Origin of the sequence: Streptomyces sp. NPDC087420, from assembly GCF_044744165.1 — a bacterium.
GTDB lineage: Bacteria > Actinomycetota > Actinomycetes > Streptomycetales > Streptomycetaceae > Streptomyces.
On the sequence record NZ_JBIUXU010000018.1, the window covers coordinates 98,806 to 154,703 of the forward strand.

51 protein-coding genes (1 of these 51 running past the window's edge) are annotated in these 55,898 nt (G+C 72.1%); 26 read left to right on the forward strand and 25 right to left on the reverse strand.

Annotated features, from left to right (window positions below):
- Together ACIO1C_RS32260 and ACIO1C_RS32265 are read left to right on the forward strand one after the other, a co-directional pair.
- On the forward strand, positions 1-805 hold the 3' portion of the coding sequence (locus ACIO1C_RS32260; RefSeq protein WP_401870299.1) for an SGNH/GDSL hydrolase family protein. Its footprint begins 5 nt before the window's first position; the window shows 805 of its 810 coding nt (coding positions 6-810); the start codon falls outside the window, past its left edge; it ends in the stop codon at positions 803-805.
- Between the two features lie 275 nt (positions 806-1,080).
- Positions 1,081-1,344, forward strand: coding sequence for a hypothetical protein (locus ACIO1C_RS32265; protein WP_327237311.1), 264 nt, complete (start codon positions 1,081-1,083; stop codon positions 1,342-1,344).
- A gap of 74 nt (positions 1,345-1,418) precedes the next feature.
- On the opposite strand, the gene ACIO1C_RS32270 is transcribed toward ACIO1C_RS32265, so the two are convergent.
- Together ACIO1C_RS32270 and ACIO1C_RS32275 are read right to left on the reverse strand one after the other, a co-directional pair.
- Positions 1,419-2,249, reverse strand: coding sequence for an ABC transporter permease (locus ACIO1C_RS32270; protein ID WP_401870302.1), 831 nt, complete (start codon positions 2,247-2,249; stop codon positions 1,419-1,421).
- Entirely contained in the window at positions 2,246-3,298 is a 1,053-nt protein-coding gene (locus ACIO1C_RS32275) for an ATP-binding cassette domain-containing protein (RefSeq protein WP_401870304.1), read from the reverse strand. The genes ACIO1C_RS32270 and ACIO1C_RS32275 overlap by 4 nt, the downstream gene beginning before the upstream one ends.
- Before the next feature lie 63 nt (positions 3,299-3,361).
- Between ACIO1C_RS32275 and ACIO1C_RS32280 the strand changes: the two genes are divergently transcribed.
- Complete coding sequence (locus tag ACIO1C_RS32280) at positions 3,362-4,096, forward strand: TetR/AcrR family transcriptional regulator (RefSeq protein WP_401870307.1); 735 nt, start codon at positions 3,362-3,364, stop codon at positions 4,094-4,096.
- Positions 4,097-4,206: 110 nt separating this feature from the next.
- Here ACIO1C_RS32280 and ACIO1C_RS32285 read toward each other — a convergent pair whose 3' ends face one another.
- The 3 genes from ACIO1C_RS32285 to hmgA form a co-directional block, all read right to left on the reverse strand.
- Positions 4,207-5,454 carry a type ISP restriction/modification enzyme gene (locus ACIO1C_RS32285; RefSeq protein WP_401870310.1) on the reverse strand — a complete coding sequence of 416 codons (1,248 nt, stop codon included), beginning with the start codon at positions 5,452-5,454 and terminating at the stop codon, positions 4,207-4,209.
- 190 nt (positions 5,455-5,644) lie between these two features.
- Complete coding sequence (locus ACIO1C_RS32290; RefSeq protein ID WP_401870312.1) at positions 5,645-6,397, reverse strand: GntR family transcriptional regulator; 753 nt, start codon at positions 6,395-6,397, stop codon at positions 5,645-5,647.
- 14 nt (positions 6,398-6,411) lie between these two features.
- Complete coding sequence (hmgA, locus tag ACIO1C_RS32295; RefSeq protein WP_401870314.1) at positions 6,412-7,800, reverse strand: homogentisate 1,2-dioxygenase; 1,389 nt, start codon at positions 7,798-7,800, stop codon at positions 6,412-6,414.
- A gap of 293 nt (positions 7,801-8,093) precedes the next feature.
- On the opposite strand from hmgA, the gene ACIO1C_RS32300 reads away from it, so the two are divergent.
- The 4 genes from ACIO1C_RS32300 (at position 8,094) to ACIO1C_RS32315 (ending at position 13,572) form a co-directional block, all read left to right on the forward strand.
- A complete protein-coding gene (locus tag ACIO1C_RS32300; protein WP_401870462.1) occupies positions 8,094-8,705 on the forward strand; it encodes a TetR/AcrR family transcriptional regulator in 612 nt (203 codons plus the stop codon).
- A 718-nt stretch (positions 8,706-9,423) separates the two neighbouring features.
- Complete coding sequence (locus tag ACIO1C_RS32305; protein ID WP_401870317.1) at positions 9,424-10,899, forward strand: ABC transporter ATP-binding protein; 1,476 nt, start codon at positions 9,424-9,426, stop codon at positions 10,897-10,899.
- Between the two features lie 163 nt (positions 10,900-11,062).
- Positions 11,063-12,475 (forward strand): aldehyde dehydrogenase family protein, encoded by a 1,413-nt coding sequence (locus tag ACIO1C_RS32310; protein WP_401870320.1) that lies wholly within the window; start codon positions 11,063-11,065, stop codon positions 12,473-12,475.
- Between the two features lie 17 nt (positions 12,476-12,492).
- A complete protein-coding gene (locus ACIO1C_RS32315; protein ID WP_401870323.1) occupies positions 12,493-13,572 on the forward strand; it encodes a Zn-dependent alcohol dehydrogenase in 1,080 nt (359 codons plus the stop codon).
- A gap of 478 nt (positions 13,573-14,050) precedes the next feature.
- Here ACIO1C_RS32315 and ACIO1C_RS32320 read toward each other — a convergent pair whose 3' ends face one another.
- Both ACIO1C_RS32320 and ACIO1C_RS32325 read right to left on the reverse strand, forming a co-directional pair.
- A complete protein-coding gene (locus ACIO1C_RS32320) occupies positions 14,051-15,037 on the reverse strand; it encodes a DMT family transporter (RefSeq protein WP_401870324.1) in 987 nt (328 codons plus the stop codon).
- Positions 15,038-15,069: 32 nt separating this feature from the next.
- Entirely contained in the window at positions 15,070-15,711 is a 642-nt protein-coding gene (locus ACIO1C_RS32325) for a TetR/AcrR family transcriptional regulator (protein ID WP_401870327.1), read from the reverse strand.
- A gap of 75 nt (positions 15,712-15,786) precedes the next feature.
- On the opposite strand from ACIO1C_RS32325, the gene ACIO1C_RS32330 reads away from it, so the two are divergent.
- From ACIO1C_RS32330 to ACIO1C_RS32340, 3 genes are all read left to right on the forward strand, one after another.
- Positions 15,787-16,947: an acyl-CoA dehydrogenase family protein gene (locus ACIO1C_RS32330; RefSeq protein ID WP_401870464.1), complete on the forward strand. Its 1,161-nt coding sequence runs from the start codon at positions 15,787-15,789 to the stop codon at positions 16,945-16,947.
- A 175-nt stretch (positions 16,948-17,122) separates the two neighbouring features.
- Entirely contained in the window at positions 17,123-17,410 is a 288-nt protein-coding gene (locus ACIO1C_RS32335) for a YiaA/YiaB family inner membrane protein (RefSeq protein ID WP_401870329.1), read from the forward strand.
- A gap of 56 nt (positions 17,411-17,466) precedes the next feature.
- Complete coding sequence (locus ACIO1C_RS32340; protein ID WP_401870331.1) at positions 17,467-18,096, forward strand: TetR/AcrR family transcriptional regulator; 630 nt, start codon at positions 17,467-17,469, stop codon at positions 18,094-18,096.
- 82 nt (positions 18,097-18,178) lie between these two features.
- Here ACIO1C_RS32340 and ACIO1C_RS32345 read toward each other — a convergent pair whose 3' ends face one another.
- From ACIO1C_RS32345 to ACIO1C_RS32360, 4 genes are all read right to left on the reverse strand, one after another.
- Positions 18,179-18,844, reverse strand: coding sequence for a DUF6875 domain-containing protein (locus tag ACIO1C_RS32345; RefSeq protein ID WP_401870333.1), 666 nt, complete (start codon positions 18,842-18,844; stop codon positions 18,179-18,181).
- 26 nt (positions 18,845-18,870) lie between these two features.
- Positions 18,871-19,491, reverse strand: coding sequence for a GNAT family N-acetyltransferase (locus ACIO1C_RS32350; RefSeq protein ID WP_401870335.1), 621 nt, complete (start codon positions 19,489-19,491; stop codon positions 18,871-18,873).
- Between the two features lie 35 nt (positions 19,492-19,526).
- Positions 19,527-20,987 carry a pyridoxal phosphate-dependent decarboxylase family protein gene (locus ACIO1C_RS32355; protein ID WP_401870338.1) on the reverse strand — a complete coding sequence of 487 codons (1,461 nt, stop codon included), beginning with the start codon at positions 20,985-20,987 and terminating at the stop codon, positions 19,527-19,529.
- A 192-nt stretch (positions 20,988-21,179) separates the two neighbouring features.
- Complete coding sequence (locus ACIO1C_RS32360) at positions 21,180-21,641, reverse strand: MaoC family dehydratase (protein WP_401870341.1); 462 nt, start codon at positions 21,639-21,641, stop codon at positions 21,180-21,182.
- A 163-nt stretch (positions 21,642-21,804) separates the two neighbouring features.
- On the opposite strand from ACIO1C_RS32360, the gene soxR reads away from it, so the two are divergent.
- Entirely contained in the window at positions 21,805-22,323 is a 519-nt protein-coding gene (gene soxR / locus ACIO1C_RS32365) for a redox-sensitive transcriptional activator SoxR (protein ID WP_401870343.1), read from the forward strand.
- Positions 22,324-22,364: 41 nt separating this feature from the next.
- On the opposite strand, the gene ACIO1C_RS32370 is transcribed toward soxR, so the two are convergent.
- Together ACIO1C_RS32370 and ACIO1C_RS32375 are read right to left on the reverse strand one after the other, a co-directional pair.
- Complete coding sequence (locus ACIO1C_RS32370) at positions 22,365-23,432, reverse strand: RNA ligase (ATP) (RefSeq protein WP_401870346.1); 1,068 nt, start codon at positions 23,430-23,432, stop codon at positions 22,365-22,367.
- A gap of 144 nt (positions 23,433-23,576) precedes the next feature.
- Positions 23,577-24,188: a hypothetical protein gene (locus ACIO1C_RS32375; RefSeq protein WP_401870348.1), complete on the reverse strand. Its 612-nt coding sequence runs from the start codon at positions 24,186-24,188 to the stop codon at positions 23,577-23,579.
- Positions 24,189-24,430: 242 nt separating this feature from the next.
- Here ACIO1C_RS32375 and ACIO1C_RS32380 point away from each other — a divergent pair, with 242 nt between their 5' ends.
- The 4 genes from ACIO1C_RS32380 (at position 24,431) to ACIO1C_RS32395 (ending at position 30,623) form a co-directional block, all read left to right on the forward strand.
- Complete coding sequence (locus ACIO1C_RS32380) at positions 24,431-27,313, forward strand: penicillin acylase family protein (protein WP_401870350.1); 2,883 nt, start codon at positions 24,431-24,433, stop codon at positions 27,311-27,313.
- A gap of 190 nt (positions 27,314-27,503) precedes the next feature.
- On the forward strand, positions 27,504-28,268 hold the full coding sequence (locus ACIO1C_RS32385; RefSeq protein WP_401870352.1) for an SDR family oxidoreductase: 765 nt from the start codon (positions 27,504-27,506) through the stop codon (positions 28,266-28,268).
- Positions 28,265-29,923: a class I adenylate-forming enzyme family protein gene (locus tag ACIO1C_RS32390; protein ID WP_401870355.1), complete on the forward strand. Its 1,659-nt coding sequence runs from the start codon at positions 28,265-28,267 to the stop codon at positions 29,921-29,923. Before ACIO1C_RS32385 ends, ACIO1C_RS32390 begins: the two co-directional genes overlap by 4 nt.
- Positions 29,924-30,029: 106 nt before the next feature.
- Complete coding sequence (locus tag ACIO1C_RS32395; protein ID WP_401870358.1) at positions 30,030-30,623, forward strand: TetR/AcrR family transcriptional regulator; 594 nt, start codon at positions 30,030-30,032, stop codon at positions 30,621-30,623.
- 11 nt (positions 30,624-30,634) lie between these two features.
- Here the strand turns inward: ACIO1C_RS32395 and ACIO1C_RS32400 are convergent, their stop codons facing one another.
- The 3 genes from ACIO1C_RS32400 to ACIO1C_RS32410 form a co-directional block, all read right to left on the reverse strand.
- Positions 30,635-31,366: a Clp protease N-terminal domain-containing protein gene (locus ACIO1C_RS32400; protein ID WP_401870360.1), complete on the reverse strand. Its 732-nt coding sequence runs from the start codon at positions 31,364-31,366 to the stop codon at positions 30,635-30,637.
- Between the two features lie 234 nt (positions 31,367-31,600).
- Positions 31,601-32,815 carry an acyl-CoA dehydrogenase family protein gene (locus ACIO1C_RS32405; RefSeq protein ID WP_401870363.1) on the reverse strand — a complete coding sequence of 405 codons (1,215 nt, stop codon included), beginning with the start codon at positions 32,813-32,815 and terminating at the stop codon, positions 31,601-31,603.
- A gap of 7 nt (positions 32,816-32,822) precedes the next feature.
- Positions 32,823-33,842, reverse strand: coding sequence for a phosphotransferase family protein (locus ACIO1C_RS32410; protein ID WP_401870366.1), 1,020 nt, complete (start codon positions 33,840-33,842; stop codon positions 32,823-32,825).
- A gap of 213 nt (positions 33,843-34,055) precedes the next feature.
- Here ACIO1C_RS32410 and ACIO1C_RS32415 point away from each other — a divergent pair, with 213 nt between their 5' ends.
- Positions 34,056-35,345 carry a glucarate dehydratase family protein gene (locus ACIO1C_RS32415; protein ID WP_401870369.1) on the forward strand — a complete coding sequence of 430 codons (1,290 nt, stop codon included), beginning with the start codon at positions 34,056-34,058 and terminating at the stop codon, positions 35,343-35,345.
- A gap of 36 nt (positions 35,346-35,381) precedes the next feature.
- On the opposite strand, the gene ACIO1C_RS32420 is transcribed toward ACIO1C_RS32415, so the two are convergent.
- Positions 35,382-36,293, reverse strand: a complete 912-nt coding sequence (locus ACIO1C_RS32420) for an MBL fold metallo-hydrolase (RefSeq protein ID WP_401870372.1) — start codon at positions 36,291-36,293, stop codon at positions 35,382-35,384.
- Between the two features lie 108 nt (positions 36,294-36,401).
- The gene (locus ACIO1C_RS32425; RefSeq protein ID WP_401870375.1) at positions 36,402-36,743 is read right to left on the reverse strand and encodes a winged helix-turn-helix transcriptional regulator; all 342 of its coding nucleotides are present in this window, start codon (positions 36,741-36,743) and stop codon (positions 36,402-36,404) included.
- 107 nt (positions 36,744-36,850) lie between these two features.
- Here ACIO1C_RS32425 and ACIO1C_RS32430 point away from each other — a divergent pair, with 107 nt between their 5' ends.
- A complete protein-coding gene (locus ACIO1C_RS32430) occupies positions 36,851-37,492 on the forward strand; it encodes an NADPH-dependent F420 reductase (RefSeq protein ID WP_401870377.1) in 642 nt (213 codons plus the stop codon).
- 7 nt (positions 37,493-37,499) lie between these two features.
- Here ACIO1C_RS32430 and ACIO1C_RS32435 read toward each other — a convergent pair whose 3' ends face one another.
- From ACIO1C_RS32435 to ACIO1C_RS32445, 3 genes are read right to left on the reverse strand one after another with little or no spacing between them, the layout of a single operon-like run.
- Positions 37,500-37,829 carry a DUF202 domain-containing protein gene (locus tag ACIO1C_RS32435; protein ID WP_401870380.1) on the reverse strand — a complete coding sequence of 110 codons (330 nt, stop codon included), beginning with the start codon at positions 37,827-37,829 and terminating at the stop codon, positions 37,500-37,502.
- Entirely contained in the window at positions 37,829-38,221 is a 393-nt protein-coding gene (locus ACIO1C_RS32440) for a YidH family protein (RefSeq protein WP_401870382.1), read from the reverse strand. The genes ACIO1C_RS32435 and ACIO1C_RS32440 overlap by 1 nt, the downstream gene beginning before the upstream one ends.
- Positions 38,222-38,240: 19 nt before the next feature.
- On the reverse strand, positions 38,241-38,780 hold the full coding sequence (locus ACIO1C_RS32445; protein ID WP_401870385.1) for an NUDIX domain-containing protein: 540 nt from the start codon (positions 38,778-38,780) through the stop codon (positions 38,241-38,243).
- A 148-nt stretch (positions 38,781-38,928) separates the two neighbouring features.
- Between ACIO1C_RS32445 and ACIO1C_RS32450 the strand changes: the two genes are divergently transcribed.
- Positions 38,929-40,584: an FAD-binding dehydrogenase gene (locus tag ACIO1C_RS32450; protein ID WP_401870387.1), complete on the forward strand. Its 1,656-nt coding sequence runs from the start codon at positions 38,929-38,931 to the stop codon at positions 40,582-40,584.
- Positions 40,585-40,639: 55 nt separating this feature from the next.
- Here the strand turns inward: ACIO1C_RS32450 and ACIO1C_RS32455 are convergent, their stop codons facing one another.
- Positions 40,640-41,062 (reverse strand): ASCH domain-containing protein, encoded by a 423-nt coding sequence (locus tag ACIO1C_RS32455; protein ID WP_401870390.1) that lies wholly within the window; start codon positions 41,060-41,062, stop codon positions 40,640-40,642.
- A 232-nt stretch (positions 41,063-41,294) separates the two neighbouring features.
- Between ACIO1C_RS32455 and ACIO1C_RS32460 the strand changes: the two genes are divergently transcribed.
- From ACIO1C_RS32460 to ACIO1C_RS32475, 4 genes are all read left to right on the forward strand, one after another.
- Positions 41,295-42,254: a hypothetical protein gene (locus ACIO1C_RS32460; protein ID WP_401870393.1), complete on the forward strand. Its 960-nt coding sequence runs from the start codon at positions 41,295-41,297 to the stop codon at positions 42,252-42,254.
- A 50-nt stretch (positions 42,255-42,304) separates the two neighbouring features.
- Entirely contained in the window at positions 42,305-43,945 is a 1,641-nt protein-coding gene (locus ACIO1C_RS32465) for an APC family permease (protein ID WP_401870395.1), read from the forward strand.
- Positions 43,946-44,087: 142 nt separating this feature from the next.
- A complete protein-coding gene (locus ACIO1C_RS32470) occupies positions 44,088-44,813 on the forward strand; it encodes a molybdopterin-dependent oxidoreductase (protein ID WP_401870396.1) in 726 nt (241 codons plus the stop codon).
- Entirely contained in the window at positions 44,755-45,453 is a 699-nt protein-coding gene (locus ACIO1C_RS32475; RefSeq protein WP_401870398.1) for a cytochrome b/b6 domain-containing protein, read from the forward strand. Before ACIO1C_RS32470 ends, ACIO1C_RS32475 begins: the two co-directional genes overlap by 59 nt.
- A 43-nt stretch (positions 45,454-45,496) precedes the next feature.
- Here ACIO1C_RS32475 and ACIO1C_RS32480 read toward each other — a convergent pair whose 3' ends face one another.
- Positions 45,497-46,000, reverse strand: a complete 504-nt coding sequence (locus ACIO1C_RS32480; RefSeq protein ID WP_401870401.1) for a gluconokinase — start codon at positions 45,998-46,000, stop codon at positions 45,497-45,499.
- 246 nt (positions 46,001-46,246) lie between these two features.
- On the opposite strand from ACIO1C_RS32480, the gene ACIO1C_RS32485 reads away from it, so the two are divergent.
- Positions 46,247-47,332 (forward strand): S-(hydroxymethyl)mycothiol dehydrogenase, encoded by a 1,086-nt coding sequence (locus tag ACIO1C_RS32485; protein WP_401870404.1) that lies wholly within the window; start codon positions 46,247-46,249, stop codon positions 47,330-47,332.
- Positions 47,332-47,970, forward strand: a complete 639-nt coding sequence (locus tag ACIO1C_RS32490) for an MBL fold metallo-hydrolase (RefSeq protein WP_401870406.1) — start codon at positions 47,332-47,334, stop codon at positions 47,968-47,970. Before ACIO1C_RS32485 ends, ACIO1C_RS32490 begins: the two co-directional genes overlap by 1 nt.
- Here the strand turns inward: ACIO1C_RS32490 and ACIO1C_RS32495 are convergent.
- Positions 47,955-48,896 carry a pseudouridine synthase gene (locus ACIO1C_RS32495; RefSeq protein WP_401870409.1) on the reverse strand — a complete coding sequence of 314 codons (942 nt, stop codon included), beginning with the start codon at positions 48,894-48,896 and terminating at the stop codon, positions 47,955-47,957. The genes ACIO1C_RS32490 and ACIO1C_RS32495 overlap by 16 nt on opposite strands.
- Before the next feature lie 170 nt (positions 48,897-49,066).
- On the opposite strand from ACIO1C_RS32495, the gene ACIO1C_RS32500 reads away from it, so the two are divergent.
- Both ACIO1C_RS32500 and ACIO1C_RS32505 read left to right on the forward strand, forming a co-directional pair.
- Complete coding sequence (locus ACIO1C_RS32500) at positions 49,067-49,939, forward strand: DMT family transporter (protein WP_401870412.1); 873 nt, start codon at positions 49,067-49,069, stop codon at positions 49,937-49,939.
- A gap of 227 nt (positions 49,940-50,166) precedes the next feature.
- On the forward strand, positions 50,167-53,607 hold the full coding sequence (locus ACIO1C_RS32505) for a CARDB domain-containing protein (RefSeq protein WP_401870415.1): 3,441 nt from the start codon (positions 50,167-50,169) through the stop codon (positions 53,605-53,607).
- Positions 53,608-53,783: 176 nt separating this feature from the next.
- On the opposite strand, the gene ACIO1C_RS32510 is transcribed toward ACIO1C_RS32505, so the two are convergent.
- Complete coding sequence (locus ACIO1C_RS32510; RefSeq protein WP_401870417.1) at positions 53,784-55,856, reverse strand: pentapeptide repeat-containing protein; 2,073 nt, start codon at positions 55,854-55,856, stop codon at positions 53,784-53,786.
- Positions 55,857-55,898 lie beyond the last annotated feature (42 nt).

The following is a 55,898-nucleotide window of genomic DNA, read 5'->3' on the forward strand; positions in this document are numbered from 1 at the left end:
ACTGTCCCGAATCGCGGCATTCTCGTCCGCGTTATTCCTGGGAGCCGTGCTCGCTCTCACCGGAGCGGCCTCGGCCCAGGCCGCTCCGCCGGCCGCCGCCACCGACTACGTGGCGCTGGGCGACTCCTACTCCTCCGGACTCGGCGCCGGCGCCTACGACTCCGCCGCCGGCGACTGCAAGCGCACCGCCCGCGCGTACCCGGCCCTCTGGGCGGCCGCGCATTCACCCGCCACGTTCGCGTTCACCGCTTGCTCGGGCGCTCGTACGGGTGACGTCACCGCGAATCAGCTGACCCCCCTCAACACCTCCACCGACCTCGTGAGCATCACCATCGGCGGCAACGACGCCGGCTTCGCGGACGTCATGACGACCTGCGTCCTCCAGTCGGAGTCCACCTGCCTCAACCGGGTCGCCCAGGCCCGCGCGTTCGTCGACAGCACCCTGCCCGCCAACCTCGACCGCGTCTACACGGCGATCACGGCCAGAGCCCCCTCGGCGAGAGTGGTCGTGCTCGGCTACCCCCGCTTCTACCAGCTGAGCGGCTCCTGCGTCGCCGGCCTCTCCGAGAGGGAGCGCTCCGCGATCAACAGCGCCTCCGACTACCTGAACGACGCGACCGCCAAGCGGGCGGCCGACCACGGCTTCACCTTCGCCGGGGTCGCGTCGGCCTTCCAGGGGCACGAGATCTGCTCGGGCTCCTCGTGGCTGCACAGCGTGAACCTGCTCAACATCGGCGAGTCCTACCACCCGACCGCGGCCGGCCAGTCCGGTGGCTACCTCCCGGTCTTCACCTCGGCCGCGTAAGGCGCGCGAGGCGCCGTACCACCGCGCGAAGAGGCCCTGGACGCCCAGGGCCTCTTCGTGTCAGGTCAGCGACATTCAGCGCCAGTTGGTGCGCCGGTCAACCATCGACCCCGGGGTGAACTGTCCAACTCGCCCTGAATTAGGATGGATCAGCCAAGGGGAGTCAACCCCCTTGTGCGTGTGGTGAATCCTGAAGACGGGATACACGAGTGTCAGTAGGGGACGATAGGGTTAACCTGCCCGGGTCGGGTGCCCTCGTACGGGTGGGGAGTGACATGAAACAGATAACGGTCCACAGCAGGGCGCGAGTCCCTGCGATCACCTGCGGAACCAGCGCGACCAGTTCGCGCCTCGACCGCCATCTCTCGGTGCTCGGCGGTCCCGCCGTGCCCCAGCGGGAGACGGCCGAGGCGACTCTGCTGATGCGTGAACTGACCTCGCGTGACCGGACGGAGACCCAGAAGAGCAGAAGTGCGCGCGTCTCGCTCTTCGCGCCGCTGCGGCGTCTGCGCCGCTCTCTCTTCGGCAGCCGCGGCTGATCCCTACCGCCCCGCTCCTTCCGTACCACCCTCGGTGACCTGGCCGGTGGACCCACTCCCCGCCACCGGTCGGCTCACTCCCCGCTGTTCGCGTACCGCCGTACCGTCAGCGGTACGAAGACCACGAGCAGCGCCAGCGACCAGAGCAGGGAACCGGCGACCGGATGGGCCGTCGGCCAGGCCGCGTCCGCGGCCGGCACCGCGTTGCCGAAGAGATCGCGTACGGCCCCCGCGATCGCGCTGATCGGATTCCACTCCGCGACCGTCCGCAGCCAGCCCGGCAGCCCCTCCGTCGGGATGTACGCGCTGGACAGCAGCGGCAGAACGAACGTGACCGCGCCCAACTGCCCCGCCACCTCCTCGTTCCGGAGGACCAGCCCGAGGTACGTGCCCACCCACGCCGTCGCGAAGCGGAAGAGCAGCAGCACCCCGAAGGCCCCGAGCGCGGCCGGCACACCCCCCTCCAGGCGCCAGCCCACCGCCAGCCCCACGAGCATCAGCGGCACGATCCCGGCGGCGGTCGTGAGCAGGTCGGCCGCGGTCTGGCCGAGCGGTACGGCGGCCCGGCTCATCGGCAGGGTCCGGAACCGGTCCATGACCCCGCGCTGCGCGTCCTGGGACGCCTGGAACATCCCGGTCATGAGGCCGCCCGCGGCGGTCGCCGCCAGCAACCCCGGCAGGAGGAAGGCGCGGTACTCCCGCCCCGGCGTCGCGAGCGCGCTGCCGAAGACGTAACCGAAGAACAGCAGCATGTTGATGGGCATGGTCTGGGTGAGGAGCACCACGCCCGGCGCGCGCCTGATGCGCCGGAGGTGGCGGCCCAGGACGGCTCCGCTGTCGTACGCGAGCGTGCTCGCACGGCGCGCTCCTTCGTCGTACGCGACGTCGTGCGCGGCGGTGCTCATACGGCGTGCTCCTTCCCGGCCCGGCGCTCGGCGCGCGGGTCGCTGGTGGGGGTGAGAGGGGCCGGTTCGGCGGCGAGGGGACCCGTACGGCCGGTCAGGCGCAGGAAGGCCTCGTCCAGCGTCGGGGGCCGCAGGCTCGCGTCGACCACCGGCACCCCGGCCGCGTCCAGTTCGCGGACGATCCGGGGCAGGGTCAGCGCGGGGTCGGCGGCCACGGCGCCGACGGCCCGGCGCGTCCGGTCGAGCACCGGCTCGGCGCCGGTCAGCCGGTCGAGGACGGCCGCCGCGGCGACCAGCGCGGTCTCCGCCGCCCCGTACTCGTCGCCGGGCCCCTCCTCGGCGACGATGACCTCCGCGTACGAGCCGATGAGCGCCTTGAGCGAGGCCGGGGTGCCGCGGTGGGCCGCCCGGCCCTCGTCGATCAGCACGATGCTGTCCGCGAGCCGGTCCGCCTCCTCCAGGTACTGCGTGGTGAGCAGGACGGTGGTGCCCCGGTCCGCCAGGTCGCGGACGGCGTGCCAGATCTGGTTCCTGCTGTGCGGGTCGAGTCCGGTGGTCGGCTCGTCCAGGAACAGCACCCGCGGGCGGGTCAGCAGGCCGGCCGCCAGGTCGAGCCGCCTGCGCATGCCCCCCGAGTAGGTCCGTACGGTCCGGTCGGCGGCGTCCGCCAGCTCGAAGCGCTCCAGGAGTTCGTCGGCGCGGGCGCGGCCCGCCCCGCCCCGGACGCCGAGCAGCCGCGCGAAGAGCCGGAGGTTCTCCCGGCCCGTCAGATCGCCGTCGACCGAGGCGTACTGCCCCGCGACCCCGATGGCCCTTCGCACCGCTCCCGGCTCCCGGCGGATGTCGTGCCCGGTGATCCGCGCGCTCCCGGCGTCGGCGCGGGTGAGCGTCGTCAACACCCGTACCGCCGTGGTCTTGCCCGCGCCGTTCGGCCCGAGCACCCCGCAGACCGTGCCCTCGGGCACGGCCAGATCCAGGCCTCTCAGGGCGTGGACATCGCCGTAACGCTTCTCCAGACCTTCACTAAGTACAGCGTACGTAGTTGTCATAGGCCCACCATAGCAAACTACGTACGCCGTACGTAACTACGATGGTGGGCGAGGTGATGATCGATGGCGGGGCGACCTGCTGAACCCGAAGTGATCTGGACCCGCCCCGAGCGGGCGGGACGCGGCCCCCGGCCGGCGTTCAGCCGCGCCGACATCGCGGCGGCGGCGGTGAAGCTCGCCGACGAGGGCGGCATCGCGGCCGTCTCCATGCGCCATGTGGCGGCCGAGCTGGGCTGCGGCACGATGTCGCTCTACAACTACGTGCCGCGCAAGGAGGATCTGTACGAGCTGATGTTCGACGCGGCGGCGGGGGAGTTCCCGCTGCCGGAGAAACCCTCCGGCGACTGGCGGGCCGACACGGCGGCGCTCGCGCACCGGGGGCGCGCGATGATGCACCGCCATCCCTGGATGTCGACCGTGATGTCCTCGAACTACGGCTTCACCCCGAACGGGCTGCTGTACCTCGAATTCAGCCTGGCCTGCCTCGATCCGCTCGACCTGCCCCCCGGCGAGAAGATGGAGCTGATCTCGATGATCAGCGGGGTGGTCACCACCTTCGTCGCCCACGAACTCCAGACGGCGGAGCGCAACCGCACGCTGCCGTGGACGGCGGAACAGGAACAGGCGGTCCGCATGGCGTACTTGGGGCGTGAGATCGCCTCCGGCCGCTTCCCGCGCCTGGCGGCGCTGATGACGTCGGCGTCCGAACCGGTGGACCTGGACGCGGTGTTCGAGCGGGCGCTGGGCCGGGTCCTGGACTCGTTCGGCGGGCCGGCGCGCGAGGGTCGTGACGGCTGATGGACAGTTCCGCGGACGATGTGACCGACATCGACCCGCGGTTGCTGGTTGCCGCCTCCGACGAGGTCTGACGGCCGCCAGGGTCCTGGACAGGCACCATCCCCACGCGTCTAGATCAGGGCGAACTGGCCCTCCGGGCCCTCTTCGTGGTGGTCCAGTACGGACGCGGGGCGGCGCGCCGCCGCCGGGACCGGGAGGACGCCCGCCTCGTACAGCTCGTCGCGCGTGAGTGTGGGGCCGGTGAGCAGCCGGTCGGTGAGCAATTGCTCCCGGCGCGGTTCCAGTTCGGCGAGGAGTGCCAGTACGGTGATCAGGTCGAGCAGCTCCGAGGTCCACTCCCGCCGCCAGCCCGGCGGCCGGATCGCCGCCAGCGTGCCGGGCTCGGGTGCTTCGCCGGGGCCGGTCCGCCGCTCGAACCACAGCTCCAGGATCCGTACGCCCCCCACCACGAAGTCCCACGCCCCGGCGGGCACCGGCGCGATGCGGCCCGTACCGAGAGACAGCGCCTCCTCCGCCGGGTCGTACGCGAGGGACCCGGGCCGGTCGGGGACCGTGGCGCGTACGTAGGGCCGGCGGCCGCCGGGCAGCCGGTGCCGTACGCCGCCGTGCGCGCCGCGCAGCTGGATTCCGGTCATCAGCCGACCCAGCTCCACCCCGGCGGACCAGACGCCTGGGTCGGCGGCGAGGGGCACCACCGGTCCGCGCGGCGAGGGGACGGCCGCCGCGACCGCCCAGGCCAGCACCTCTTCCGGGGTGACCTCCTGGCCGTGGCGCGCGGACAGCAGGGCGGTCAGGCCCGGAGTCACGTTGGGCTCCAGGCCGCCGGGCCTGCGGTGGAGCGGGCGGATCCGGCCGGGGCGCCCGGCGGGCGACGTGCCGTCCGGGAGCAGGGCGCTGACCAGCAGCGCGGGCCCGGCCGCCCCGGGGACGTACCCCTGCTCCACGGCGAAGACCTGGTGGGCGTCGGCGACCCGCCACAGCTCGGGGCGGGCCGCGTCGATCAGCCGGTGGTCGGGCAGGAGCCACTGCTCGTCGAACGGGCCGTGGAGCACCCGCAGCGGCTCGGGGCAGCGCCCCGGCTCCCGCGCGAACCGCCCCGTGCCCGCGGCCTGTCCGGGCAGCGCGGGGACGGCGCTGTGCGGGGTACGGGCCCGGGTCGGCCCGAACAGGGCCTCCTGCTCGGCCCCTCCGGCCCGTACGAGCCGGTCCCAGCGGGCGGTGAGCGAGGCCGCGTCCGGGGCGAGGACCCAGGACCTGCCGAGCCGCAGCGGGGCCGTGGACCACGGCATGAGGTCGCTCAGCAGGGGCGCGTCCGACGGCACGCGGTCGCCGTCCCCGCCGGCCCGTGTCGATGCCATCGCGGCCCTCCCCGTCGCCTCTGCCTCCCTCTGCACCGCCCGCGGCATCGTAACGCCGTGCCCCCGGCGGCCGGACGGGGCTGCCGGGGACGTCCCACGATCGGGGAGCGGCCGCCTTGGCCCCCGCCTTGCCCCCCGCCTTGGCCCCCGCCTTGCCCCCCGCCTTGCTCCCCGCCGTGCCCCCGCCGTGCTAGCCGTCCGTCTCCACCGTCACCGAGAAAGCGAACCGGTCGCCCCGGTAACGGATCCGGGCCACGTCGACCACCCGCCCCCGTTCGTCGTACGTCACACCCGTGTAGTGCAGGATCGGGCTGAGCAGCGGCACCCGCAGCAGCTCCGCCGTCGCCGGATCGGCCAGCCGCGCCTCCACGGTGTCGGTGACCCGGCTGATCCGTACGCCCGCCATGTCCCGCAGGACCTTCGTCATCGGCCGGCTCACCAGATCGCCGACGTCGATACCGGCCGCGACGTCCGGACGGACCGCGTTCTCCGCCCAGTTGACCGGCTCACCGCTCTCCGCGTCGCGGCGCAGCCGCCGGTACGTCATCACCTCGTCCAACTCCGGGAAGAACTCGGCGAGTTCACCCGGCACCGGAGCGGGACCGTGGCCGAGGACCGTCGTCAGCTCGCCCGACTGCTGCGCCACGATGGCGTCGATCGAGCCGAGCAGCCTGCGCGGCGCGCCCCGCCGCGCCCCCGGCTCGATGAAGGTGCCGCGCCGCCGGTGCCGGCTGATCAGGCCCTCCTCCTCCAGCTCCTTGAGGGCCTGACGCATCGTCAGAACACTGACCCCGTAGTGACCCGCGAGCTGCTCCTCCGTCGGCAGCCGCAGCGGGTCGTCGGGGCGGCGGCCCAGTATGGAGGCGCGCAGCGACTGCGAGACCTGGTACCAGAGCGGCAGTTTCCGGTTCAGGACCAGCGAGTCGGGGGCGAAGGCGGTCACGGTTCAACTCCGTATCAGGGCCTGAAGTGGCGCTCAAGACCCTCCCACACCCGGTCGTAGCCGGGCTGGAGGTGGTCGGCCCCGGCCGCCTGGGCGGTAGTGGTCACCGGCCACCGGGTCTCGAACATGAAGGCCAGCCCGTCGTCGATCCGCTGCGGCCGCAGCTCCGCCGCGCTCGCGCGGTCGAACGTCTCCCGGTCGGGCCCGTGCGCCGACATCATGTTGTGCAGGGACCCGCCGCCGGGCACGAACCCGCCCCTGCCCGCCGTCTTCGCGTCGTACGCGCCCTCGATCAGGCCCATGTACTCGCTCATCACGTTGCGGTGGAAGTACGGCGGCCGGAACGTGTCCTCGCCGACCAGCCAGCGCGGCGCGAACACCACGAAGTCGACGCCCGCCAGCCCCGGGGTGTCCGACGGCGAGGTCAGCACCGTGAAGATCGACGGGTCGGGGTGGTCGTAGCTGATGGACCCGATGACGTTGAAGCGCCGCAGGTCGTAGACGTACGGCACATGGTTGCCGTGCCAGGCCACCACGTCGAGCGGCGAGTGGTCGTATGTCGCCGACCAGAGATTTCCGCAGAACTTGTTGACCACCTCCACCGGCCGCCCGACGTCCTCGTACGCGGCCACCGGCGCGAGGAAGTCCCGTGCGTTGGCGAGGCCGTTGGCGCCGATCGGGCCGAGGTCGGGGAGCACGAAGGGTCGGCCGTAGTTCTCGCAGACGTACCCGCGTGCCGTCTCGTCGAGCAGCTCGACCCGGAAGCGGACCCCGCGCGGGACGAGGGCGACTTCGCCGGGGCGGGCGGCGAGCAGGCCCAGTTCGGTACGGATCAGCAGTCCGCCGCGCTCCGGGACGATCAGCAGCTCACCGTCGGAGTCGCTGAACACCCGGTCGGTCATGGGCGCGTTGGCGGCGTAGAGGTGGATCGCCATACCCGTGCGTCGCGTCGCGTCGCCGTTGCCACCCAGCGTCCAGAGGCCGGCGAGGAAGTCCGTACCGGGAGCCGGGTCGGGCAGGGGGTCCCAGCGCAGCCGGTTGGGATCGGGGACGGTCTCGGTGAAGGGCGCGCCACGCAGCCCGCCGTTGCCGGTCCGCCGGAACGGCGGGTGCGCGGCCGAGGGGCGGATGCGGTAGAGCCAGGAGCGCCTGTTGTGGGCGCGCGGCTCGGTGAAGGCGCTGCCGCTCAGCTGTTCCGCGTAGAGCCCGAGCGGGGCGCGCTGCGGCGCGTTGCGTCCGTGCGGGAGCGCGCCCGGCACGGCCTCCGAACTGTGCTCGTTGCCGAAACCGGGGGAGTGGGTCAGATCCTCGGCCGTCTTCCGCGCCTGTTCGATGCGGTGTCCGGTGCCGTCCTCGGTGCGGTCCTCGGTGCTGTCCTCGACGCCGTCCTCGATGCCGCTCATCGTCCGCTCCCGTGCTCGACCGGGGAGTCCATGGGTCCGCGCCCCTGGAATCCTATGGTCAACCGTAGGATTGTGGGGGCGGCACGTCAACGGGGACGCGCGGCATGATGGAGTACGTGCCCCACGACCGTACGAACGCGAACCGCGCCCCGGAGGCCGACGCCGACGGGGGGAGCGCGGGCGGCGGGAGTACGGGCGCCGGGGGCGCGGATGGCGGGAGCGCGGGAGGCGCGGGGGCGGCCGGCACGGGGGCGGGAGGCGCGGGCGCGGGCGCCACGGGTGCGGGCGGCAGGCTGCGCAGGGCGCCCGTGCAGCGGCGCAGCGCGGAGCGGCTCACCCGGATCCTCGACGCCTGCGCCGCCCTCCTCGACGAAGCGGGCTACGAACAGCTCACGACCCGCGCCGTGGCCTCCCGCGCGGGCGTCCCCATAGGCTCCGTCTACCGCTTCTTCGACAACAAGCGCGCCCTGGTCGACGCCCTGGCGCGGCGCAATCTGGACCGCTACGCCGAGCGGGTCACGGACCGGTTCGCCGCCCTGGAGGCCGGGGACTGGCGGGGCGCGGTCGACGTGGTGCTGGACGAGTACCTCGCCATGAAACGTACGGTGCCGGGCTTCGGGTCCGTCGACTTCGGGGCCGACCTGGCGCCGACCGCGCCGGGCCGCGGGCGGGGGGCCGCCGGCAAGAACGCCAACCAGCAGGTCGCGGGCCGGCTCACCGTCCTGCTCGCAGGCCACCTCGGACGCGGCCCCGACGCGTCCCTGCACCGCACGGTCCTGGTCGCGGTCGAGGCGGCCGACGCGCTGCTCCAGCTGGCGTTCCGCACGGATGCCGCGGGGGACCCGGGAATCGTCGCGGAGACGCGGACGCTTCTCCGCGCGTATCTCGCTGGGGCGCTCGATTGACGCCGTTGTCCGTTGCGGTTCGTGTTGTCCTCAATCGCCGGACGGGCGTTCTGGGGCCGGTGGGCCGCGCGTCTTGGTGACCGCGTTGCGGTCCGTGTTGTCCTCAATCGCCGGACGGGCTTGATTTTGCCCGCTGCGGCCCGGCTTTTCGACCGCGGGCCGGTTGCCGGGGGCCGGTCAGGGGTCGTGTCCTGCACTGCATGTTTTACGTCGCGTTCAGCAACTCCGAATTACGTGACGATCGCCACGCGACACAAAACACGCTCTACGTTCCGGACACGACCCCTGCCCGTCCCCCTTCCAGGCCCGCGTCAAGACACATCCAGCCCGTCCGGCGTTTGAGGACATCAGTGACCCGCACCCGGCACCGGGCGGACGCCACACCCAAGCCCGTCCGGCGATTGAGGACATCAGTAAGCCGCGCCCCCGCCCCGGGCAGACGCACAAACCGACCCCCGGTTCCGCGCGTTTCGGCTACGCCTCACGGCCGGATACCGTCCACCGCATCCACCGTATTGCTTCCGCGTTGTGCCGGTCCCTGTCCCACGGCCGGCACGCCCCGCACCGCAAACGCCCCAGGTCCGGGGCCACTTCAGGGCCCCCACGCCCCGTCGGCCGCCCCGGGCGCGACCTTCGCGCGAGTCATTCCCTGACCGCGAGTAGTCGGCTAGTTTCAGGCGTCGCAGCCGCTCCACCTCCTCTTCCGGGCGGAACCATCATGAGTCGCGCCATTTCTCTGCACAGGGTCAGCAAGGTGTACGGACGGGGCACCCGCGCCGTCGACCGCTTCTCGCTCGACATCGCGCCCGGCGAGTTCGTCGTGCTCCTCGGGCCCTCCGGCTGCGGCAAGTCCACCGTGCTCCGCATGATCGCCGGTCTGGAGGACATCAGCGAGGGCGACCTGCTGCTCGACGGCGAGCGCGCCAACCACGTGCCGCCGCGCGAACGCGGCATGGCCATGGTGTTCCAGAACTTCGCGCTCTACCCGCGCATGACCAACCGCGACAACATCGGCTTCCCGTTGCGCCTGGAGAACCCCCGCGAGGACAGCTCCGCACGGGTCGAGGCGACGGCCAGGATGCTCGGCATCGAGAGCATCCTGGACCGCTACCCGAGCCAGCTCTCCGGCGGCGAGCGCCAGCGGGTCGCGATGGGCCGGGCCATCTCCCGGCGGCCCTCCGCGTTCCTGATGGACGAGCCGCTGTCCAACCTCGACGCCAAGCTCCGCAACCACCTGCGCGCCGAGATCGCCCGGCTGACCGCCGATCTCGGCGTCACCACCGTCTATGTGACGCACGATCAGGCCGAGGCGATGTCCCTCGGCGACCGCGTCGCCGTGATGCGCGGCGGGGTCCTCCAACAGGTCAGCGCGCCACGCGAGGTGTACGCCCTGCCGGAGAACGTGTTTGTCGCCGCCTTCATCGGCACCCCCCGGATCAACCTGCTCCAAGGCGTGGTCTACGCCCCGTTGGACGGGCGCATGTCGATCGACCTCGGCCGCCAGCGCCTCCCTCTGCCCGAACCGCTCAGCCAGGAGCATCAGTTGCTCCGGATCCAGCAGGGTCGGCAGGTCATCGTCGGACTGCGCTCCGAGGCGGTCCGTATCGCACCGCCGAGCCAGGCCCGGCCCGGGGAGGTCGCGCTGAGCGGCATTGTCGAGCACATGGAGTACCAGGGACACGAGGCGCTGGTGCACCTCAACACCGGCTCCCGGGCCGCGGTGGTCACCGATCTCGAATCACCGAGGCCCCGGACCGGCCCGCGCCGTCGCAGGAACGGCGGTTCCGGTGTGCTGGAACGCCTGCGGGAGCGTACGGCGGGACGGCGGGGCGGCCAGGGCGCGGGGAGCGGTAATGGGGACGGCACCAGCGCCGGCAGCGGCCGCCTGAACGGCCACGGCGACGTACACCCCACCGGCCAGGAGAACGGCCGAGCCGGCGCCCCCGCCGGCGGCGGCCACGTCAGCGGGCCGGTCGTCGTGCTCGACGACCCGGGGAGCGACGCACCCTCCTCCCCGCAGGAGCGCTCCGCCCTCGCGGCCGGCGACCTCGTCGTGCGGACCGGCCCCGACCTGCGGCTGAGGACCGGCGCGCAGGTCCCCCTCCTCGTCGACCTCGCCCATCTCTACGTCTTCGACCACCACGGCCGCCGGATCTGCCCGGCGCCCCGGGACCTGCCGGGCCTCGACGGCTGAGCATGCGGCCGGAGTCCGGTCGTCGCGGGCGACCCCCGGCCCCTCCCGCACCACTGTGGGCAGCGACACCCTGGCGCCTTAAAACTAACGCCGCTAGTTTGGGCGGGACGCCGACGCGCACGCGTACCGAGGCGCCGACTCGGCAGGCCCGGAGGGAATCACCATGAAGGCACACGACGGCATGTACATCCGGGGACAGTGGCGGCCCGCCGCGGGGACGGACACGATCGCCGTCGTGAACCCCACGGACGAACAGGTCATCGCCACGGTCCCGGCCGGTACGGCGGAGGACATCGACGCGGCCGTCCGCGCCGCGCGGGCCGCCCTGCCCGCGTGGGCCGCCACCCCGCCCGCCGAGCGCGCGGCCGGGATCGCCGCGCTGGCGGCGGTCATGACGGCACGCCGGGACGAGATCGCCGAGACCGTCACCGCCGAGCTGGGCTCGACCGTCACCTTCGCCCGGCGCGTCCAGGCGGGACTGCCGATACGGGTCATGGAGTCGTACGCCGAACTCGCCGCCACCCACGCCTTCGAGACGACGGTCGGCAACTCCACCGTGTTCCAGGAGCCGGTGGGGGTCGTCGGCGCGATCACCCCCTGGAACTACCCGCTGCACCAGATCGTCGCGAAGGTCGCCCCCGCGCTCGCCGCGGGCTGCACGATCGTGGTCAAGCCCGCCGAGGACACCCCGCTCACCGCACAGCTCTTCGCCGACCTGGTCGACGAAGCGGGCCTGCCCGCGGGGGTGTTCAACCTGGTGACCGGTCTCGGCCCGGTCGCGGGCCAGGCGCTCGCCGAGCACCCGGACGTCGACCTGATCTCCTTCACCGGCTCCACCGCCGTCGGCCGCCGGATCGGCGCGGCGGCGGGCGCCGCCGTGAAACGGGTCGCCCTGGAGCTGGGTGGCAAGTCCGCCAACGTCGTCCTGCCGAGCGCCGACCTCGCCAAGGCCGTCACCGTCGGTGTCGCCAACGTCATGTCCAACTCCGGCCAGACGTGCAGCGCCTGGACGCGGATCCTGGTCCACACCGACCAGTACGACGAGGCCGTGGAGCTGGCGAGGACCGCGGCGGCCACCCACGTGGCGGGCGACCCGCGCGACGACACGAGCCACCTCGGCCCCCTCGTCAACGCCACCCAACAGGCGCGCGTACGGGGGTACATCGAGGCGGGCATCGCGGCCGGCGCCCGGGTGGTCGCGGGCGGCCCCCAATCCCCCTACGACACCGGCTACTTCGTCGCGCCGACCGTCTTCGCCGACGTCACCCCGGACATGTCCATCGCCCAGGAGGAGATCTTCGGCCCCGTCGTCTCCCTGCTGCGGTACGAGGACGAGGAGGACGCCCTCCGTATAGCCAACGGCACCGTCTACGGCCTCGCGGGCGCGGTCTGGGCCGGCGACGACGCCGAGGCCACCGCCTTCGCCCGCCGCATGGACACCGGCCAAGTCCACATCAACGGCGGCCGTTTCAACCCGCTCGCGCCCTTCGGCGGCTACAAGCAGTCGGGCGTGGGCCGCGAGTTCGGGGTGCACGGGCTCGCCGAGTACCTCCAGACCAAGTCCCTCCAGTTCTGAGCCGGGAGACCGCCCTCGTGGTACGCGCCGCTGTCCTGTCCGCCGTCGGAGCCCCGCTGGAGATCACCGGGATCGAGCTGCCCGAGCCCGGTCCCGGCCGGGTACGGATCCGGCTCGCCGCCGCCGGGGTCTGCCACTCCGACCTGTCCCTGTCCGACGGCACGATGCGGATACCGCTGCCGGCCGTCCTCGGCCACGAGGGCGCGGGCACGGTGATCTCCGTCGGCGAGGGCGTCACCCATGTCGCCCCCGGTGACGGGGTGGTCCTCAACTGGGCGCCGTCCTGCGGGATGTGCCACGCCTGCGAGATCGGCGAGGTCTGGCTCTGCTCCGACGCGCTCGCGGGCGCGGGCGGGCTGCACGCCCGTGCCGCCGACGGCCGGGACCTCCATCCGGGCCTGAACGTGGGCGCGTTCGCCGAGGAGACCGTCGTCGCCGCGAACTGCGTCCTGCCGCTCCCGGACGGCATCCCGCTCACCGACGCGGCCCTGCTCGGCTGCGCGGTCCTCACCGGATACGGCGCGGTCCACCACTCCGCCCGGGTACGCGCGGGCGAGTCGGTCGCCGTCTTCGGCGTCGGCGGCGTCGGCCTGGCCGCCCTCCAGGCGGCGCGCATCGCCGGGGCCTCGACGATCGTGGCCGTCGATGTCTCCCCGGAGAAGGAGGAGTTGGCCCGGGCCGCCGGGGCGACGGAGTACGTCGTCGCCTCCGCCACCACCGCCAAGGACATCCGCCGCCTCACCGGCGGCCGGGGCGCCGACGTGGCCGTCGAGTGTGTCGGCCGCGCCGTCACGATCCGTACGGCCTGGGACTCCACCCGGCGCGGCGGCCGTACCACGGTGGTCGGCATCGGCGGCAAGGACCAGCACGTCACCTTCCACGCACTGGAGTTGTTCCACTGGGGCCGTACGCTCTCCGGCTGCGTATACGGCAACAGCGACCCGGCGAAGGACCTGCCGGTCCTGGCCGACCACATCCGCGCGGGCCGCTTCGACCTGGGCGCACTGGTCACGGAACGGATCACCCTGGACGACGTCCCGGCAGCTCTGGCCGCGATGCCGGCGGGCCGCGGCGGCCGGGCCCTGGTCGTGTTCTAGGGCGGGTCCGCGAGGAGGTCGTAGTCCACCGGCGTGCGGGGCCGTGCGCGTGTCCGCGAAGGGCGGGTTGTCTGCCGTCGATCGACGTACGTACGTGGGCCAGTCCGCCCCCACGGCGAGCGCGCGTGCGAGGCGTCGCGGGCCGGCCGCCACTCGCGCGGACGGCCCGGACGTAAGTGGTCGGTCCGACCACACGGTGACGTACGGTGCCAGGCGTCGCAGCTTCCTGAAGATCCGCAGGACACGCCCCACGGCGTGTCCTGCGGCGCCGGGCCTGCGGCGCCGGGCCTGCGGCGCCGGGCCTGCGGCGCCGGGCCTGCGGCGCCGGGCCTGCGGCGCCGGGCCTGCGGCGCCGCCGCGTTTTTCAGACTGGGCGGGTACGTTAAGTAGGCGCTTTTGGTCCTCCGCCCTGCGAGCGCACGCGCCAGGCGCCGCACGCCCCGCCGCGCGGACGGACGGCCCACTTCGCGGACCAGCCCTAGGCCGCCCGGCCAGTCGTCGGCGGCGGGGTCGGAGTCGAATCCGCGCCGAGGCGCGTCCGGCGGGAGCGGGAGACCGCCACGCCCGCCAGGCACAGCGCGCCGCCCGCGAGGGTCAGCGGGCCGGGGACCTCGTCCAGGGCCAGCCAGGCCATCAGGACGACCAGCGCGGGGACCGCGTACGTCGTCGCGCCCATCCGTCCCGCCGTCGTGCGCGCCAGCGCGTACGCCCAGGTCGTGAAGGCCAGGGCGGTCGGGAAGACGCCGAGGTAGAGCATGTTGAGCGTCGCCGACAGCGGCGCGTCCGCGGCCTGCCCGATCAGCTGTCCCGCGAAGGGCAGGCAGGCCACCGCGCCGATCAGGCAGCCGAACGTTGTCGCCTGGAGCGCGCTCGCGTGCGCCAGGACCGGCTTCTGGGCCACCACCCCGCCCGCGTACGCCATCGCCGCCAGCACGCACAGCGCCACCCCGAGCACCGACGCGTGTCCCTCGCCCGACATGGAGAGGCCCACTGCCACCGCGCCCGCGAACGACACCGCCATCCCGGCCAGCAGACGCGGCGGGAGGGACTCGCCGAGCAGCTTCCCGCCGAGCAGGGCGATGAGGATCGGGCCGATGTTCACCACCATCGCGGCCGTGCCCGCGTCGACCTCCTGCTCACCCCAGTTGAGCACCACCATGTAGACGCCGAACCACAGCACCCCCGACACGGCGATCCCGCGCCAGGCGGCCCGGGGCGGCAGCCCCTCGCGTCGTACCGCACACACCAGCCCCAGCACCAGCGCCCCCGCGAGCAGCCGGCCGAGCGCCAGCGCCCCCGGCGAGTACGCGGAACCGGCGCTGCGGATCGACACGAAGGCCGACGCCCAGAGCACCACCGTGACCCCTGCGGCGGCGAGAGGCAGCCAACGTGTGGGCGGGGAAGCGGTTGTGGCGGACGGAGACGCCGGTATCGCCACCGGCTCGGCCTTCGCGGGGTTCGTCATGCCGAGAACGTACGCCCAGCGCCCCGCCCTCCTCACCGCGATATCGCCTCGTACTGCACCGACAGCCCGTCGATCAGCGCCCGCACCCCCGTCTCGAACGCTCCCTCGTCCACCTGCTCCTGCCGCTCCGCGAGCAGATGCGCCTGCCCCAGATGCGGATAGTCGGCCGGGTCGTACGCCGTCGCGTCGTCCACGAACCCCCGGGCGAACGAGCCCAGCGCCGAGCCGGTGATGAAGTACCGCATCAGCGCGCCGATGTACGTGGCCTGGGCCGCCGGCCAGCCCGCCCGGACCATCGCGCCGAACACCGCGTCGGCCACCCGCAGTCCGGCCGGCCGCCGCCCCGGACCGCGCGCCAGCACCGGCACGATGTGCGGGTGGTCGGTGAGGGCGGCCCGGTAGGAGACGGCCCAGTCGTGCAGCGCCGTACGCCAGTCGCGGCTGTCGCTCTCGTCGAACATCGACAGGTCGACCTGCGCGCTGACCGCGTCCGCGACGGCTTCGAGGATCTCGTCCTTGGTACGGAAGTGGTTGTAGAGGGAAGGACCGCTCACCCCCAGCTCCGCCGCGAGCCGCCGCGTGGAGACCGCCTCCAGCCCCTCCGCGTCCACGAGCGCGCTCGCCGCCCCGACGATGAGTTCTCTGCTGAGGAGGGGCTTGCGCGGTCTGGCCATGGCACTCATAGTAGGCGTGACAACAGGAAACTAGCAGTGCTAATTAAGGCAGTGTCCACTAAGGGGGTGTCCACCGTGAATCTTGAGCTGAGCGAGGAGCAGGAGGCGGCGCGCAAGCTCGCCGAGGACTTCGTCGACCGGGAGATCACCCCCTTCGTCGTCGACTGGGACCGGGACGAGAGCGTCGACCGGGCGATCGTCGGCAAGCTCGGCGCGCTGGGCTTCCTGGGGCTGACGATTCCCGAGGAGTACGGCGGCTCGGGCGGCGACCACGTCACGTACTGCCTGGTCACCGAGGAGCTGGGACGCGGCGACTCCTCGGTGCGCGGCATCGTCTCCGTCTCGCTGGGGCTGGTGGCCAAGACCGTCGCCGCCTGGGGCGACGAGGAGCAGAAGCGGGCCTGGCTGCCCCGGCTCACCTCGGGCGAGGCCCTCGGCTGCTTCGGGCTGACGGAGCCCGGCACCGGCTCCGACGCGGGAAACCTCACGACGAAGGCCGTACGGGACGGGGGCGACAGCGGCGACTGGGTCATCAGCGGCTCCAAGATGTTCATCACCAATGGCACCTGGGCCGACGTCGTCCTGCTCTTCGCGCGCACCAACCACACCCCCGGCCACCGGGGGATCTCCGCCTTCCTCGTACCGGCCGACAGCCCCGGCCTGACCCGCCGCACCCTGCACGGCAAGCTCGGCCTGCGCGGCCAGCCCACGGCCGAACTGGTCCTGGAGGACGTCCGGGTCCCGGCCGGCGCGCTGCTGGGCCCCGAGGGCAAGGGCTTCTCCGTCGCGATGTCCGCGCTCGCCAAGGGCCGCATGTCGGTCGCCGCCGGCTGTGTCGGCATCGCGCGGGCGGCGCTGGAGGCGGCCGTCGGATACGCGGGGGAGCGCGAGCAGTTCGGCAAGCCCATCGCCCACCACCAGCTGGTGCAGGAACTCATCAGCGACATCGCGGTCGACGTGGACGCGGCGCGGCTGCTGACCTGGCGGGTCGCCGATCTCATCGACCGGGGCCGGGAGTTCGCGACGGCCGCCTCCCAGGCGAAGCTGTTCGCGTCCGAGGCCGCCGTACGGTCCGCCAACAACGCCCTCCAGGTCTTCGGCGGTTATGGCTACATCGACGAGTACCCGGTCGGCAAACTGCTGCGCGACGCACGGGTGATGACCCTCTACGAGGGCACCAGCCAGATCCAGAAACTGATCATCGGCCGCGCGCTGACGGGAGTTTCGGCGTTCTAGAGCCTTTCCGGGCCGGAGCCTTTCCGAGCCGCGCCGGCTCACTACGGTCCGGGCCGGGCCGGCTCACTACGGTCCGGGCCGGGCCGGCTCACTATGGTCCGGGCCGGGCCGGCTGAGTACGGTCTGAGTACGGCAGCGGATGTGGCGACCACCTCCGCACACGGATGCTGTCCCCATGACCGACACACCCGTCAAGCAGCAGAACACCGGCGCCTACTACGGACAGGCCGTCCTCTCGTTCGGCCTCGCGCTCGCCGCCATCTCCATCGGCATCTACCGGCTCGACGCCAACGCGTGGGTACGGGGCTTCCTCGCCATCGCGGTCCTCTACCTCACGACCTCGGCCTTCACCCTCGCCAAGGTGATCAGGGACCGCCAGGAGGCGGGCCAGATCGTCAGCCGCGTCGACCAGGCCAGGCTGGAGAAGATCCTCGCGGACCACGACCCCTTCCAGAAGCTCTAAGCGCTTGCTCACCCTCACGGTAGGGTGACCCTTCTGCCGACTCGAAGGGATGAGCGATGCGTACGGTGGAGCACGCGGGCGACGGTGAGAACGCGCCCTGGGGCGAGGTCGCCCCGGAAGCGGCCAGGAGGCTGATGGTCGCCGCCGTCGAGGCGTTCGCCGAGCGTGGCTACCACGCGACCACCACCCGCGACATCGCGAGCCGCGCCGGGATGAGCCCGGCCGCGCTCTACATCCACTTCAAGACCAAGGAAGAGCTGCTCCACCGGATCAGCAGGATCGGCCACGACCGGGCGCTGGCCCTGCTCACCGAAGCGGCCGACGGCGGCGGCACGGCGACCCAGCGGCTGGACGACGTAGTGCGCCGCTTCGTCCGCTGGCACGCCGAGCGGCACACGACGGCGCGGGTCGTGCAGTACGAGCTGGACGCGCTCGCCCCCGAGCACCGCGCGGAGATCGTGGAGCTGCGGCGGCGCAGCGACGCCGTGGTGCGCCGCATCCTGACCGACGGGGTACGGGACGGGGAGTTCGACGTCCCCGACGTACCGGGCACCACCCTCGCCGTCCTGTCCCTCTGCATCGACGTGGCGCGCTGGTTCAACGTGGCGGGCCGCCGTACGGCCGACGAGGTCGGCGCGCTCTACGCCGACCTCGTGCTGCGGATGGTCACGGCCCAGAAGCGGTGAGTCCCGGTTTCCGGTCCCCACCCGCCAGGAGCAGGCGGCGGGGCCGGTGCCGCCCTGCGACGGCACCGGCCCCGCCCCGGGATCAGGACACCAGACGGCTGACCAACTGGCCGCGCACGCGCGCCGGCAGGTCGGGGGCGAAGCGCTTCAGGTAGTGGTCGAGGTGGGTGTCGTCGGTGAGCAGGAACGGCAGGTCGAAGAGGAGGAGCTTCCGTACCGCCAGCAGCGGCACGGGGGCCCGGAGCGGGCGGAAGGCGGTGTTCCAGAGCCCCGGCTCGTCGCACACCGGATGGAACTGCCCGATCATCAGGCCATCGGCCACGAACTCGTCCTTGGCCTTGCGCTGGAGTTCGTCCAGCTCGGCCGAGTCGGAGCGGTCGAAGCGCGGTAACACCAGCAGCAGGGTGAGCAGTTCGCGGCTGTCGTCGTCCAGGTCCGCCGAGATCCGCTCGTGCCACGCGCGGAGAGAGCCGACAGCTTCGGACAGGTCTCCGTCCTGTCCGTCGGCCGGCACCGCCAGGTGGAACAGCCCCTTGCGCAGCGACGGCTGGGTGTACGGGCACACCGGGCCGCCGCGGCCCAGCTCGGGATGGCCGGAGACCAGGAAGTCCCCGCTCCAGTCGAGGACTTCGCGCAGGTACGGCAGGTGCCGGGCGGGCACCTCGCCCCGCGCCACCTCGGCCGCCGACCACACGTGGATGCGCTCGTCGCCGCTCACCGGGACTCCCGTCACTTCGGCGCCGCTCACCGGGATTCCCCTCACCTCGGCGCCGCTCACCTGGGGTCCCGCCACATCGGTCGCAGGGACGGGCCGCCGTCCGGGAGCACGATGTCCTCGCCCAGCCGGCTGAAGCCCGTCGCCCGGCACGACGCCTCTCCGCCCGGTGAACTCGTCTCGGCGTAGGTCCCGTACCCGTCCCGGTCGGCGCGTGCGAGCAACTCGGCCAGCAGCGCGGAGAGCAGCCCGCGCCGCCGGTGCGCACCGCGTACGGCGGCGAACGACGCGTAGTAGTGGTCGGGCTCGGCCGGGTGGCGCTCGGCCTGGAGGCGGACGATGGTCCCCAGCGCCGCCGCGTGGTCACCCAGGGCGGCGCCGAACCGTGCGGCGAGTTCGTCCTCCCGCCGGTCCACCTCCCGCGAGGCGCCCGGAGGCAGGAACAGGACGACGGCGTTGCCGCAGGGGGAGACGGCCACCCCGTCGTAGTCGTGCGAGATCTCGACGAAGACCTTGAAGAGGCCGGGCAGCAGTTCGGCCCGGCGCGCGTCGTCCGCGACGATCCAGCGGGTCAGCGGATCGTCGTGGAAGGCCTCGGCCATCAGTGCGGCCAGAGCGTCCGTATCGGACCTGGCGGGTCGGCGCAGGACACCGCGCGGCGGACGTTCGATCGTGGACAACGGATTCCCTCCGGAAGGCGTTGCGGGGGCCGGGACTACTGCTCGTGGCCGCTGACCGCGAGCCGCTCCACCCGGGCGTGCAGGTGGTCGAGGTAGTGCTCGGCCTCCGGCTTGATCAGGACACTGCGCATCACCCGTGCCGTATCGGCGTCGCGGACGATCCGCGGATGCCGGCGTACGAACGCCTCGGCGTCCGTACGCAGCACGCTCAGGAAGACCGGCTCCTCGGGAGCGGTCATGCCGTCTCGCAGGAGACGGGCGGACGCTGCGTCCACGGCGGACAGCGTGGCCGGCCGGGTCGCGGGAAAGTACGTGACGATGTCCAGGTCGGGCCGCTGGTAGAGCTCCAGGGCCGGCGAGTCCTCGATCAGGTCCGCCCACCGCAGGGCCGCGCGGCGGTCGGCCGCGAGGATCGCCCCGAACCCGTCCGGGGTCAGCGGGAGCAGCTGGAGCGTCAGCCACAGGCCGGCCGCCGCGGCGCCCGCCCGCGAGCACTCCAGGCTGATCTCGCCCAGGTGCAGCTCGGCCTCGGTGAAGTAGGTGTACGACGAGTCGTGCGCGAAGTGCCGTCCGGCCCGCGGGTCGGCGAACAGCACCGCGCCGCATCCGTAGGGCTGGAGGCCGTGCTTGTGCGGGTCGACCACCACCGAGTCGCACGCGGAGATCGCCTGCCACGGCCGGGGGTCGATGCCACCGGGCCAGGAGCCGGTCCCGTCGGGCGGGGTGCCGGTCCCGTCGGGCGGGGTGCCGGACCCGTCGCGCCGCGGACCGGTACCGCCGGCCGTGTCCGACCGGCCGAGCAGGGCGTAGAAACCGCCGTACGCCGCGTCCACGTGTACCCGCGCTCCGTACCGCCGGGCCAGCGGGAGGACCTCGTGGACGGGGTCGACCGTGCCCAGACCGGTGGTGCCGGTCGTCACCACGACCGTGCCGACCCGGCCCGTACGCAACAGGGTCTCCAGCGCGTCGAGATCGATCCGGCCGTGCGCGTCGACCCCGACCCGATGCCCCTCCACACCCAGCACGCGGCACATCCGCTCATGCGTGTAGTGGCACTCCGAGCTGTACGCGACCCCCCGGTCCGGGTGCAGAAGGCGGGCCACGTAGAGCGCTTCGAGGTTCGCGATCGTCCCACTGGTCGTCAGATGTCCCACGTGCGCGGGCAGTCCGAACATCCCGGCCAGCGCGGCGACACACTCGCGCTCCATCTCCGTGGTGGCCGGGCCGCCCTCGGCCGCGTGGTTGTTGGGGTTGAAGAGCATCGCCGTGAGGTAGCCGACCACGGCCGCCGGGTGGGGCGGCTTCACCATCTGACCCGCGTAACGGGGGTGGAAGAACGGGTAGTTGTCGTCCATCCGCTTGGCGAAACGCCCGAACGCCTCACCGAAGGCGACGTCGTCCACCTGATGGGCGGCATGCGGCTCGAACGGCCCGAACCGCTCGCCGAACCGGTCGGCCACATCCACCGCGCGCGGTAACCAGTAGCGCAGATCCACGGTCAGCTCTCCCCCGCACCCGACTCGGACGTACGACCTGCCGTACGGCCGCGCCGTACGCAGGAGTACGTATACGCGCGCGCCCGCAAGCACGGCGCAATGCCGCGGCGGCCGCCTCGGCCGGTCGTCTTGCGCCCGCCGGACGTACCAGGAGCAGGAGAGCCGGAAGGAGTAGCGCCGGAAGGAGTGGCGCTAGAAGTAGTAGCGCGACACCGACTCCGCCACGCAGACCGGCTTCGTACCGCCCTCGCGCTCGACGGTGACCAGGGCGGTCAGCTGTACGCCGCCGCCCGCCTCCTCGACGCTCTGGAGCACGGCCGAGGCGCGCAGCCGCGAGCCGACCGGCACGGGGGCGGGGAACCTGACCTTGTTGGTGCCGTAGTTGACGCCCATGGTCACGTTCTCGACGGCGATGATCTGCGGTACGAATACCGGGAGCAGCGACAGCGTCAGGTAGCCGTGCGCGATCGTCGTGCCGAAGGGACCGGCCGCCGCGCGCTCCGGGTCCACGTGGATCCACTGGTGGTCGCCGGTGGCGTCGGCGAAGAGGTCGATCCGCTTCTGGTCGATCTCCAGCCAGTCGCTGTGCCCCAGCCGCTCGCCGACGCCGGCGCGCAGCTCCTCGGCGGAGGTGAAGATCCTCGGCTCAGCCATGTCCCTGTGCCTGCCTCTCGAAGTGTCCGGGTGTCTGGCTCTCGACGTGTCCCGGCCCCGTGTCCTGCCCTGCGCCCCGTGGTGTCTAAGCGCTTGCTCAGCATGGGCGGCCGGAAGTGCTCCTGTCAACGCGACCACGCACGCGGACAGTAGGCTCCGAGGGGTGCCGCAGATTCCGGAGAAGATCCATGAACTCACCGTCGGTCAGCTGTCCGCGCGCAGTGGCGCCGCCGTGTCGGCCCTGCACTTCTACGAGGCCAAAGGCCTGATCACCAGCCGCAGGACCAGCGGCAACCAGCGCCGCTACAGCAGGGACGCGCTGCGCCGGGTGGCGTTCGTCCGGGCCGCCCAGCGGGTCGGCATCCCGCTGGCCACGATCAGGGACGCCCTGTCGGAGCTGCCGGAGGAGCGCACCCCCAACCGCGAGGACTGGGCGCGCCTCTCGGAGACCTGGCGCTCCGAGCTGGACCGGCGCATCCAGCAGCTCGGCCGGCTCCGTGACCATCTGACGGACTGCATCGGCTGTGGCTGTCTCTCCCTGGAGACCTGCGTGCTCTCCAACCCGGACGACGTCTTCGGCGACCGGATGACCGGCTCCCGCCTCCTGCCGGGCCGGCTCCCGCCACCCGGGAGCGAGGACGGCCCCACACCCCGGCAGGGCGCGGGGCCGTCTGCTCACTAGTACGGGAGACGGGTCGCTCGTACTCCCGTACGCGAGACGGGTCACTCGTACTCCGTACCGCCCTTGCGGGTCAGATAGGCCGGGCTGACGGCCTTGGCCATCGCCCGGCCGCCGACCACCGGGCTGAAGCGCTCCGTCACCGGACGGATCACCACGCCCTCCCTCAGGTGCAGTGACCGCCCGGAGACCGTCTCGCGTCCGGACGCCGCCTCCAGCACCTTCTCGATCGCGTACGGACCCTCGTACAGCGTGGGCACGAGGGGCAGTTCACCGGTCAGCAGCTCCGCCGGCGACAGCCAGACGACCTGCCCGCCGATCTCCGCCGAGATGTCGAACACCGCGTACCCCAGCGTCGTACCGCGACCGTCCGCGCCGTACGGCAGGTCCTGCACGCCCGCTCCGTACACCTCGCCGAAGACACCGACCCGGCTCGCGCCGAGCTTCTCGGCGAGCCGGGCGGCGACCGCCGGGACGTCATGGGCCCGTACCGCGCGCCAGTACAGATTGCGCGGGTCCTCCTTGAGCGCCAGCCCCTTCGCGCCGAAGCCCTTGGAGGCGACCTGGACCCGGCCGCCGTCGGCCGTGTACGTCAGCAGGCAGGCCGTGCCGTGCAGCTTCTCCGTCAGGATCACCGGCTCGCCCGGCGCGAAGACGTCCGGGTAGCGCTGGATGTTCTCGATGTCGACCCAGGGCAGCAGGTCCGGCGCACGCTCCACCTCGCCGTCCATCGTGGGAGGGACGGGCGGCACCCACTTGGTGACGGAGAGCAGCCCGGCGAAGTCCGTGCCGTCCGCGGCCGCCGCCGCCAGGTCGGTGTCCGCCAGCGCGCGCGGCCGGCACACGATTCCCTGAGACAGCTCGCCGCGCAGCCGCACCGCCTTCACCCGGTCCGCCGCGCGTCCCGCCAGCCTGCCGGTGAGCCCCAGCTCCTCGATCAGCCCGGCGGGCAGGACGGCCTGCTCGGGGATGTAGAGCGCGATGTCACCGGTGCGGTACGCGCCTTTGGCGACCACCGCGCGGTACAGGCCCACCTGGGCCAGCTCCAGCGCGTCCGCGTTCGGATGCGCGTGGATGATCAGTGTCTCGGCGGTGACACGCAGCGTCGACATGGCACTTCCCCCTCGTGCGTACGGCAGTGACCGGTTCCGCCGCCCACTGTGCGGGCGCGGGCCACCGCCGGGCCACCGGATAAGCGCGCCCGGCACCGGGATCCGGTACCGGGCACCTCGCCGATGCCGCGGGGGCGCGGGGGGTCACGCCGCCGAGGCCAGTTCCTTGAGGCGGGCCTTCTTGGCGCGGGCCAGGGTCTCGGTCGTGAGAACGGGCTGCGGCACGACGATGCCGCAGCCCCGGCAGACCGGTCCTGACCAGGGCTCGTTCGAGAGGTCGGGCTGCCAGACGATGCCGCGCTCCGCGCAGACCGGGCAGGCCGTTCCCGGCCCCGACTCCAGTCCGGCGATCAGCCGGCGCAGCACCTCGGCGAGCGACTGCGACGGGTGGACCGCCGGGTTGTCGCACCGGGCCACACCGTTGCCGCCCCAGGTCCGCCGGTGCCAGTCGTCGAAGCTCCCGGGCCGCCGCAGCCCGTCGTGCTTCTCCCGCTTGCGCCGTTCCGCGAATTCTCCCTCGTACGCGAGCCACACGGCCCGCGCCTCTTCCAGTTCGTCCAGCGCGGCCACCAGCCGCGCCGGGTCCGGCGCCCGGTCCTCGGGGCCGATGCCGTGCCGCGCGCACAGATGGTCCCAGGTTGCCCGGTGCCCGTAAGGGGCGAACCGTTCCAGGCACTTGCGCAGTGAATACCGTCGCAAGGCCAGATCGCACCCCGGGTCACGCACCAGTCTCGCAAGACTCCGGAATTTGGCCATGCATGCCACCTCCGTCGCTGATACCTCGGCGTTGAGGAATGGACGTACGCCTGCCCCGTTCGGATCCATCAAAAAACAACTGGCTGGAACGAAACTCCCATAACGCCTTCTATCGAGCAATGTTCGAGGCGGATTCACAGAAAACTCTCACGCGCGGCCGGGAAAAGGTGACTGGTGTTCATCTTACTGATCGCTCCTACCGGCAGTAACGTCCGGCGCATCGGCCTCTCCGAGGAGCCCTCATGCGACGACGCACCGGAAGACTCACGAGCGCCAGAACAGCCCGAACGGCCACCAGATCCCTCCCCGCCAGGACCCTCTCCACGACCGCCCTCGCCGCCGCCGCGGTGTTCGCGCTCGGTGCCGCCCTGCTCTCCCCACCGCCCCGGGCCGCCGCGGCCGACCCCGACTCCGTCCCCGTGGCCGCCGCTGTCGCCGATCACTGCGCCGGCCAGTGCGACGACCTCCTGCCGCCCGGCGAGAACGGCAACGCCACTCTCGCCGAGATCCTCGGCAACATCGTGTTCGGCACCCATCCCGCCCACAGCTCCGACCAGCTGGCCCGGTACGACGCGCTGGTGGCCGGCCGCAACACCCTCACCGACTCGACCCTCACCACGTTCTTCAACGACGCTTCCTTCGGCGTCCCGGCCAACCAGGTCGAGTCCGTGACCACCCCGCGCCCCGACGTCACGATCACCCGCGACAAGCAGACCGGCGTGCCCCACATCAAGGGCACCACCCGCTACGGCACCGAGTTCGGCGCCGGTTTCGCGGCGGGCCAGGACCGGCTCTGGATGATGGACCTCTTCCGTCACATCGGCCGGGGCGAGCTGACCTCCTTCGCCGGCGGCGCCCTCGCCAACCAGGGCCTGGAGCAGCAGTTCTGGCCCTCGGCCCCGTACACGGAAGCCGACCTCCAGGCCCAGGTCGACCGCATCAGGACCACCGAGGGCGAACGCGGCGAGCTGGCCATGGCCGACGCGCAGGCGTATGTCGACGGCATCAACGCCTACCGCCAGAAGGCCAAGGACGGCCGCTACTTCCCCGGTGAGTACGTCCTCACCGGGAAGATCGACTCGATCACCAACGTCGGCGAGATCCAGCCCTTCAAGATCACCGACCTGATCTCCATCGCGTCGGTCGTCGGCGGCCAGTTCGGCGGCGGCGGAGGCGGCGAGGTCCAGGCCGCGCTCTCCCTCCTCGCCTCCCAGCAGAAGTACGGCGTGGCCGAGGGCACCGAGATCTGGGAGTCCTTCCGCCAGCGCGACGACCCCGAGGCCGTCCTCACCGTCCACGAGGGCGAGAGCTTCCCGTACGCGCGGAAACCCGCGCAGCCACGCGGCACCGCCCTGCCCGACCGCGGCTCCGTCCAGACCGAACCGCTCGTGTACGACAGGACCGGCTCGGCCGTCACCCGGGCCAAGGCCCCGGTGAGCGCCCCGAAGAAACTCAAGCCCGCGCAGGGCATCTTCGACGACGGAGTCGTGCCGCCCGGCTCGCTCGACCCGAAACGCGGGATGTCCAACGCCCTCCTGGTCTCCGGCGCCCACACCGCGAGCGGCAATCCCGTCGCCGTGTTCGGCCCGCAAACCGGCTACTTCGCGCCACAGCTCATGATGCTCCAGGAGCTCCAGGGCCCCGGCATCAGCGCCCGGGGCGTCGCCTTCGCCGGGGTCGGGATGTACGTGCAGATGGGCCGCGGCCAGGACTACGCGTGGAGCGCCACCTCGGCGGCCCAGGACATCACCGACACGTACGCGATCGAGCTGTGCAGTCCGGACGGCTCCCCGGCCACCAAGGCCTCCACGCACTACCTCTACCGCTCCGTCTGCACCCCGATGGAGAAGATGGAGCGCACCAACTCCTGGAAGCCGTCGGTGGCCGACTCCACCGCCGCGGGCTCGTACCGGCTCCAGGTCTGGCGGACGAAGTACGGCCTGGTCACGCACCGCGCCACGATCGGCGGCAAGCCCGTCGCGTACACCTCGCTGCGCACCACCTACCGCCACGAGGCCGACTCGATCATCGGCTTCCAGATGCTCAACGACCCCGCGCACACGACGGACGCCGCGTCCTTCCAGGAGGCCGCGCACCGCATCGGCTACGCCTTCAACTGGTTCTACGCGGACTCCCGCACCGCCGCGTTCTACAACAGCGGCCTGAACCCGGTCCGCGCGGCCGGTGTCGACGCCGCGCTGCCCGTCAGGGCGGAGCCCGCGTACGAATGGCAGGACTACGACCCCGGGTTCAACACCGCCGCGTACACCCCGCCCGCCCAGCATCCGCAGTCCACCGGGCAGGACTACTACGTCTCGTGGAACAACCGGCAGGCCAAGGACTACAACACCGCCGCCTTCGGCTTCGGCGCCGTCCACCGGGGCGATCTGCTCGACGGCCGGGTGAAGAAGCTGGTCGCGACCGGGGGAGTGACCCGCGCCTCGCTCACCCGGGCGATGGCCGACGCCGCGCTGACCGACCTGCGCGGGGAACAGGTGCTGCCCGAACTGCTCAAGGTGATCAGGTCCGCCGCCGTCACCGATCCCCAGCTGAACACCGCCGTGCAGCAGCTCGACGCGTGGCGGGCGGCCGGGTCCGAGCGCCGGGAGACCTCCCAGGGGTCGCACACCTACACCCATGCCGCCGCCGTGCGGATCATGGACGCGTGGTGGCCCCGGCTGGTCGAGGCGGAGTTCAAGCCGGGCCTCGGTGACGAGCTGTACGGCGCGTTCACCGACTCGCTGCCCATCGACGAGTCACCGGCCGCCTCCCACGGGCCGACGGGCGCGCACGGGGGATCCGCCTTCCAGTACGGCTGGTGGGGTTACGTCGACAAGGACCTGAGGCAGGTCCTCGGCGACCCGGTACAGGCCCCCTCGCCCCGTACGTACTGCGGGAACGGAACGCTGAGCGGCTGCCGCGACACGCTGCTGACCACCCTCAAGGCGGCCGTGGCGGTGCCCGCCTCCCAGGTCTACCCGGGGGACGACAGCTGCGGCGCGGGTGACCAGTGGTGCTCGGACGCGATCATCCACCGGGCGCTGGGCGGGATCACCCATCCCACGATCAGCTGGCAGAACAGGCCGACCTACCAGCAGGTGGTGGAGTTCCCCACGCACCGCTGAGCACGACTGGGACCGGTGCGGGAACGTGCCCGGCAGGCTGTGCGACAGCCTGCCGGGCGACCGTACCGTCCGGTGTCTTCCACGGCCCGCTCTTCCCCCGCACATACCGACTGGTTAGTCTGCTGAGGTCGACGCAGAGGTCGGCACCGCCCCACGGCAGGACGGCCGGAAGGCCCGGAAGGCAGGTCCCATGAGTTCGGTGCAGGGTGCGCGCGTGGTGGTCACGGGAGCCGGCGGGGGAATCGGCGCCGCCCTCGCCCGCAGATTCGCCGCCGAAGGGGCGAAAGTTGTCGTGAACGACCTCGACGCGGACAAGGCCACCGCGATCGCCGACGACATCGGCGCCCTCGCCGTGCCCGGTGACGCCTCCCTGGTCGTGGAGGCCGCCCGCGAGGCCCTCGGCGGGAGCGTCGACATCTACTGCGCCAACGCGGGCCTGGGCTCGGCCGGCGACGGGCTGGCCGGGGACGAGGTGTGGGCGGACGCCTGGGACGTCAACGTCATGGCGCACGTCCGGGCGGGCCGCGCGCTGCTGCCCGACTGGCTGGAGCGGGGCAGCGGCCGGTTCGTCTCGACGGTCTCGGCCGCCGGACTGCTCACGATGATCGGCGCGGCGCCGTACAGCGCCACCAAACACGCGGCGCTGGCCTACGCGGAATGGCTCTCCCTGACCTACCGCCACCGCGGCCTAAAGGTCCACGCCATCTGCCCGCAGGGTGTCCGTACGGACATGCTCACCGCCGCGGGGAGCGCCGGCGAACTGGTGCTCGCCCCCGGCGCCGTCGAGCCGGAGGCGGTCGCCGACGCCCTGTTCACCGCCATGGCCGAGGACCGGTTCCTGGTCCTCCCGCACCCCGAGGTCGCGGGCTACTCCCAGGCGCGCGCCACCGACCCCGACCGCTGGCTGGCCGGGATGAACCGCGTCCAGCGCGCCTGGGAAGAGGTGGCGGAATGACGGCGTCCGGCTATGCGGCGAAGCCCTGGCTCCACCTGCTGACCGAGGCCCAGCGCGCCCCCGTACACCCGCCGGCCTCCGTGGTGCACGCGCTGCGCACCGCCGTGGCCCGCACCCCGGAACACACCGCGCTCGCCTACTTCGACGGCGGGCTCGACTACCGCGAGACGGACGCGCTCTCCGACTCCGTGGCCGGCCATCTCGCCGCCCGGGGCCTGCGGCGCGGCGACCGGGTCGCGATCATGCTCCAGAACAGCCCGCAGTTCGTCCTCGCGCTGCTCGGCGCCTGGAAGGCCGGCGCGACCGTCGTCCCCGTCAACCCCATGTACAAGTCGGCCGAGGTCGGCCACGTCCTGGCCGACGCCGAGGTCACCGCGCTGGTCTGCGCGGACCGCTCCTGGGAGGCGTTCCTGCGCGACACGGCCGCCGCCTCGCCCGTCCGGATCGTCCTCACCACCTGCGAACGCGACCTCCAGACCCGGGACGACCCCCGCGTCCTCGCCTTCGACCGGCTGCCCGTGCCCGCCGACGCCGACGACCTGCTCGCCGTCGCCCGCCGGGGCCTCCCGCTGCCCGCCGAACGCGGTCCGGCCACCGGAGACGTCGCCCTGATCAGCTACACCTCGGGGACGAGCGGCCGGCCCAAAGGCGCCATGAACACGCACGCCAACATCATGGTCAACGCCGAACGCCAGCGCGCGGGCCACCCGATCGCGCCCGGCGCCTGCTACTTCGCGCTCGCGCCGCTCTTCCACATCACCGGCATGGTCTGCCAGCTGGCCGCCTGCTTCACCAACGCGGGCACCCTCGCGCTCGCGTACCGCTTCCACCCCGGCGTGGTGCTCGACGCCTTCGCCGAACACCGCCCCGCGTACACCGTCGGCCCGTCCACCGCGTTCATGGCGCTGGCCGCCCACCCCGGCGCGACCCCGGGCCACTTCGACTCCTTCCAGGTGATCTCGTCGGGAGGGGCGCCACTGCCGCCCGCGCTGGTGGAGAAGTTCCGCGCGGGCTTCGGCCCGTACCTGCGCAACGGGTACGGGCTCACCGAGTGCACCGCCCCCTGCGCCTCCGTACCGCCGCAGCGGGAGGCACCGGTAGACCCCGCCTCGGGCACGCTCTCCGTCGGCGTGCCGGGACCGGACACGGTCGTACGGATCGTGGACGAGGCGGGCGAGGACGTGCCGTTCGGCGAGCAGGGCGAGATCGCCGTACGCGGACCGCAGGTCGTCCCCGGCTACTGGCGGCTGCCCGAGGCGTCCGGGGCGACCTTCCCCGACGGGGAACTGCGCACCGGAGACATCGGATTCATGGACCGGGACGGCTGGCTGTACGTGGTCGACCGCAAGAAGGACATGATCAACGCGTCGGGGTTCAAGGTCTGGCCGCGCGAGGTCGAGGACGTGCTGTACACCCACCCCGCCGTGCGCGAGGCGGCCGTGGTCGGCGTCCCCGACGCGTACCGGGGCGAGAGCGTCAAGGCGTACGTCAGCCTGCGTCCCGGCACGTCGGCGGAGCCCGGGGAACTGGGCGCGTACTGCGCGGAGCGGCTCGCCGCGTACAAGTACCCGCGCGAGGTCGAGATCCTGGAGGAGCTGCCGAAGACGGCGAGTGGGAAGATCCTCAGGCGGGAATTGCGTTCTCCTTCCGTGTGAGACGCGTCTCAGTCAGGCCCGGGGTTGTGTCCGGAGTGCGGTCCAGACACGTGGCACAGATATGCGTACGGATGTGCGGTACGGAACGAGAGGCAGGTGGCGACTCATGGCCAGGACCACGGAGGCGGGCGGGGCACCCGTTCCCCAGCGGCTGCTGGCCGCCGCCACCCGGCTCTTCGCGGAGCAGGGGTACGACCGCACGTCGGTCCAGGAGATCGTGGAGGGGGCGGGCGTCACCAAGGGCGCGCTCTACCACTACTTCGGCTCCAAGGAGGATCTCCTCCAGGAGGTCTACGCCCGCGTCCTGCGTCTCCAGCAGGAGCGTCTCGACGCCTTCGCCGACGCGGACGAGCCGGTGGAGCGGCGGCTCAGGGGGGCGGCGGCCGACGTCGTTGTGACGACGATCGACAACCTGGACGACGCCGCGATCTTCTTCCGCTCGATGCACCACCTGAGCCCGGAGAAGAACAAGGAGGTACGGGTCGAGCGCCGCCGCTACCACGAGCGCTTCCGCGCGCTGGTCGAGGAGGGCCAGCGGAGCGGCGTGTTCTCCACGGCCACCCCCGCCGACCTGGTGGTGGACTACCACTTCGGCTCCGTCCACCACCTCTCCACGTGGTACCGCCCGGACGGCCCCCTCACCCCCCAACAGGTAGCGGACCACCTGGCGGACCTCCTGCTGAGGGCGTTGCGGCCGTAGGGCGTGCCCGGCTACTCCTGGAGCTTCTCCCGGATCGCCGTCACTGCGGCCGACACGTGCTCCTCGGTGCGCGCCTTGTCGAGGCCGAGCCCGCTGAGCACACCCTTGCCGTCCTCCTGCTCCAGCAGCGCCAGCAACACGTGCTCCGTGCCGACGTACTGGTGGCCCAGCCGCAGCGCCTCACGGAAGGTGAGCTCCAGGGCCTTCTTCGCCCCGGCGTCGAAGGGCACGAGGTCGGGCACGGGCTCACCGGAGGGCTCCGGCAGCGCCCCGGCCACGGCCGCCCGGACCGTCTCCAGCTCCACGCCCTGGGCGACGAGCACCTGCGCGGCGAGCCCCTGGGGCTCGTCGAGCAGGCCGAGCACGAGATGCCCTGTGCCGATCTGTGTGTGCCCCCCTTCGCGGGCCTCGTTCTGGGACGCGACAACAACGTTCCTGGCCCGGGGCGTGAACCTGCTGAAGTCCTGGTTCACGTTCGGCGCCGGCTCGTCCTTCGTCACGAACCGCTTCTGGACGGCCTGTCGTGTGACCCCCATGGACTTGCCGATCTCGGTCCACGAGGCGCCGGAACGGCGGGCCTGGTCGACGAAGTGACCGATGAGGTGGTCGGCGACCTCGCCGAGATGGTCGGCGGCGACAACGGCGCTCTGGAGCTGGTCGAGGGCGTCGCCGTGCACGTTCTTGATCGCCTCGATGAGGTCGTCAAGGCGGACGGGATTGTTCACCTGAGTGGGATTGGCCATGCGTCAACCCTAGGTTGACAGTCCGCAACTGTCAACCCACGGTTGACAGCGAGTGGGCGTCTGCGCCCGGGTGGTGGGCGCGGCTTACCGATGTTCTCAATCGCCGGACGGGCTGGATGGTGCCCCTGCGCGGCCCCCGGCAACAAACCCGCACCCAAAAAGCCAGCCCGCAGCGGGCACAACCAAGCCCGTCCGGCGATTGAGGACAAAGCCCGGCCGCCAGTCCGGGCAGCGTCACAGATACCGAGACAGCTCCCGCCTCGCCAGCGACCGCTGATGCACCTCATCCGGCCCATCCGCCAACCGCAACGTCCGCGCCCCCGCCCAAAGCTCCGCCAGCGGAAAGTCCTGGCTCACCCCGCCCGCCCCATGCAACTGCACCGCCCGGTCCAGGATGTCGACCACCGCCCGCGGCGTCGCGATCTTGATCGCCTGGATCTCCGTGTGCGCCCCCCGGTTGCCCACCGTGTCCATCAGCCAGGCCGTCTTCAGCACCAGCAGCCGCAGCTGCTCGACCGTCACCCGCGCGTCCGCGATCCAGTTCTGCACCACCCCCTGCTCGGCGAGCGGACGCCCGAAGGCGGTACGGGACACCGCGCGCCGGCACATCAGCTCGATCGCCCGCTCCGCCATGCCGATCAGCCGCATGCAGTGGTGGATCCGCCCGGGCCCGAGCCGGGCCTGCGCGATCGCGAACCCGCCGCCCTCCTCGCCGACCAGGTTCGACGCGGGCACCCGTACATGGTCGAAGAGGACCTCCGCGTGGCCGCCGTGCCCGTGGTCCTCGTACCCGTACACCCGCATCGCCCGCCGCACCTCGACCCCGGGCGTGTCGCGCGGGACGAGGATCATCGACTGCTGGCGGCGTACGTCCTCGCCGTCCGGGTCGGTCTTGCCCATCACGATGAAGACCGCGCAGTCCGGGTTCATCGCCCCGGAGATGTACCACTTGCGGCCCGTGACGACGTAGTCGTCCCCGTCCCGCTCGATGCTGGTCCGTACGTTCGTCGCGTCGGAGGAGGCGACCTCCGGCTCCGTCATCGCGAACGCGGAGCGGATCTCGCCCGCCAGCAGCGGCTCCAGCCACTGCTTCTTCTGCGGCTCCGAGCCGAACTGCGCGAGCACCTCCATGTTCCCGGTGTCCGGCGCCGCGCAGTTCAGCGCGGTGGGCGCCAGGTCCGGCGAACGCCCGGTGATCTCCGCCAGCGGCGCGTACTGGAGGTTGGTGAGCCCCGCGCCGTGCTCCGCGTCCGGCAGGAAGAGGTTCCACAGCCCCTGCCGGCGCGCCTCCGCCTTCAGTTCACCCACCACCGCCGGCGTGTCCCAGGGGCTCGCCAGCAGTTCCCGCTGCTCCCGCGCGACCTCCTCGGCCGGATGGACGTACGCGTCCATGAAAGCGAGCAGCCGGTCGCGCAGCTCTTCCGTACGGGTGTCGAATGCGAAGTCCATGGGGTACTCAGCCTTCCTGGAGGGTGGTGAGGCCATGCTGGATGAAGACGGGGACGAGCGTGCCGATCCGGTCGAAGCCGGGTCCGACGGTCTGGCCGAGGGTGTAGCGGTAGTGGATGCCCTCCAGGATCACGGCGAGCTTGAACCACGCGAACGCCGTGTACCAGGCGAGGGCGCCGGTGTCCCGGCCGGAGCGCGCGGCGTACCGCTCGACCAGTTCGGCCGGCTCCGGGTGTCCGGCCGCGCCCGCCGTCGTGCTGATCGGCGAGCCGGTCACCTCCAGGCGCGCGCTGTACATCACCAGCAGGCCCAGGTCCGTCAGCGGATCGCCGAGGGTGGACATCTCCCAGTCGAGGACGGCGTTGATCCGGTCGTCCTCGCCGATCAGGACGTTGTCGAGCCGGAAGTCGCCGTGGATCACGGTGGGTTCGGGGGAGTCGGGCAGCGCGCGGCCCAGGACGGCCTGGAGTTCGTCGATGCCGGCCAGCTCCCGGCCCCGGGAGGCCGCCAACTGTTTGCCCCAGCGGCGCAGTTGCCGGTCGAGGAAGCCCTCGGGCCGCCCGAAGTCGCCCAGGCCCACGGCCTCGGGTTCGACGGCGTGCAGGTCGACCAGGGTGTCCACCAGGGAGAGGACCGCGGCGCGGGTGCGCGCGGGGCCGAGGGGGGCGAGCTGTTCGGCCGTACGGTACGGCGTGCCCGACACGTGCTCCATGACGTAGAAGGGGGCGCCGAGGACGGACTCGTCCGCGCAGAACAGCAGCGGTTCCGGGACGGGCACGGACGTCGGGTGCAGCGCGCTGATCACGCGGTACTCCCGCCTCATGTCGTGCGCGGTGGCCAGGACATGGCCGAGCGGGGGCCTGCGGACCACCCAGCTGTCCGTCCCGTCCGTGACGGTGTAGGTGAGGTTGGACCGGCCGCCCTCGATCAGCCGTGCGTCGAGAGGTCCGCTCACCAGCCCCGGTCGCGCGCGGTCCAGGTGGGCGCGCAGCTTTTCCGGGTCGAGTCCTGGGGGGACTGGGCTCATGGTGCCTACCTCCGTGGCTCACGACGGCGGTCGTACCGTCGTGGGCCCCATGATGCCGACCAGTCGGTATGCAGTCCACCACGGGTCCCGGGAAAGCCCGGGAAAGCCCGGAGGGGTGGAGGGGGGAGAGACCCGAGGGGCGGAGGGGGGAGAGACGGAGACCACCGTCCCCGCCTCTAGCTCCACGGTCGCCCCTCTGAATAGAGTTCACGTATGAATACCGCGCTGCTCATCGACGAGGTCCGGCTCACCCCCATCCTCATCGCCGACCCACCGCTGCTGAACACGCAGGGCGTCCACCAGCCCTACACCCCCCGCCTCATCGTGGAGGTCGTCACCCGCGGCGGGGTCACGGGGATCGGCGAGACGTACGGCGACGGGAAGTACCTGGAGCTGGCGGAGCCGCTGGCCCGGGCGCTCCCGGGCCGCGCGGTCAGTGATGTGAACGGGCTCTTCGCCCTGGCCGACGAGGTGTGCGGCGATCCCGGCAGCACGGACGCCCGGGTGGACGCGGGCGGGCTGCGCGGGGTGCAGACCGCCGACAAGCTCCGCCTCTCCGTCGTCTCCGGCTTCGAGGTCGCCTGTCTGGACGCCCTCGGCAAGACCGTCGGCCTGCCCGTGCACGCGCTGCTCGGCGGCAAGGTGCGGGACTCCGTCGAGTACAGCGCGTACCTCTTCTACCGCTGGGCGGAGCACCCGGGCGGCGGCGCCGAGGACGACTGGGACGCGGCCCTCGACCCGGCGGGTGTGGTCGCCCAGGCGCGGCGCTTCGCCCGCGACTACGGCTTCTCGTCCTTCAAGCTCAAGGGCGGGGTGTTCGAGCCCGAGCAGGAGATCGCGGCCGTCCGGGCGCTCGCGGAGGCGTTCCCCGGGCAGCCCCTGCGGCTCGACCCGAACGGCGCCTGGTCCGTACCGACGTCGCTGTACGTCGCCGAGCAGCTGGCGGACGTCCTCGAATACCTGGAGGACCCGGCGAGCGGCACGGACCTGATGGCCCAGGTGGCGGCGGGCACGTCCGTACCGCTGGCCACCAACATGTGCGTGACGACTGTCCCCGAGATCGCCGGGGCCTTCGCCTCGGACGCCGTGCAGGTCGTGCTCTCCGACCACCACTACTGGGGCGGACTGCACCGGACGCGCGAACTCGCCGCCGTCTGCCGCACGTTCGGCGTGGGCCTGTCGATGCACTCCAACACCCACCTCGGGATCAGCCTGGCCGCGATGACCCACGTCGCCGCGACCGTCCCGAACCTCGACTACGCCTGCGACAGCCATTACCCCTGGCAGACCGAGGACGTCATCACCGCACGGCACACCTTCCGGGACGGCCGGCTCGACGTCTCCGACGCGCCGGGCCTCGGGGTGGAGCTGGACCGGGAGAAGCTCGCCGTCCTGCACCGGCGGTGGCTGGACGACGACGGCAGGATGCGGGAGCGGGACGACGCGGCGGCGATGCGCGAGGCGGATCCGGCGTGGAAGACCCCGACGATCCCGCGCTGGTGACCAATCCGGGCCTTTTGGAAGGCGCCTGACGTCCCCTCAGGCATGACACGCCACCGGGACACCGCCGTTCAGTGCCGTCATGTCGGCGAACAGGGCGGCGGCGTCCAGCGGTGAGCCCTCCGGCGATCCGTTCAACTCGGCGTAGGCGCGGTGCAGGTTGGCCACCAGCCGCTCGCCCTCCCGCAGCCGGGCGAACTCCCCGGGTCCCGTCCGCCGCGCCGCCTCCAGCGGCGTGTGCCCCAAGGCGTGCCCCTCGGCGGCGACCTCGGTGACGTACCGCAGATAGCGCTCCGTCGTGTCGTACACGGAGGGATCGGTGACGGGCCCGTGCCCGGGCACGACGACCGACGCGTCCAGGGAGCGCAGCACCTCCAGCGCCCGCAGCGAGCCCCTCAGCGAACCCGTCGACACGAACGGCGTGACGCCGTGGAAGACCAGGTCGCCGGTGAACACGATCCCCCGGTCCGGCAGGTGCACGAACGAGTCGCCCAGGGTGTGCGCCGCCCCCGGATGGACGATCCGCACCTCGACGCCGCCCACCCGCACGGTCAGCCGGTCGTGGTACGTGAGCGTCGGCGCGGTGATGCGGATGTCGCCGAAATCGTGGTGCGGCCACACCCGGTGGAGCTGCCGGCCGGCCGCCAACTGGTCCCTGCGGCAGGCGTCGTGGCCGACCACGACGGCCTCAGGCGTGAACACCCCGTTGCCATAGGTGTGATCCCCGTGGTGGTGCGTGTTGACGACGGTACGGGGGAGCGGCACCCCGGCCGTCACGATCGCCTCCCGCAGCGCCTCGGCCCTGCGCCGGGTGGCGGCCGTGTCGACAAGCAGGGTCGACTCCCCGTCACTGACAAACCCGGCGTTGTTCAGGCACCAGCCGCCGTCCGGCTGGATGTAGGCGTGCACCCCGGGCGCGAGGCGGACGAGGTAGGGATCCGTGGCAGGCATGGGACATCCCCTGGTCGAGGCGGTGCTGTCCGCGCCGAGACTGCCAGCCGCCACCCCGGACGGGATACCGCCGCACGGGCCCCCGGGAAACCGGCAGGGGGCCTGCCCTCAGTCGTCCCAGTCCTGCGCCGCGGCAAACGCGTCCCCGTACTCCGCCGACCAGCGCCCCAGCGCCCCGATCGGCTCCAGCAGGCTCCTGCCGAGCGCGGTCAGCGCGTACTCGACACGCGGCGGGGACCGTACGTACGCGACCCGCTCGACCAGCGCGTACCCCTCCAGCCGGCGCAGTGTCTCGACCAGGACCTTGGTGCTGATCCCGCCGATCTCCGCACGCAACGCGCCGGGCCGGCGCGGCCCTTCGGCCAGCGCGAGGAGCACGACGGGGTTCCAGGTGTTCCCCAGCAGGTCGAAACCGAGCCTCGCCCGGCAGTCCGCGAGCAGCCTGTCCACAGGTCTCCGTACCTCCGTACCAGCGGCTCCGGGCACCGAACGGTCACCGGCGCCCTGCCTAACGTCTGTACCGGCACGTTACGGGAACGGCGGAAGGACATCGGAGCATGCGCATCGGAATCATCGGCACGGGCGCCATGGCGCGGGCACTGGGCACCCACTGGGCCCGCGCCGGGCACGAGTTGCTGACGGGCGGCCGCTCGGCGGCCCGCGCGGACGGCCTCGCCCGCCGCCTCGGCGGCCGGCCGGGCACCCCGGCCGAGGCCGCGCTCTTCGGCGACGCGGCGCTGCTCGCCGTGCCCTACGACGCGGTCGCGACCGTCCTGGACGAGGCGGGGGCGGGGGAGGGCGCGCTGCGGGACCGGATCCTGATCGACTGCACCAACGCCGTCGGCCCCGGCTTCACCCTCACCACCGGTACGGGCCCCGGCGCCGCTCGCCGCATCGCCGCCGCGACCGGCGCGCGGGTCGTCAAGGCCTTCAACCACTGCCCGGACCACGTCTGGAGCCTCACCCCGCCGGCCTTCCCCGACGGCGGCCCGCTCGTGGTGCCGCTGTGCGGGGACGACAAGGCGGCCCTCGACGTCGTCCACACCCTGGTCAGGGACGTCGGCTGCACCCCGCTCACCGTGGGCCCGCTGCTCCGCGCCGACCAGCTGGAGGCCACGACGGCCTTCCTCATCTCGCTCTGGAAGACCGGCCAGGACCCCCGCCGCATGCTGCCGCCCTTCGCGGCGGTCACGCGATGACGGCCGGTCACGCCATGACAGCCACCGCGAGCCCCGCCAGCAGCAGCGTGCAGACCGCCGCCGCGACCGCCACCGCCCGGGACAGCGGCCGGGGTTCCGCCGGCGTCAGCGCGATCAGCCGGCGGTGGGTGAGCGCCACGAAGCCCAGCCACACCACGACGGTCAGGGAGATGCCGACCACCCCCGTCGTCGTACCGCCGTGGTGGACCGCCTGCCGTGCCGCCAGCACCGCGACCACCGTGCAGGCCAGCGTCGTACGCCGCCAGGCCAGCCGGGTCCGCTCTGGCTGGAGCCCCGGATCCCTGGCTTGGTCCTGGTCCTCATCCTTGGCCGCCATCAGCGGCCCCCGCCGAGCGCGACCACCACCACCATCACCACCGCGACCACCGCCACCACCAGACTCAGCACGGTCGGGAAGCGCGAGACGGGCAGCGCCTGCCCGCGCCGCATCGCCCGCTCGCAGCGCACCCAGTGGTCGACCGCCTGGAGCGCGCACAGCGCCCCGGCCGCGAGCAGCGCCACCGCCAGCCCGACCCGTACGCCCCACCGCAGGTCCGGCAGGAACTGGTCCACCGCGAACCCGCCGCCGACCAGCGCCAGCGCGGTACGGAGCCAGGCCAGGAACGTGCGCTCGTTGGCCAGCGTGAAGCGGTAGTCGGGCGTCTCGCCCTCTTCGCCGAGGCGCTGGGGCGCGAACCACAGCCGCAGGCTCCGCACGAAGTCGATCACAGTCCGCACCCTACGTGCCCTACAAGCCCGACGACGTGCCCTGCGCGCGGCGGGCGCGGAGCCGCTCGTACGCCGCGAGGCCGTCCGGCGCCCACTCCCACCCACCCGGCAGCAGCCGCCGCGCCAGCTCCTCCTCCGGGAGGAACGCGTGCCACGCCACCTCCTCGGCCTGCGGCCGCACCGGCAGCACGCAGCGCACCTCGTACACGTACGACCACCAGCTCTGGCCGCTGTCGGCGGACTCGTACAGGAACGGGAACAGCGGCTCGGGGCGCGGCAGCCCCGACACCCCCAGCTCCTCCTCGGCCTCCCGCAGCGCCGCCTCGTCGTAGGTCTCGCCCGCGCCGAGGACCCCGCCCACGAACATGTCGTACAGCGAGGGGAAGATCAGCTTCTCCGCGGTCCTGCGGTGCACGAACACCCGGTCCTCCGCGTCCCGCGCGAGGACGAACACACACCGGTGCCGCAGCCTCTTCGCGTACACCTCACCGCGCGGTGCCTGCCCCACCACACGGTCGTTCTCGTCGACGACGTCCAGGATCTCGTCCGCTGCTCCCATGCCTCCATCCAAGCAGCCCCGCCGGCGCCCGGAGCCGGCCGGCCGATCAATGCGCCTGAGACGGTTGACTCGTTACTCGCGCGTACGCAAGATCGGACCACTCGCTCACCCACCCGCCCCGTGACGGATCCGCGAAGGATGGAAGCCCATGGCGTACGACGCTGATGTGATCGTGATCGGGGCGGGACTGGCCGGCCTGGTCGCCGCCGCCGAACTCGTCGACGCGGGCCGCTCCGTCCTCGTACTGGACCAGGAGCCCGAGCAGTCGCTCGGCGGCCAGGCCCACTGGTCCTTCGGCGGGCTGTTCTTCGTCAACTCGCCCGAGCAGCGCCGCCTGCGGGTCAGGGACAGCAGGGAACTGGCGCTCCAGGACTGGCTGGGCACGGCCGGCTTCGACCGTACGGAGGACCACTGGCCGCGCGAGTGGGCCGAGGCGTACGTCGACTTCGCGGCGGGCGAGAAGCGGGCGTGGCTGCACCGGCAGGGGATGCGGTTCTTCCCCGTCGCGTCCTGGGCGGAGCGCGGCGGGTACGGCGCGGCGGGGATCGGCAACTCGGTGCCGCGCTTCCACGTCACCTGGGGGACAGGACCCGGAGTGGTCGAGCCGTTCGCGCGCCGGGTGCGCGAGGGTGCCGACCGGGGGCTGGTGGAGTTCAGGTTCCGGCACCGGGTGACCGGCCTCGGCAACACGGCGGGTGTCGTGGACACCGTGACCGGCGAGGTCCTGGCGCCGAGCGACGTCGCCCGGGGCGAGGCGAGCACCCGCAGGATCACCGGCGCCTTCGAGCTCAAGGCACAGGCCGTGATCATCACGTCGGGCGGCATCGGCGGCAACCCCGACCTGGTCCGCGCGCAGTGGCCCGAGCGGCTCGGCCGCCCGCCGCGCACCATGCTCTCGGGCGTGCCCGCGCACGTGGACGGCCTGATGCTCGGCATCGCGGAGTCGGCGGGCGCCCACCACATCAACCGCGACCGGATGTGGCACTACACCGAGGGCATAGAGAACTGGAACCCGGTCTGGGCCCGGCACGGCATCCGGATCCTCCCAGGACCTTCCTCGCTCTGGCTGGACGCGCGGGGCCGCCGCCTGCCGGGCCCGCTCTTCCCCGGCTTCGACACGCTCGGAACGCTGGAACACATCATGAGGACCGGCTACGAGTACACCTGGTTCGTCCTCGACCAGCGCATCATCGGCAAGGAGTTCGCCCTCTCGGGCTCCGAGCAGAACCCGGACCTCACCGGCAAGTCGGTCCGTGACGTCATCGGCCGGGCGCGCGCCGACGTGCCGGGTCCGGTGAAGGCGTTCATGGACAAGGGCGCCGACTTCGTCGTGGAGAAGGACCTGCCCGCGCTCGTGCGCGGGATGAACGCGCTCACCGAGGAGCCGCTCATCGACGAGGCCGAGCTGCGCCGTGAGATCGTCGCGCGGGACCGGGCGACGGTGAACCCGTTCGGCAAGGACGCGCAGGTCACGGCCGTCCGGGGCGCGCGCAGATACCTGGGCGACAAGCTGATCCGTACGGTCGCGCCGCATCAGCTGCTCGACCCGGCGGCGGGCCCCCTGATAGCCGTACGGCTGCGCATCCTGACCCGTAAGTCCCTCGGCGGGCTGGAGACCGACCTGTCGTCCCGCGTCCTGACCGAGGGCGGCGACCCGCTGCCCGGGGTGTACGCGGCGGGTGAGGCGGCGGGCTTCGGCGGCGGCGGGATGCACGGCTACCGCTCACTGGAGGGTACGTTCCTGGGCGGCTGCATCTTCTCGGGCCGCGCGGCCGGGCGGGCGGCGGCGAAGGCGGTGGGCTGACGGGCGAGGGCGGTGGGCCGACGGGGGTTCACCGGGAGGGAACGACGGCCCCCGGTCACAGCCGCTCCACCACCCGGAAGCTCTCCACCACCAGCAACGTCCCGTCGTGGACGGTGAATTCCGGGTCGCCCAGCGCCTCGCGCATCTCCTCGCCGTGCCAGAACCGCTCATGGTCCGCCCGCCAGGCCGCCACCGAGGTGTGCCCCTCGCCCTCGTCCACGGCCAGCCGGAGGTCCACCGCGCCGAGCGGCAGCACCCGTACCCCCGTCAGTTCGACCACCGCCACCTCGTGGCCCGCCGAGTCGATCAGGGCCGATCGCTCACCGGCCGGGGGCAGTTCCTCGCGCTCGGCCTCGTACTCGGCGAGCAGCCCCGTCGTCGAGACCTTCCGCCCTTCGAGCACGGCCGCCACCAGCCGGTCACGCACCGGACCGGGGAAGGCGAGCAGTAAAGGCGCCAGCGGTTCTCGGTTCTCCATGAGGGCCACCCTAGGGTGCGCCGGCGGGTCCCCCCACCTGGCCGAAAAGCGTCCCATCTGGGCTTATGCGGACGGAGACGGTCCGCGCCCTTTGCCCGGAAGAAGCAACCGCGCCCGCAGCAGGGCGATATGACTGTGCCTTACATCGAGATACCGCTTGACGGGAGGCCATACCTACCGATTTGCTGTGCCCGGTCCTTTCTCGTCCACGCGCCCTGGAGGAATTCCGCGGATGTCCCCGCCTCCGCCACCCCTCGGCCGTGCCCGAAGACGTAGCCCACGTTCCGGCCAATCCTTCGACCCCGCACTGGACGACACCGAACTCGCCTCCGTACGCGACCAGTTGGCGCAGGGACGGTGGTCCGAGACCCGCTCCCTCCTCGCCCGTACCGGCGACGACTGGGACCGCAGAGGCCACCGGATCGTCGTCCTCGCCCAGGCCTCCGGCGCCGCCGCCTGGACGCGCGACTGGCTCCTCGCCGAACCCGAGAGCCCCGACGCGGCCACCCTCCTCGCCTGCGCGACCGTCTTCGCCGCCCTGCGCGGCAAGGAGCAGGAACACCGCGCCGTGGACGCCTGCCGTGACGCCGTCCGGCGCGCCCCCGCCGACCCCACCCCGTGGCTCGGCCTGCTGCTCCTCGCCCGCACGCTCGGCACGGAGGAGGAGACCTCGCAGCTCTTCGAGGAGGTGCGGACCCGTCACCCCGACCACCACCACGCCCACCACCTGATGGCGGCCCGCCTCGCCGAACGCCGCCCCGACGCCGGCCAGGACCCCCTCCACGAGGTGTACGACTTCGCCGCCTGGGCGGCCGAACAGGCCCCCGCGGACTCGCCGCTCGCCGTCCTGCCCGTCGTCGCGCACGCCGAGCGCTACCGCGTCCTCGCCGCCGCCCGGAGGGAACCCGCCGACCCGGCCGCCTCCGCCCACTGGACGGGCCGCCGGGCCCGCCAGGTGCTCAAGGGCGCCTTCGACTGGTGGCTGGAGTGGGAGAGCGGGGACCACCCGCGCAACCGCGTCGACCTCAACTTCCTCGCCCACGCCCAGTGGTACGACGGACGTGTCGCCGAGGCCGCCGCGCTCTTCCACCGCATCGGCCCGCACATCACCCCAGCTCCCTGGTCCTACCCGGACCGGGACCCGCACCAAGCCTTCCTCGCCGCGCGCAACGCCGCGCTCGGCTCCGTCTGAACGACGCGCCTGCGATCCGCACCAGCGATCCCCGAAAGGACACCCCTGTCATGTCGACGGGCAATTCGAGCACGGGCACGAGTTCCGGCTCGAACTCCAACGCGCACACGAGCACGGGCACGACCACCGACTCCCGAAAGAGCCCGGGCGCGAGTCCGGGCTCGGGCACGGGCTCGGGCGCGAGTTCCGGCACGGGTGAGATCAGCACCTTCAAGGGCCAGGAGCGGGCGCTGCGCGCGGACCGCCTCGGCACCGCGGGCCTCCTGCTGTCCGTGCTCGCCGCCAGCGCGCCCCTGATGACCGTCGCCGGGGTCATGCCCACCGTCTACGGAGTGGTGGGGATCGTCGGCCAGCCCCTGCTGTACGTCATCCTCGGTGTGGTCCTCGTCCTGTTCAGCTTCGGGTACGCCGAGATGAGCCGCCACGTCCACAACGCCGGCGCCTTCTACGCGTACATAGCCCGCGGGCTCGGGGCGACCGCCGGCGCGAGCGCCTCGCTCGTCGCCCTCCTCGCGTACAACGCCATGCAGGTCGGCATCTACGGCCTCTTCGGCTTCGAGGTCTCCGGGCTCTTCGCCACCTACCTCGACCTGACCGTCGCCTGGTGGGTGCCCGCCCTGGTCGCCGCCGTGGTCGTCGGGCTGCTCGGCTGGCTGAAGATCGACCTGAACGCCAAGGTCCTCGGCGTCCTGATCCTCATCGAGGTCGCGCTCGTCGTGATCTTCGACATCGCCTTTGTCGCCGACCCGGGCAAGGAAGGCGTCTCGCTGCACGCCTTCAACCCCGACACCCTCACCAGCGCGGGCTTCGGCACCGCGCTGTGCTTCTGCATCGCGGCCTTCGTCGGCTTCGAGCAGGCCCCGGTGTACGCCGAGGAGACCAGCCGCCCGAACGTCGTCGTCAGCCGCGTGATGTTCCTCGCCGTCGGCCTCTCCGCGCTGTTCCTCGCCCTCAGCGCCTGGGCGGTCTCCGTCGCCACCGGGCCCGGCTCGGTGGTCGCGACCGCGGGGGAGCAGGGTCCCGGCCTGATCTTCGGCCTCACCGAGGACCGCCTCGGCACGACCTTCACCGACGTCCTCCACGTGCTGTTCGTCACCGGCATGTTCGCCGCGCTGCTCAGCTTCCACAACGTCGTCGCCCGCTACGCGTTCGCGATGGGCCGTGAGGGACTGCTGCCGGCCGCCTTCGGCCGTACCAGCAAGTCCAGCGGAGCCCCCGCCTACGGTTCCGCGCTCCAGTCGGTGTTCTCGCTCGTCGTGGTGGTGGCCTTCGCCGTCACGGACGACAAGCCGGCGGGCGACCCGACCGCGCCGATCCTGCGCCTCTTCACCTGGATGGCCAACATCGGCGCGCTCGGCGTCATCCTGCTGATGGCCGCGGCCTCCTTCGCCGTGATCGCGTTCTTCGTACGGCGCGGCGCGGCGGGCGCGCAGGCGCCCCGCCTCATCGCCTCGGCCCTGGCCGGACTCGCCCTCGTCGCCGTCGCCGTCTACACCGTCAAGGACTTCGACCTGCTGGTCGGGGCGGGACCCGGCTCCGCGCTGAGCTGGATCCTGCCGGGCATCGTCGGCCTCACGCTGGTGGGGGGCCTGGTGTACGGAGCGGTCCTGCGCGCGGTCAAGCCCGAGGCGCACGCGAGGATCGGCCTGGGGAACGAGGCGTTCCAGCTGGAGAAGGCGTCGCAGTCGTGACGTTCTCCACCCCGACCTTCTCCACCCCGACCTTCTTCACCTGACCTTCCCGGCCACGACTTTCACCGGCCAGGTCTGACGAAAGTCTGACGGATTCCCGCGGTCCCTGGCTTCTGGGGACCGCGGGTGGTCGAATCAATGCGTGAACCATCAACAGAATGAGCCCGCCGGAGCACCCGTGGGGCGGCGCGTTCTGCTCTCCACCCTGGGTCTGGGCGCCGCGGGACTGCTCGCGGCCCCCTATCTCCAGAGCGGGCTCGACTCGTTCCTGGGCGCGGTCTCCAGCCAGGACCCGACCGGCCTGACCGGGCTGCTGCCCAACGGCGGCGGGTTCCGCTACTACTCGGTGACCGGTTCCGTACCGCACAAGGACGCCGGGAACTACCGGCTGAAGATCGACGGCCTGGTCGACCGGCCCGCCACGTACACCCTCGACGCCCTGCGGAAGCTCCCCCAGACGCGGGTCGTCCGCGACGTGCAGTGCGTCACGGGGTGGCGCGTTCCCCACACCCCCTTCGAGGGGGTCAAGGTCTCCCAGCTCCTCGACGCGGCCGGGGTCCGCCCCGACGCCAGGGCGATCCGGTTCACCTGCTTCGACGGGACGTACAGCGAGAGCCTCACGCTCCAGCAGGCGCGCCGCGCCGATGTCCTGGTGGCGCTGAGGATGCAGGACAAGCCGATCGGGCACGCGCACGGCGGCCCGGTCCGGCTGTACGTGGCGCCGATGTACTTCTACAAATCGGCGAAATGGCTCTCCGGGATCTCCGTCACCTCCGACGTCCGCCCCGGCTACTGGGAGGAGCGTGGCTATGACGTCGACGGCTGGGTCGGCCGGTCCAACGGACGCGACGACACCCCCACCGTCTGAGAGCGGACGGGAACCGGGGGAGGGGGCCACGGGCACGGGACGGCTGCGGCGCAGGTTCAGCCCGGCCGAGCGCTGGGTCCACCGGACCACGGGCATCCTGATGCTGGTGTGCGTGGTGACGGCGGGCTGCCTGTACGTCCCCCAGCTCGCCGAACTCGTCGGCCGCCGCTACCTCGTCGTCACCCTGCACGAGTGGTCGGGGCTGCTGCTGCCCGTCCCCGTCCTGGTGGGCCTCGCCTCCCGCCGTTTCCGCGCCGACCTCCGCCGGCTGAACCGCTTCTTCCCGCACGACAAGGAGTGGCTGCGGGCCGTACGACAACGTGACGCCAGGCCCGAGTCCCGGCCCGCCGGGAAGTTCAACGCGGGCCAGAAGATCTACGCGGCCTGGATCGCGGGCGCGGTGCTGGTGATGCTCGGTACGGGCCTGCTGATGTGGTTCACCGGCTTCGCCCCGCTCGTGTGGCGCACGAGCGCCACCTTCCTGCACGACTGGCTGGCCCTCGCCATCGGCGTCGTACTCCTCGGGCACATCGGCATGGCGTACGCGGACCCCGAGGCCCGGCGCGGGATGCGCACGGGCTCGGTGGAACGCGCGTGGGCGAAGAGGGAGCACTCGGAGTGGCGGGAGGACGACGCCTGAGCGGACGAAGCCCGACCGCCCGGCGCCTCCCTCCCCGCGCCGTTCAGAGCCCCCGCAGCGCCTCCGCCGCCCGCCCGGCGATCTCCTCCGGTGTCCCGGTCACCTCCACCGCCACCCCCGCCTCGTCGTCCTCCAGCGGCTGGAGCGTGGCGAACTGGGAGTCGAGCAGCGCGGGCGGCATGAAGTGCCCCTTGCGCGCGGCCATCCGCTCCTCGATCAGCGCCCGGTCACCGGCGAGATGCACGAAGACCACGTCGGGGGCCGCGGCCCGCAGCCGGTCCCGGTAGGACCGCTTGAGCGAGGACGCCGCGACCACCCCGCCGCGCCCCGCCCGGCCGGCCGCCCACGCGCCGACGGCGTCCAGCCAGGGCCACCGGTCCGCGTCGTCCAGCGGGGTGCCGGCCGACATCTTGGCGATGTTCTCCGGCGGGTGGAACGCGTCCCCCTCGGCGTACGGAACGTCCAGCGCCTTGGCGAGCAGCTGCCCGACCGTGGTCTTGCCGGTGCCGGACACCCCCATCACCACCACGACGTGCGGATCACTCATCGGTTCCCTGCCCCTCCCTGACCATCACTGAAGCCTGACGGCCGTAAGTATGTCGTTCCCTGTACGCGGGGCCCTGTCCACGGCAGCTTGTCCACGGCAGCCTGTCCACGGCACCCCGTCCACGGCACCCCGTCCGAGGTGCCCGGCCCCGTGCGTGCCCCCGCCCCCTGACCCTGCCCTCCCCGACGCGAGATAGTAGGTCCCGGACAGAGTCGTTCGCGGTGTACGAGGAAAGCGGGTTGTTCCATGGCGCAGCAGGTGCGAGGGGTCGTCGCCCCCGGCAAGAACGAGCCGGTGCGGATCGAGACGATCGTCGTCCCCGATCCCGGCCCCGGCGAGGCGGTGGTGAAGGTCCAGGCGTGCGGTGTCTGCCACACCGACCTGCACTACAAGCAGGGCGGAATCAACGACGACTTCCCCTTCCTCCTCGGCCATGAGGCCGCCGGGATCGTGGAGTCGGTCGGCGAGGACGTCACCGATGTCGCCCCCGGCGACTTCGTGATCCTCAACTGGCGTGCGGTCTGCGGAAGTTGCCGGGCCTGCCTGCGCGGCCGGCCGTGGTACTGCTTCAACACCCACAACGCGACACAGAAGATGACGCTCCTCGACGGCACGGAACTCTCCCCGGCCCTCGGCATCGGCGCCTTCGCCGAGAAGACCCTCGTAGCCGCCGGCCAGTGCACCAAGGTCGACCCGGGCGTGTCCCCGGCCGTCGCGGGCCTGCTCGGCTGCGGGGTGATGGCCGGCATCGGCGCGGCGATCAACACCGGCCAGGTCGGACGCGGCGACACGGTCGCCGTCATCGGCTGCGGCGGGGTCGGGGACGCCGCCGTCGTCGGCGCCCGGCTCGCCGGCGCGGCCCGGATCATCGCCGTCGACATCGACGACCGCAAGCTGGAGACGGCGAGGACGATAGGAGCCACCCACACTGTCAACTCCCGCTCCACCGACCCCGTCGAAGCCATCCGCGAACTCACCGGCGGCTTCGGCGCGGACGTCGTCATCGAGGCCGTCGGCCGCCCGGAGACGTACGAACAGGCCTTCTACGCACGGGACCTGGCCGGGACCGTCGTCCTGGTCGGCGTCCCCACGCCCGAGATGAAGCTCGAACTGCCTCTGCTGGACGTCTTCGGCCGCGGCGGCTCGCTCAAGTCGTCCTGGTACGGGGACTGTCTGCCCTCCAGGGACTTCCCGATGCTCATCGACCTCCACCAGCAGGGCCGGATCGACCTCGCCGCGTTTGTCAGCGAGACCATCGGACTCGGCGACGTGGAGAAGGCGTTCGCCCGGATGCACGAGGGCGACGTCCTGCGTTCGGTGGTGGTGTTCTGATGACCGTCTCCGCACCCCGCGTCGACCACCTCGTCACCTCGGGGACCTTCTCCCTCGACGGCGGCACCTGGGACGTCGACAATAATGTCTGGATCGTCGGCGACGACTCCGAGGCGATCGTCATCGACGCCGCGCACGACGCCGCCGCCATCGAGGCCGCCCTCGACGGCCGTACGCTGCGCGCCATCGTCTGCACCCACGCCCACAACGACCACATCGACGCGGCCCCCGCCCTCGCCGCCGCGACCGGCGCGCCGATCCTGCTCCACCCCGACGACCTGCCGCTGTGGAAGCAGACCCACCCGGACCGGGCGCCCGACGGCGAACTGACGGACGGCGCCACGCTCGACGTCGGCGGGACCACGCTCACCGTGCTGCACACCCCCGGCCACGCGCCGGGCGCGGTCTGCCTGTACGCCCCCGACCTGTCGACGGTCTTCACCGGCGACACCCTCTTCCAGGGCGGCCCCGGCGCGACCGGCCGGTCGTTCTCGCACTTCCCGACGATCATCGACTCGATCCGCGACCGGCTTCTCGCGCTGCCCCCGGAGACCGTGGTCCGCACCGGCCACGGAGACCCGACCACCATCGGCGCCGAGGCCCCGCACCTGGAGGAGTGGATTCAGCGCGGCCACTGAGCGGGCGGCAGCAGGCGCGACCCGCTCGTGAAGCGGAAGGGTTCACCGGTCAGCGGATCGGTGAACTCCAGCACCTTCGCGAGGAGTTGCAGCGGACGCGTGTAGTCGTCCGGCGCGGGCTCCCGTACGACCGGGTAGAGCGGGTCGTGCAGGAGCGGCAGCCCCAGGCTGTTCATGTGGACCCGCAGCTGGTGGGTGCGGCCGGTGGCCGGCAGCAGCCGGTACCGGCCGGACCCGCCCCGCCGCTCCAGCAGTTCGACCCGGCTCTCGCTGTTGGGCTCCCCGGGCACCTCCCGGGCCGCCTGCTCCCCGCGCTCCTTCTCGATCCGGCTGCGCACGGTGACGGGAAGCGTCACCGCGGGGTCGTACGGCGCGACCGCCTCGTACTCCTTGCGGACCAATCGGTCCCGGAACAGCGTCTGGTACGCGCCGCGGTCCCGGGCCCGTACGACACACAGCACGAGCCCGGCCGTGAGCCGGTCCAGGCGGTGCGCGGGCTGGAGCTCCGGCAGCCCCCACGCCCGGCGCAGCCGGGCCGGCACGGTCTCGGTGATGTGCGACCCGCGCGGCGTGGTGGCCAGGAAGTGCGGCTTGTCGGCGACGAGGATCCGCTCGTCCCGGTACACGATCCCCACCTCGAACGGCACCCGGTCCTCGGGCGCGAAGTCGCGGTGGAACCAGAGATACCGCCCGGCGGTGTACGGCTCGGACGCGCCGACCGGACCGTCCACGCCCACAAACCGCCCCTCGCGGAACATCGTGTCGACCCGCTCCGCCCCGACGGCCGCTCCGAACCGCGCCACGAGGTGGTCCCGTACGGTCTCCCACGCCCCGCCGGGATCGGCGGGCAGCCGCAGCCGCACCGCGTCGACGCCCTCGCGCTGGGGCAGGGGAGAGGGCGGCGGGGTGCGATGCCGGTGTCCCACGGATCCCACCCCTTTCCCGGCCCGGGCGGTGTCCTTCACGACTCCGGGCGGTGCCGGTCGCACGGGGCTCCCCACCCTATCGACCGCCGGGGTAGCCCGTTCGGCCCAGGCCTCGCGCCCCCGGCCGGGATGAGAGCGGATCCCGCGCCGGCCGCCCGCATGATGGACCGGTGATCAGTGTCCTGTTCGCCGTCCTGACCGCGATCAGCAACGGCTCCGCCTCGGTGCTCCAGCGGCGCGCCGCGTCCACGGTGCCCGACTCGGACGCCCTCCACCTCTCGCTGATCAGGCATCTGCTCCGGCAGCGGGTCTGGCTTGCGGGCATCGGCCTGGTCATCGTGGCCGCCATCTGCCAGGCGATCGCGCTCGCCACCGGCGCCATCGCCGTGGTCCAGCCGATCTTCGTCATCGAACTGCCCGCGACACTGCTGATCGCGAGTTACGTCTTCCGGTCCCGGCTGCCGGGTACCGCCTGGCTGGGCGTGGCAGCGGTGACCTTCGGCCTCGCCCTCGGCCTGGGTTCGGCGTCGCCGGGCGGCGGCAGCGAGACCGTGGACGGTCTCTCCTGGATCCCGGCGCTGACCATCACCCTGGCCGTGGAGGTGGTGCTGATCGGCGCCGCGCAGCGGGCACGGGGCAACGCGCGCGCCGCGCTCTTCGGCCTCGCCGCCGCCGTCGGCTACGCGCTGACCGCCGCGCTGCTGAAGGACGCCGTGTCCCGGATCGAGGACGGCTCGGGCGTCGTCGCGCTGCTCTCCGCCTGGCAGTTGTACGCGACCGCCGCCGCCGGGATCGGCGCGCTCTTCCTCCTCCAGAACGCCCTCCAGGCGGGCTCCCTGGTCGCGTCCCAGCCGATGCTGACCCTCGGCGACGCGCTGATCAGCATCACGTACGGGGTCACGCTGTTCGGCGAGAACGTGCGCACCGGCTGGTGGCTGATCCCGGAGCTGATCGGCGTCGCCCTGATCACGGCGGGCTGCGTCGAACTGGCCCGCTCACCCCTGGCGTCGGGCACCGCCCCGCCCAAGTCCCGCGTGCGCTGACGCCGCTGCCCGCCCCTCCCCGCCACGCCTCGCTCCGTGCTGCCCAATTGATCGTCGTGTGTAAACCGTTGACAAACTGGTGACACGATTGGAACCTATGACTCGCAAAAAACTGTGCAACTGGCTCAATTTTTTCAGAATCTCCTCGCAACTTCGTGGCAAGAGTCCGACCCGCAGGCCCCCCTCCCGCGGCCCCCCACTCTCTCGTTCCGACAGACAGAGGACCCATGAAACGAACGCAGCTCAGCAGACGGTGGATCACCGGCCTGGTCATGACCGGCCTGATCGCCTTCGGGCTCATACCTCTCTCCGGCGCCACCAGCGCCACCGCGGCCGACCGCCCCAACGTCGCCGCCGGCAGGACCGCCTCGGCGAGCGGGTCCGAGGGCAGCCACCCCGCCGCCAACGTCACCGACGGCAATCAGCAGACGTACTGGGAAGGGCCGAACAACGGCTTCCCGGGATGGGTCCAGGCCGACCTCGGCAGCGCCGTCGCCGTCGACCAGGTGGTCCTCAAACTGCCGACGACGTGGGAAGCGCGCACCCAGGCCGTCACCGTGCAGGGCAGCACCAACGGGACGAGCTTCACCACCCTCTCCGCCTCGGCGGCCCGGGTGTTCTCCCCGGCCTCCGCCAACACCGTGACCATCGACTTCACCTCGACGAGCGTCCGGTACGTCCGGGTGAACATCACCGGGAACACCGGCTGGCCCGCCGCGCAGCTCTCCGAGCTGGCGGTGTACGGCCCGGCGGCCACCGACCCGGGCCCCGGCCCCGGCCCCGATCCCGACCCGGGGACGGGCACCAACCTGGCCCGCGGCAAGGCGGTCGAGGCGAACTCGTCGGTCTTCTCGTTCGTCGCGGCCAACGCCAACGACAACAACCTCGCCACGTACTGGGAGTCCAACGGGCACCCGTCGAACCTGACCGTGAAACTCGGCGCCGACGCCGACCTCAGCTCCGTCGTGGTCAAACTCAACCCCGACTCCGCGTGGGGGCCCAGGACCCAGAGCATCCAGGTCCTCGGACGCTCCTACACGGCCGCCGGCTTCACCTCGCTCAAGGCGCGGGCCGACTACGCCTTCAACCCGGCGACGAACCAGAACTCGGTGACGATCCCGGTCACCGGCCGCGTCGCCGACCTCCAGCTCCAGATCTTCGGCAACACCGGGGCGGGCGGCGGCCAGGTCGCCGAGATCCAGGTCATCGGAGTCCCGGCGCCCAACCCCGACCTGACCGTCACCGCGCTGTCGTGGACCCCCGCCGCACCGGTGGAGACCGACACGACCACGGTCAACGCGACTGTACGCAATGTGGGTACGGCGGCCTCCCCGGCGACCACCGTCAACGTCAGCGTCGGAGGCGCCGTCGCGGGCAGCGCCCCGGTCGGCGCGCTCGCCGTCGGCGCCTCGGCCACCGTGCCCGTCGCCATCGGCAAGCGCGCCGAGGGCAGCTACCGGGTGACCGCCGTGGTGGACCCGACCGACACGGTCGTCGAGCAGGACAACAACAACAACAGCTTCGCCGCGACCGCGCAGCTGGTCGTCGGCCAGGCCCCGGGCCCCGACCTCCAGGTGCTCAGCATCGACTCCACCCCGGCCAACCCGGCCGTCGGCTCACCGGTGCAGTTCACCGTGGCGGTGAAGAACCGCGGCACCACCGCGTCGGGCGCCACCACGGTCACCCGCGTCGCGGTGGGCGGCACCACCCTCAACACCAACACCCCCTCGATCGCCGCCGGCGCCACCACCAACGTGAGCGTGAACGGCAGCTGGACCGCCACCAGCGGCGGCGCGACCCTCGTCGCCACCGCCGACGCCACCAACGTCGTCACGGAGACCAACGAGACCAACAACGCGTTCTCCCGCTCGATCGTGGTCGGGCGCGGCGCGGCGGTCCCGTACACCGAGTACGAGGCCGAAGCCGGCCGGTACCAGGGCACCTTGCTGGAGCCCGACGCCGAACGCACCTTCGGTCACACCAACTTCGCCACCGAGTCCTCGGGCCGCAAGTCGGTACGGCTCAACAGCACGGGCCAGTTCGTGGAGTTCACGTCCACCGTCCCCACCAACTCGATCGTGGTCCGCAACTCCATCCCCGACGCGGCGAACGGCGGCGGCATCGAGGCCACCATCGGCCTCTACGTCAACGACACCTTCGTCAGGAAGCTCACCTTCTCCTCGAAGCACAGCTGGCTGTACGGGGACACGGACGGCCCCGAGGCCCTGACCAACACCCCGCAGGCCGACGCCCGGCGGCTCTTCGACGAGTCGAACGCGCTGCTGTCCACGACGTATCCGGCGGGCACCAAGTTCAAGCTCCAGCGGGACGCGAGTGACACCGCGTCCTTCTACATCATCGACCTGATCGACCTGGAGCAGGTCGCGCCGCCGACGAGCAAGCCGGCGGAGTGCACCTCGATCACGGCGTACGGCGCGGTGCCCGACGACGGCATCGACGACACGGCCGCCATCCAGCGGGCGGTGACGGACAACCAGACCGACGTCATCGACTGCGTGTGGATCCCGGTGGGGCAGTGGCGCCAGGAGAAGAAGATCCTGACCGACGACCCGCTGAACCGCGGCCAGTACAACCAGGTCGGCATCAGCAACGTCACCATCCGCGGCGCGGGGATGTGGCACTCCCAGCTCTACACCCTCACCGAGCCGCACCTGGCGGTGGGCAGCATCAACCACCCGCACGAGGGCAACTTCGGCTTCGACATCGACAACAACACCCAGATCTCCGACATCGCGATCTTCGGCTCCGGCCGGATCCGCGGCGGCCCCGGCGGCGCCGAGGGCGGAGTCGCCCTGAACGGGCGCTTCGGCAAGAACACCAAGATTGCCAACGTCTGGATCGAGCACGCCAACGTCGGTGTCTGGGTCGGCCGTGACTACGACAACATCCCGGACCTGTGGGGCCCCGCCGACGGGCTGGAGCTCACCGGCATGCGCATCCGCGACACGTACGCCGACGGGATCAACTTCACCAACGGCACGCGGAACTCCAAGGTGTTCAACTCCTCGTTCCGCACCACCGGCGACGACTCCCTTGCGGTCTGGGCCAACCGGTACGTCAAGGACACCTCGGTCGACGTCGCGCACGACAACCAGTTCATCAACAACACGATCCAACTGCCCTGGCGGGCAACGGGCATCGCGGTCTACGGCGGCTACGGCAACAAGATCGAGAACAACCTCGTGTACGACACCGCCAACTACCCCGGCATCATGCTGGCGACCGACCACGACCCCCTGCCCTTCACCGGCCAGACCCTGATCGCCAACAACGGCCTGTACCGCACCGGCGGAGCCTTCTGGAACGAGGACCAGGAGTTCGGTGCCATCACGCTCTTCGCCCAGAGCAGGGACATCCCCGGCGTCACGATCCGTGACACCGACATCTACGACTCGACCTTCGACGGCATCCAGTTCAAGACGGGTGGCGGCACCATGCCCGGTGTCGTGATCAACAACGTCAAGATCGACAAATCCAACAACGGCGCCGGCATCCTCGCCATGAGCGGCGCCCGGGGCAGCGCGACCCTCACGAACGTGACCATCACGAATTCGGCCGACGGCAACATCGTCACCCAGCCGGGCTCCCAGTTCGTGATCACGGGCGGCACCACAACAGCCCGGGCCTGGGGCCGCGCGAACCAGTAGCCCGTACGACACACCGCAGAGCACCACAGGGACGGCGGGCCCGGGGAGAGACGAACCTCTCCCCGGGCCCGCTCGTCGACTCCGAGAACAACGCGGCCCGGGCCATGCTCAAGACGGCCGTCGAGCAGGGGCAGTGGGCGACCCCATGGGCGACCCGGGCCCCGACCCGGACGAGGTCAGCGTTTCACGCGGTTGCGAACGGCCAGGACCGCGAGGGCCAGGAGGACGGGCTCGGTCAGGCGGGAGGCCATCTCGATGTAGGTGCCGGCGGTGGTCAGGTCCTGGCCGGAGGACCGGAAGACCACCGAGTTGAGGGTGACGTTCAGGGCCTTTTCGAAGCGCTCTCCGGTGAACCGGGCCCCCGTGGGGTTGCGCGGATCGTCCTTGCCGATCGCGAAGGTCACCCGCCCGCCGCCGGACGGTACGGTGCCGGTCGCTTCCTGTCCCGGGTTGTCCCCGGGGAGTCCGAAGCCCATCAGCAGCACGATGGTGACGAGCAGGGCGGCGGCCAGCCATCCCAACGCCCGGGAGGCGCGCAAGCCGTAGCCGGACAGCAGCCAGTAGCCGTACAGCAGTCCGCGTTCGGCACGGGTGGTGCCGGTGCGGTCGTGGCGCCGCATCTCCATCTCGCCGTAGTAGAAATCCGCGGCGCCCGGTTCGTTCTTGCTGTCCTCCAACGCCTTGCGCAGCGCCCGGTACACCGGTGCCAGCTGCGCCGGCCCGACCTGTCCGGCGCCGGGTACGGCCCCGTTCCAGCCCGGTACGGCAGTCGGCCGGTTCGCGCGCCAGTGGTGTTCCTCGGCGAGTACGCGGCGCCGGGTGAACCGTACGGGGTGCCCGGCTCGCCCGCGTGCGCGGGAAGGGACCGTGGCGAACGAGCACGTGCCTTCCAGGCGGATCTGGTCGAGGTGCACGGTCCCGGTGAACAGGCATTCCGCGAGTCCGACGTCGGCGAGGACCAGGTGGGCCGCGTCCACCCCGCGCAGCGAGGTGATGTGTACCGCGGCGTCGGACGCGCCGAAGACCGGCTCTTCTCCCACCTGCCGGCCGTCGGAGAGCACGAACGGGTCCAGCTCCGCGGCGATGGTGAGGGGGTATTCGAAGACCGCGTGGGCGAAGTCCACCGTGGTGTGGCGCAGACGCAGCTCGGCCGTCGACGACCAGCGGGTCCGCCGGCACTCCAGGCGGCGCGCGGCGAACGCGAGGCTCACCGGGCCGCCGAACACCGCCCCGGACAACGTGACCCGCCCGGCACACACCAACGGCCCCAGGTGGGAAGCCCTCTCGAAGGCCGCCCCCGTGAACCTGGCGTCGCTCTCGAAGGTCGCCGACTCGAACCGGGCGTCGCCCCTGAAGGTCACCGACTCGAAGCCGGCGTCGTCCTTGAAGGTCGCCGACGTGAACCGGACGTCGCTCTCGAAGGTGACCGACTCGAACAGGGCCCTGTTCTCGAAGACCGCCGACTCGAAGCCGGCGCCGCCCTTGAAGGCCGCCGACTCGAACGCGCCGTCGCGCTTGAAGACCGCCGAGCCGAACAGGGCGACCCCCTCGAAGGTCGCGGAGCTGAACCGGGCGACGCTCTTGAAGACCGCCGACCTGAACCCGGCGTCACTCTCGAAGGTCACCGACCCGAACCCGGCGACGCCCCTGAAGGTCGCCAACCCGAACCGGGCCCGGCTCCTGAAGGTCGCGGATCTGAACCGGGCGGCGTTCTGGAAGGTCACCGACTCGAACAGGGCGTCACTCTCGAAGATCGCCGACTCGAATCCGGTGTCGCCCTGGAACGTCGCGGACCTGAACCAGGCGTCGCTCCTGAAGGTCGCCGACTGGAACCAGGTGTCGCCCTCGAAGGTCACCGACCCGAACCGGGCGTCGCCCTCGAAGACCACCGAGTGGAACAGGGCGATGCTCCCGAAGGCCGCCGCCCCGAACTCGGCGCCGCCCTTGAAAGTCGCCGAGTCGAACAGAGCGATGCCCTCGAAGGTCGCCGACCTGAACCGGACGTCGCCCTCGAAGACCGCAGAGCCGAACCAGGCGTCGCCCTCGAAGGTCGCCGAATCGAACAAGGCGTCGCCGAATCGGGCCTGCCCGGTGCCAGGGTCGCGCAGGGCGCCGAGGAGGGCATCGAGAAGGGGTTGGGTGAACGTGGTGCCACGGTGGTCGACGCCGGCGCCGGGGGACAGGCCGGCCAGATAGGCGCCGCGGCCGGCGTCGTCCAGGTGGGCCAGGCACGCGGTGCGGCCGGCCACACGAACGCCGGGGCAGCCGAACGGCCTTTCCGAACCGGCGCC

Coding starts and splice junctions, on each gene's coding strand:
- ACIO1C_RS32265 (WP_327237311.1), top strand. CDS start 1,081: ATGAAACAGATAACGGTCCACAGCAGGGCGCGAGTCCCTGCGATCACC.
- ACIO1C_RS32270 (WP_401870302.1), bottom strand. CDS start 2,249: ATGAGCACCGCCGCGCACGACGTCGCGTACGACGAAGGAGCGCGCCGT.
- ACIO1C_RS32275 (WP_401870304.1), bottom strand. CDS start 3,298: ATGACAACTACGTACGCTGTACTTAGTGAAGGTCTGGAGAAGCGTTAC.
- ACIO1C_RS32280 (WP_401870307.1), top strand. CDS start 3,362: ATGGCGGGGCGACCTGCTGAACCCGAAGTGATCTGGACCCGCCCCGAG.
- ACIO1C_RS32285 (WP_401870310.1), bottom strand. CDS start 5,454: ATGGCATCGACACGGGCCGGCGGGGACGGCGACCGCGTGCCGTCGGAC.
- hmgA (WP_401870314.1), bottom strand. CDS start 7,800: ATGAGCGGCATCGAGGACGGCGTCGAGGACAGCACCGAGGACCGCACC.
- ACIO1C_RS32305 (WP_401870317.1), top strand. CDS start 9,424: ATGAGTCGCGCCATTTCTCTGCACAGGGTCAGCAAGGTGTACGGACGG.
- ACIO1C_RS32310 (WP_401870320.1), top strand. CDS start 11,063: ATGAAGGCACACGACGGCATGTACATCCGGGGACAGTGGCGGCCCGCC.
- ACIO1C_RS32320 (WP_401870324.1), bottom strand. CDS start 15,037: ATGACGAACCCCGCGAAGGCCGAGCCGGTGGCGATACCGGCGTCTCCG.
- ACIO1C_RS32325 (WP_401870327.1), bottom strand. CDS start 15,711: ATGGCCAGACCGCGCAAGCCCCTCCTCAGCAGAGAACTCATCGTCGGG.
- ACIO1C_RS32335 (WP_401870329.1), top strand. CDS start 17,123: ATGACCGACACACCCGTCAAGCAGCAGAACACCGGCGCCTACTACGGA.
- ACIO1C_RS32340 (WP_401870331.1), top strand. CDS start 17,467: ATGCGTACGGTGGAGCACGCGGGCGACGGTGAGAACGCGCCCTGGGGC.
- ACIO1C_RS32360 (WP_401870341.1), bottom strand. CDS start 21,641: ATGGCTGAGCCGAGGATCTTCACCTCCGCCGAGGAGCTGCGCGCCGGC.
- ACIO1C_RS32370 (WP_401870346.1), bottom strand. CDS start 23,432: ATGTCGACGCTGCGTGTCACCGCCGAGACACTGATCATCCACGCGCAT.
- ACIO1C_RS32375 (WP_401870348.1), bottom strand. CDS start 24,188: ATGGCCAAATTCCGGAGTCTTGCGAGACTGGTGCGTGACCCGGGGTGC.
- ACIO1C_RS32380 (WP_401870350.1), top strand. CDS start 24,431: ATGCGACGACGCACCGGAAGACTCACGAGCGCCAGAACAGCCCGAACG.
- ACIO1C_RS32385 (WP_401870352.1), top strand. CDS start 27,504: ATGAGTTCGGTGCAGGGTGCGCGCGTGGTGGTCACGGGAGCCGGCGGG.
- ACIO1C_RS32390 (WP_401870355.1), top strand. CDS start 28,265: ATGACGGCGTCCGGCTATGCGGCGAAGCCCTGGCTCCACCTGCTGACC.
- ACIO1C_RS32395 (WP_401870358.1), top strand. CDS start 30,030: ATGGCCAGGACCACGGAGGCGGGCGGGGCACCCGTTCCCCAGCGGCTG.
- ACIO1C_RS32400 (WP_401870360.1), bottom strand. CDS start 31,366: ATGGCCAATCCCACTCAGGTGAACAATCCCGTCCGCCTTGACGACCTC.
- ACIO1C_RS32405 (WP_401870363.1), bottom strand. CDS start 32,815: ATGGACTTCGCATTCGACACCCGTACGGAAGAGCTGCGCGACCGGCTG.
- ACIO1C_RS32410 (WP_401870366.1), bottom strand. CDS start 33,842: ATGAGCCCAGTCCCCCCAGGACTCGACCCGGAAAAGCTGCGCGCCCAC.
- ACIO1C_RS32415 (WP_401870369.1), top strand. CDS start 34,056: ATGAATACCGCGCTGCTCATCGACGAGGTCCGGCTCACCCCCATCCTC.
- ACIO1C_RS32420 (WP_401870372.1), bottom strand. CDS start 36,293: ATGCCTGCCACGGATCCCTACCTCGTCCGCCTCGCGCCCGGGGTGCAC.
- ACIO1C_RS32430 (WP_401870377.1), top strand. CDS start 36,851: ATGCGCATCGGAATCATCGGCACGGGCGCCATGGCGCGGGCACTGGGC.
- ACIO1C_RS32435 (WP_401870380.1), bottom strand. CDS start 37,829: ATGGCGGCCAAGGATGAGGACCAGGACCAAGCCAGGGATCCGGGGCTC.
- ACIO1C_RS32445 (WP_401870385.1), bottom strand. CDS start 38,780: ATGGGAGCAGCGGACGAGATCCTGGACGTCGTCGACGAGAACGACCGT.
- ACIO1C_RS32450 (WP_401870387.1), top strand. CDS start 38,929: ATGGCGTACGACGCTGATGTGATCGTGATCGGGGCGGGACTGGCCGGC.
- ACIO1C_RS32455 (WP_401870390.1), bottom strand. CDS start 41,062: ATGGAGAACCGAGAACCGCTGGCGCCTTTACTGCTCGCCTTCCCCGGT.
- ACIO1C_RS32460 (WP_401870393.1), top strand. CDS start 41,295: ATGTCCCCGCCTCCGCCACCCCTCGGCCGTGCCCGAAGACGTAGCCCA.
- ACIO1C_RS32465 (WP_401870395.1), top strand. CDS start 42,305: ATGTCGACGGGCAATTCGAGCACGGGCACGAGTTCCGGCTCGAACTCC.
- ACIO1C_RS32475 (WP_401870398.1), top strand. CDS start 44,755: ATGACGTCGACGGCTGGGTCGGCCGGTCCAACGGACGCGACGACACCC.
- ACIO1C_RS32480 (WP_401870401.1), bottom strand. CDS start 46,000: ATGAGTGATCCGCACGTCGTGGTGGTGATGGGGGTGTCCGGCACCGGC.
- ACIO1C_RS32485 (WP_401870404.1), top strand. CDS start 46,247: ATGGCGCAGCAGGTGCGAGGGGTCGTCGCCCCCGGCAAGAACGAGCCG.
- ACIO1C_RS32490 (WP_401870406.1), top strand. CDS start 47,332: ATGACCGTCTCCGCACCCCGCGTCGACCACCTCGTCACCTCGGGGACC.
- ACIO1C_RS32505 (WP_401870415.1), top strand. CDS start 50,167: ATGAAACGAACGCAGCTCAGCAGACGGTGGATCACCGGCCTGGTCATG.